Raw genomic sequence first — 53,019 nt, 5'->3', positions numbered from 1 at the left:
CCCCCCCCCGCCAGCGCGGCCAGTGCCAAGGCCAACGGCAGGCGCCCTTGCGCCCGGGGCAGGCCGGCATGCTGCGCCTCACCGGCCTTCAGCGCCCGCGCCGGCGCCACGCGCGAAGCCGCACGCGCCGGCAGCCAGGTACCGGCCACGCCAGCGGCGATGCCCAATGCCATATAGGCCACGGCAGGCACGGCATCGAACTGCAACTGGGGCTGGGTGCCGCGGAAGAACCCTGCCCCCAGGTCGCCGCCGACGAGCCTGAAGGCCAGCGCCGCCAGCGCGTGGCCAAGCGCCACCCCCAGCACGCCGCCCGCCAAGCCGACCACCGCCCCTTCGGCCAGAAGGCCGCGCAGCAGCGCGCGCCTTTCCATGCCCAGCGCACGCAGCAGCGCAAATTCGCGCCGCCGGCGCGCAACGGACAGTACCTGGGTGGAAAACACCAGAAAGCCTCCCGTGAGCAGCGCGATGGCAGCAAGCATGGTGAGATTGACGCGGTAGGCGCGCGACAGCGTACCGGCTTCGCTGGCCGCGGCTTCCGGCACGCGCAGCGCCAGCCCGGGCGGCAGCAGCGGCGACAAGGCCTGGCGCGCGGCTTCCGGGCTGATGCCGTCGGCCAGCTTGAGATCGATGCGGCTCAGCACGCCGATGCGCCCGAACGCTTGCTGGGCGCCGCCGATGTCCATCACCGCCAATTGGCCGCTGGCCAGCGGGAGCGTACCGGCGAACCGCAGCGCGAAGCTGCGCACGCCGGACTGCACCCTCAGTTCGCCATCCCTCAGCGCAGGCGCCGCCATCTCGCCATTATCCAGCGACATCGGCTTCTCCAGGCGGGCACGGGCGTCCTCGCAGAGGAACACGTTGCGCGGCTGCAGCGCGGCGAAGCGGGTATCCTCGCCGGCCAGCACGGCATCCGCGCGTGGCCGCAGCATGGGCTGCATGCGGGCGACGCGGAACAGATCGATGCCGAGGACTTCCAGCGTATCCTCCCGCCCCGGCAGGCGCGCGTCGATGCGCAGCACCGGACTGGCCACGGCCACCTCCGGGCGGTTGGCCAGCAAACCATAGACAGCCTCGTCGAAGCCATCGCGCGGCCCCACCAATTGCAGATCCGCCTCGCCGGAAAGCAAGCGCACACCCCGGCCGAACTCATCGATGGCGGCGCCGTGGATCAGTTGCACCGCCAGCCCCAGCGCCACGCCGAGGGCGATCGCCAGCAGCGACAGCGCGCTGGCCAGGCGGCGGCGCAGCAGGCTGGCGAGGAAAAGCCGCCGCAGCGTCTTGCTCACCGGTTTCCCCGCCCGGCAACGCCCGCGGGTGATCGGGCTGCGGCTTTCATGCGTGCTCCGTAATGTCCATCAGCCGCAGCTGGCCGAGTTCGAGCACGCGGTCCGCGCGCTGCGCCGCCATGCGCGAATGCGTGACCAGCACGCCGGCCGCGCCGCTGGCACGGAGCTGATCCAGCAGCAGATCGAGCACCTCGTTCGCACGGGCGGGATCGAGGTTGCCGGTGGGCTCGTCGGCCAGCACCAGGCGCGGGCCATGGACCAGGGCACGTGCGATCGCCACGCGCTGCAGTTCGCCGCCCGACAAGGTGTGCGGCGCATCGTCGGCACGCCCGTGCAGCCCGACGCGCGCGAGCATGGAACGGGCGCGCTCGTCCGCCCGGCGGTCGTCCTGCTTCAGCAGCCACAGCGGCAGCGCCACGTTCTGCGCCAGCGTCAGGTGCGGCAGGATATGGAAGGCCTGGAACACGAAGCCGTAGGCTTCGCGCCGCAGCCGCGCCATTGCGTCGTCGTCCAGCCCGTCGATGCGCCGCCCGCCGACTTCGATGTGCCCGCCATCGAGCGGCTCCAGCCCCGCCAGGCAATTGAGCAGCGTCGACTTTCCCACCCCCGATTCGCCGACGATGGCTACGCACTCGCCACCGGCGACCTGGAGCTCCAGGTCGTCGAACAGGACGCGCGGCGAGGTGCCGGGCAGGGTCTTGCGCAAGGCGCGGGCTTCGAGCATGAGCGGGCCTGGGAAGGGCGGAAAAGTGCAATTGTGTCATCACGCGCGCCGATCCGCCGCCCCGTACGAAGGCCCCGATCCGGGAGCCGCGGCGATTCGCGTATATACTCCGCCCGCCGAGCCGCGCGGGGCCGCCCGCCTTCCGCGTGGGACTGCATCTTCTCCGCCAGGCATGCCGGTCGACCACTACGAAAACTTTCCTGTCGCTTCGCTGCTGCTGCCGCCGCGCCTGCGCGAGCCGGTCGAGGCGATCTATGCCTTTGCGCGCAGCGCCGACGACGTGGCCGACGAGGGCGACGCGCCGGCCGTCGCGCGGCTCGCCCGCCTGCACGACTACCGCCAGGCGCTGGAAGCCTGCGCGCGCGGCGATGCCGTGTCCGACCGCAGCCTGGCGCCGATGTTCGAACGGCTCGGGCGCGCGATCGCGGCCCATGCGCTGCCGCTCCAACCCTTCCGCGACTTGCTCGACGCCTTCGCCCAGGACGTGGGCAAGACGCGCTACTGCGATTTTCCCGAGCTGCACGACTACTGCCGGCGCTCCGCCGATCCGGTCGGTCGCCTGATGCTGCACCTGTACGCGGCCGCCACCCCCGACAAGCTTCGCCGCGCGGACGCCATCTGCACCAGCCTGCAGTTGATCAACTTCTGGCAGGACGTGGCGATCGACTGGCAGAAACGGCGCATCTACCTGCCGCAGGACGACATGGCGCGCTTCGGCGTCACCGAGGATGACATCGAAGCCGGCCGCTGCGACGAGCGCTGGCGGGCGCTGATGGCCTTCGAGGTGCAACGTGCCCGCGCCATGATGGCCGACGGCGCGCCACTCGCCCTCGCCCTGCCCGGCCGCATCGGCTGGGAACTGCGCCTGATCGTGCTCGGCGGCCTGCGCATCCTGGAACGCATCGAGGCCGCCGGCTACGACGTCTTCCGTCACCGGCCCCGGCTTGCAAGACGCGACTGGCTGCTTCTGGCCTGGCGCGCCCTGAACCATCGGAACATCGCATGAATCCGCACGACTACTGTCAGGACAAGGCCGCCAGGAGCGGCTCCAGCTTCTACTACAGCTTCATGTTCCTGCCGCCCGAACGGCGCCGGGCGATCACCGCCCTGTACGCCTTCTGTCGCGAGGTGGACGACGTCGTCGACGAATGCCACGATCCATCGCTGGCCCAGGCCAAGCTCGAATGGTGGCGCAAGGAAGTGGCCTGCGCCTGGGCCGGCAATCCGACCCATCCGGTCGGCCATGCGCTGAAGGACGTGCTGGCCCGCTTCGCGCTGCCGCAGGAGCAATTGCTGGAGATCATCGACGGCATGGCCATGGACCTGTCGCAGACGCGCTATCTCGACTTCAAGGGCCTGCAGCTCTACTGCTACCGGGTGGCCAGCGTGGTCGGCCTGCTCGCGGCCGAAATCTTCGGCTACCAGGACCGCCAGACGCTGAAGTACGCCCACGATCTCGGACTGGCCTTCCAGCTCACCAACATCATCCGCGACGTCGGCGAGGATGCGCGCCGCGGCCGCATCTACTTGCCGATCGATGACCTGCAGCGCTTCGGCGTGCCGGCCAAGGACATCCTCGAAGCACGCCATTCAGCGGCCTTCCGCGACCTGATGGCCTTCCAGGCCGAGCGCGCGGAAGCCTTCTACGACCAGGCTTTCGCGCAATTGCCGCGCGTCGACCGCAAGTCGCAGCGCCCCGGCCTGGTGATGGCGGCCATCTATCGCACGCTGCTGCGCGAGATCGCCGCCGACGGCTTCCAGGTGCTGGACCGCCGCACCTCGCTGACGCCGCTGCGCAAGGTCTGGCTGGCCGGCACCACCTGGTTCAGGGGCTGAGGCCATGGGCGTGCCCGTCGTCGCGGTGATCGGCGCCGGCTATGCCGGCCTCGCCTGCGCCGTCGAGCTGGCGCGCGCCGGCGTGCATGTGACGGTGTTCGAGCGCTCGCACACGCTGGGCGGCCGCGCGCGGGTGGTGCACAAGGACCACCACTGGCGCGTCGACAACGGCCAGCACATCCTCATCGGCGCCTACACCGAACTGACGCGGCTGCTGCGCGCCACCGGGTGTTCGCCCAAGCAGCTCGCCCATCTGCCGCTGACCCTTCACGTCCCCGGCAGGCTGAAGCTGAAAGCCGCCGCGCTGCCGACGCCTTTCCATCTCGCCGTCGGCCTGTTGCGTGCCGAAGGCCTGGACTGGGCAGACCGGCTGGCGATGCTGCGCCTGATGCGCTGGCTCCGCAAACGGGATTTCCGCCTGCCGCCCGACATGACGGTGACGGCGATGCTACGCGCGACACGGCAGACGCCGGCGCTGGCCGAACTGGTGTGGATTCCCCTGTGCGTGGCCGCGCTGAACACACCGGCCGACGAAGCCTCGGCGCAGGTGTTCGCCAAAGTGCTGCGCGACAGCCTTGCGGCCTCGGCCAGCGATAGCGAGCTGCTGATCCCGCGCGTCGACCTGTCCGAGCTGTTTCCGGTGCCGGCCGCACGCTATCTGGCCACGCGGCGCGGCAAGCTGCGCACCGGCAACGCGATCGACTCCATCCAGCCGGTCGAAGGCGGCTTCCGCCTCGAAGGTGATCCCGGCACCCAACCCTGGCCGCAGGTGGTCGTCGCCACCGCGCCTTACCATGCCAGCGCACTGCTCGCGTCCACAGGCCACTGCGACCGCCTCGCCGCGCAGATCGACGCCCTGCCGCACGAGCCGATCGTGTCGGTGTACCTCGCGCTGGGCAAGGGCCAGAAACTGCCCGAGCCGATGATCGGCCTGGTCGGCGGTAATGCCGCCAACCCGGCGCAATGGGCTTTCGACCGCGGACAACTGGGCGGGCCGGAAGGCTTGGTCGCCTGCGTCATCAGCGCCAGCGGGCCGCACGAGGCGCTTGCCCGCGACGAACTGATCCTGGCCGTCCATGCCCAGCTCGAACGCCAGTTGGGCCGCAGGCTGCCCGCGCCGGAATGGTCACAGGTCATCGTCGAGAAGCGCGCCACCATCGCCTGCCGCCCCGGCATCTTCCGCCCCGGCATGCGCACCCCGCTGCACGGCCTGTGGCTGGCGGGAGACTATCTTGACTCGCCCTATCCGGCCACGCTCGAATCCGCCGTGCGCTCGGGCACGGCCTGCGCCTCCGCCATCCTGGCCGATCTGGGCCGCGGCGCCTAGCCCTCCGCGGTGTCCTCCGCCAGATGGCGCAGGATGGGGTCGAGCATCGCCGCGCCGAGGCGCTTGCTGCGCGCGCCGTTCCAGCCGGTCCGGGCGTCGGGCAGATTGGCGTTGTCCTTGAAGGGCATTTCCAGCGTCAACGATACGCAGCCGAAATGGTTGGCCACCCATTTGCTGGCGAGTGTCAGCAGTTCTTCGCCGAAGCGGCCGGGCGTGTAGCCTTCCCTGGTCTGGAAGTCGGGCGCAGCGGCGGCGAAGGCCTCGATGAAGCGCGCCTGCCGCTGCGCCGCGCGGGCGGTGAAGCCGGGCACCTCTTCGGCGGTCGAGAAGAACACGTAGGGCAGCGCCTCGTCGCCGTGGATGTCGAGGAACAGATCGCAGCCCGTGCGCTGCATTTCCTCGCGCACCAGGAAGACTTCCGGGCTGGCGGTGAGATCCGGCTCGCGCCATTCGCGATTGAGGTTGCGCCCCGCCGCGTTGGTACGCAGGTTGCCACGCACCGCACCGTCCGGGTTCATGTTGGGCACGATGTGGAACAGCGCCTGCTCGCGCAGGCTGCGCGCCACGGCATCGGCGGGGTCGAGCAGGCGTTCGAGCAAGCCTTCGACGAACCACTCGGCCATGGTCTCGCCGGGGTGCTGGCGGGCGATGATCCACACCGGGCGGCGGGCGCGGAGCGCGGACGGCCCGGCTTGCCCGACGATGACGAGATCGAGGTCGCGGCCATCGACGGTGGCGCCGAGGTTGCGCACGCGGGCGAAGGGCGAGGTTTCGGCGCGCGCCAGCAGATCGAGATGGCGTTCGTGCGAATACGGTTCGAAGTAGGCGTAATAGATGCTGTCGCGCTCGGGCGTGTGCTCGACGATCAAGCGTCCGTCTTCGTAGCGCGTGTCCGCGACGCGGAACCAGTTCCGGCGGTCGTACGAGGCCACGCAGCGATAGCCGGGCCAGCCGTCCGCATAGGCGGCCTGCGCGGCATTCTCGAACACCATGCGCACTGCCCTGCCCGCCGCGTCCATCAGGCGGAAATGGAACCACTGCCGGAAATTCGCCGCGTTGTCCGCCCGCAAGCGCAGCCGGATGTTCTGCGGCGCATCGAGGTCGAGCACCTCGATCGCCCCGGAGTCGAAGCACGAACTGATGCGCATCACACTCACTCCTCGCGGCGGCGGAACACCAGGCGGTCGGCCTCGGAAACCTCGGCGGCAAAGGCATAGCCCTCGGCGCAGAAGCCCTTCACTCCGTCGACGTCGTCGATGCGGTTCTGGATCAGGTAGCGGCTCATCAAGCCGCGTGCGCGCTTGGCATAGAAGCTGACGATCTTGTAGCGCCCTCCCTTCCAGTCCTCGAAGGCCGCGCTGACCAATCGGCCCTTGAGCTTGCCGGGCTTGACCGACTTGAAGTATTCGTCGGAGGCGAGGTTGAACAGGATCGGCGCGCGCCCGGCATCTTCCTCGACGGCGAGCAGGCGGTTGAGCTCGTCGGTGATGCGCTCGCCCCAAAAGGCATACAGGTTCTTGCCGCGGGCGTTTTCGAGGCGGGTACCCATCTCCAGGCGGTAGGGCTGCATGAGGTCGAGCGGGCGCAGCACGCCGTACAGGCCCGACAGGATGCGCAGGTGGTCCTGCGCCCAGTCGAGCTCGTCCTGGGTCAGGCTGGAGGCACCCAGCCCTTCATACACATCGCCGTCGAAGGCGAGCACCGCCTGCTTGGCATTGTCCGGCGAGAACGGCCGCGACCACTGCGCATAGCGCGCGACGTTGAGGCTCGCGAGCGCATCCGACAGCGACATCAGCGCTGCGATCTGCGCCGGCGAATAGGCCTGCAGGATGTCGATGAGTTCGGCGGATTGGTCGAGGAAGCCGGGCTGGGTAAAGACCGGGGTGGCCGGCGGCGTTTCGTAGTCAAGCGCCTTGGCGGGAGAAATGACGAAGATCATGGGGAGTGAGGTGCGCGCGCGCGTGCCAACGAGGAAGGCCCCATGTTAGCAAACGGGGGCTACATCACCGCGCGCAACTGGCTCGTCAGTTCGTCGACACGCTTGAGGCCGGTCCGGTTCTCGGTGATCGAGGCGCGCCATTCGTCGAACAGCGCCTCCAGGTCGGCACGTTGCTGCGAGCCCTCGATGCGCTTTATCAGGCCAAGCTTGCTGTAATTGCCATGGAAGGCGCGCAAGGTGTTGATCATGAAGTTGCGCGCCTTCTGCAGGTTCTGGGATGCGTCCTCGCTGTGGGACGCCGGGGGCGCGGACGCATCCCTTGCCGTAGCCCCGGTCTCGCGGGCGGCCGTGATGAAGCCTGCATCCCGTAGCTGAGCAAGGCTGGCATCGAGTTCGCCGTCGCCCGACAGCGTGCGCAGCGCCTCGTGCGAACGCAATCCGTCGATCAGGATCAGCACGCGCCGTGCGCGCTGGCCAATCGCTCCGCTGCGATTGGCGATCTCGCCCGCGCCTCTAGGTGTCTTGGTGTAGATCGTCATTCCTCGTCTCCTCGGCACATGCGGCTTTCTGCCGTCTAATTGCCTCGCTTTGGGTCCGGATCATGCCATCGAGATATGTCGCGAACAAATGCCGGCGACAGCATCAGGCGCCGGTGATACGCCTGTCAATCTCCGGCCTGGGGAAAACGTGACGCAATTAACGCGTGCGCTGCCGGGCCTGCTCGAACAGGCAGATTGCCACGGCTGCCGCGACGTTGAGCGATTCGATGTCGCCCGCCATCGGGATGACGACACGTTCGGATGCGCGCGCGAGCAGCGCGGGAGACAGGCCCTGCCCTTCGGCGCCGAACAGCCACGCGACCGGACGCTCGAGATCGATGTCGTACAGGCTGCGTGCATCCGCTGCCAGCGCCGTGGCCAATACCGCACCGGGGAAGCCCTGCAGCGCTTGCAGCACGTCGGCCCGCTCGCGGATGCTCAAGCCGAAGTGCGCCCCCATGCCGGCGCGCAATACGCGCGGCGACCAGGCACCGGCGCAGCCGTCGGTGAGCAGTACATCACGCACGCCCGCCGCTGCCGCCGTCCGCAGGATGGTGCCGAGGTTGCCGGGGTCCTGCACCGCATCGAGCACCACCACGCAGCGCGACAACACCGCAGGCGGCGGCTCGGGCGGCAGGTCGATGATGGCCACCAGACCCGAAGGCGTGTCGACCGGACTGACATGGGCGAACAGCGCATCGGGCAAGCGATAGCACGGCACCTCGGCCGGACAGCGCGCGAGCAGGTTGCGGACCTCGGCGCTGGCAAGGCTGCTTTCGGCGACGACGACGCCTTTCAATGGCCATTGGCGAAGCAGCGCGGCATCCAGCAGATGCGCACCGTCGAGCAGCGACTCGCCGAACTTGCGCCGCTCGCGCGACGAGGCCGAAAGCGCATGCAGGCGCTTGACCAGCGGATTGTCACGGGAGCTGATCGGCTTCATCACGCACGCGTGGCGGGGTCGAGCAGGCGCCGGACGGGAGCGAAGCTGCGGCGGTAGAAATCGGCCACGCCGTGTTCCTGCAGTGCCCGCAAATGGGCTGCGGTGGGATAGCCCTTGTGCGCGGCGAGCCCGTATTGCGGCCATTGCGCATCGAGCACGCGCATGGTCTCGTCACGAGCCGTCTTGGCCAGGATGGATGCAGCCGAGATCGCCGCCTCGGTGGCATCGCCCTTGACGATGGCACGCGCGGGGTATGGCAGCGGCGGGCAGCGGTTGCCGTCGACCAGCACTTCGCCCGGCGCGATGCCAAGCCCTTCGACCGCGCGCTGCATGGCGAGCATGGTTGCGTGCAGGATATTGAGGCGGTCGATTTCCGCAGCGCTGGCTTCGGCTACAGCCCAGGCCAGCGCGCGTTCGCGAATCAGCGGTGCCAGACGTTCGCGCGTGCGTTCGCTGAGCTTCTTGGAGTCGGCAAGGCCGTCGATGGGCCGCGCCGGGTCGAGGATGACGGCCGCCGCGACGACCGGCCCGCACAAAGGCCCCCGTCCGGCTTCGTCGACACCACACACGAGTGCCAGCCCCTCGTCCTGCGCCGCGTGCATGAACAGGTCCGGCATCATGCCGCCCCACCGCCCAGATAGGGCAGGATGGCCTCGGCCGCCTTTTGCGCGGTGTCCTGGCGCAAGGCGAGGTGCAGTTCGGTGAAACGGAATTCGAGTGCGGCACAGCGGTCAGCATCGCCCAGCCAGTCTTCCAGCGCGGCCGCGAGCCTGTCGGGCGTGGCTTCGTCCTGCAGCAGCTCGGGAACCAGGCTTTCGTTGCACAGGATGTTCGGCAGTCCCACCCACGGGAGGTAGGCCATGCGTTTCATCAGCCGGTACTGCCAGTCGCCGATGCGATAGGTGATCACCATCGGCCGCTTCAGCAATGCGGCCTCGAGGCTGGCCGTGCCGCTTGCCACCAGTACTGCGTCGGCAGCGGTCATGGCCTCGACCGCATGGCCGAAGAGCATCCGGATGGGCAGCTCCGTGGCCTGCTTGCGGTGCAGCGCTTCCTCGAAGATCGCGCGTGTCTCGCGCGTCGCGAGCGGCACCAGGAAGACCAGCGCGGGGTCGCGTTCGAGCATGCGGCAGGCGGTCGCGATGTAGGTGTCGGCGAGGTTTCGCACTTCGGACTGCCGGCTGCCCGGCAGCATTGCCACCACGCGGCGATCATGGCCCAGGCCGAGCAGCGCGCGCGCCGCTGCACGGTCGGGGCACAACGGAAAAACGTCAGCGAGCGGGTGGCCGACGTAGCTGACGGGCACGCCGGCACGCTCGTAGAGTTCCGATTCGAACGGGAACAGGCACAGCATGCGGCTGACCGAGCGCGCGATGCGCTTGATGCGCCCCCCACGCCAGGCCCAGATGGACGGGCTGACGAAGTGGATGGCGGGAATGCCCGCCTCCTTGGTCTTGCCTTCCAGCCACAGGTTGAAGTCGGGCGCGTCGACGCCGATGAAGGCCGCCGGGCGCTCCTTGCGGATCTGCGCGAGCAGGCTGCGGCGGATGCCCGACAGCTCGCGATAGCGCTTGAGCGCGTCGACATAGCCATGCACGGCCAGCAGTTCGCAAGGCCAGCGCACATCGAAGCCTTCGGCCTGCATCTTCGGGCCGCCGATGCCGAAGAACTGGGCATCGGGCAAGTGCTGGCGAATGGCGCGGATCAGGTGGCTGGCAAGCAGGTCGCCGGAAGCTTCTCCGGCGACCATCGCGATGCGGATGGTCATGGCTGAGGGCGGGACTCAGCGGACGATGCCGCGGCCGGAATCGCTTATGAAATCGGAGAGCAAGGCAACCTCCGCCTGCCCGGCTGCGATCTCGGCAATCTGCTGGCGCGCCTCGTCGAGCGTGAGGCCGGCGCGGTACAGCGCACGGTAGGCGCGCTTGATCGCCGCGATGCCCTCGCTGCCGTAGCCGCGGCGCTTGAGGCCTTCGCTGTTGATGCCGTGCGGCTTCGCCGGATTGCCGGCCACGGTGACGAAGGGCGGTAGATCCTGCAGCAGCACCGTGCCGACGCCGCAAAAGCTGTGCGCGCCGACGCGGCAGAACTGGTGCACGCCGGTAAAGCCGCCCAGGATCGCCCAGTCGCCGACATGCACATGACCCGCCAGCGTTGCGTTGTTGGCGAAGATCGTATGGTTCCCAACCTGGCAGTCGTGCGCCACATGCACGTAGGCCATGATCCAGTTGTCGTCGCCGATGCGGGTGACACGGGCATCCTGGCTGGTGCCGACGTTGAACGAGCAGTATTCGCGGACGGTGTTGCGGTCGCCGATCTCGAGGCGGGTCGGTTCGTCGTCGTACTTCTTGTCCTGCGGTTTGGCGCCGAGCGAGCAGAACTGGAATATCTCGTTGTCGCGGCCGATACGGGTATGGCCTTCGATGACCACATGCGGCCCGATCCGGGTGCCCTCGCCGATCTCGACATGCTCGCCGATGATCGAATAGGCCCCGATCGAGACGCGCTCGCCGAGCAGGGCGCCGGGGTGGACGATGGCGGTCGGGTGGATCATAGGGTCTTCAGGGCACACATCAGGTCGGCTTCGGTCGCAATCTCGCCATCGACGCGCGCGACCCCCTTGTACTTGTAGATGTTCCGCTTGCTCTGCGTGATCTCGACCTCGAAGATCAACTGGTCGCCCGGCACCACCGGACGCTTGAAGCGCACGTTGTCGATGCCGGCGAAATACACGACCGAGTTTTCGTCGGGTTTCACGCCCATGCTCTTGAACGACAGCACGGCCGCGGCCTGCGCCATGGCCTCGACGATCAGCACGCCGGGCATCACCGGGTGATGGGGGAAGTGGCCGGGGAAGAAGGGTTCATTCACCGTCACATTCTTGAGCGCGATGACGCGCTTGCCTTCTTCCAGCTCCAGTACGCGGTCGATGAGCAGGAAAGGATAGCGGTGCGGCAGATACTCGATGATCTCGTTGATGTTCATCATGTGGATTAGCCCGGTTGACGGCCGTCGACGCCGCCTTATTGGTTTTCGAGGGCGCGGACGCGCCCGACAAGCGCATCGAGATGCCGCAGATGGGCAAAGTTGCGCACCCACTCGGCGTGAGGCTGCAGCGGCAGGCTCGCGGTATAGACGCCGGGCCGCGTGATCGATTTGCTGACGAGTGTGCCGGCGGAAACGACGACATCGTCGCATATCGACAAATGGCCGATGATGCCCGCCTGACCGCCGATCATGCAGCGCGCGCCGATCACGGTGCTGCCGGCGATGCCGACGCAGCCCGCGATCGCGGTATTTTCGCCGATGCGCACGTTGTGTGCGATCTGGATCTGGTTGTCGAGCTTGCAGCCGTCGCCGATCGAGGTGTCGTCGAGCGCGCCGCGGTCGATCGTGGTATTGGCGCCGATCTCAACTTCGTTGCCGATCACGACCCGGCCGACCTGCGGAATCTTCACCCAGCGCCCGTCCTTCTCGCGCGCAAAGCCGAAGCCGTCGCTGCCGACGACCACGCCGGAATGGATGATGCAGTCTTCACCGAGGACGCAGCCGTGCTGGATCGTGACCCTGGCCGCGAGCCGGGTGCCGCGCCCGATGCGGGCGCCGCGCCCGATGTGGCAGCCCGGCCCGACGACGACGTCCTCGCCGATCTCCACATCCTCTTCGATGGATGCGCCCGCACCGACCTCGACCGAGGGGGGCAGCGGCGAAGCGACCGCGGCAAGCAGGTGGATGCCCGCGCGCGGTGGCGGCGGCGGGTTGAAGAGCTGGACGACGCGGGCGAAATACAGGTAAGGATCGTGCGTGACGATGCCACTGCGCCCGTTCAGCAGTGCCCGGGCATCAGGCGCGACGATGATCGCCGACGCTCCGCTGCCCTGCAGCCGCGACAGGTACTTCCGATTGGCGAGGAAGGCGAGGTCCCCCTCCTCCGCCTGGTCCAGCGTCGCGACCCGGCGGACGAGCACGGCAGGATCGCCCGACACTTCGCCTCCCAGCCGCGCGACCAGTTCGTCGAGACGGAACATGCGGCGGCTGGCTTACTTGGCGTCGGACAGGGCCTTGATGACCTTGTCGGTGATGTCGATGCGTGGATTCGCGTACACCGCTTCCTGGAAGATGATGTCGTAGTTCTCTTTCTCGGCGATGTCCTTGACCGAACGGTTCGCCTTGTCGAGCACGGAAGCAAGCTCCTCGTTGCGGCGCTGGTTCAGGTCTTCACGGAACTCGCGCTGCTTGCGCTGGAAATCGCGGTTGAGATCGTTCATCGCACGCTCCTTGTTGCGGCGATCGCTCTCGGCCAGCGTCGTGCTGTCGCGCTCGAGTTCTTCCTGCATGGTCTTCAGGTCACGTGCCATGCGTTGCAGCTCCTGGTCGCGCTTCTCGAATTCCTTCTCCAGGCGCTGCTGGGCACGCACCGCCGGCGCGGCCTCGCGCATGACGCGGTCGGAGTTGACGAAGCCGATCTTGGTATCGGCGACAGCGGCCTGGGACATGCCGATCAGCGCAGCGGCCACCAGGGAGAGGGTACTAACTTTCACTTATGCCTCCGAATGAAACTTGTTTGGCGCAGCGTTCAGAACACGCTGCCGAGCTGGAACTGGAAACGCTGGATCTCGTCGTCCTTTTCTTTCTTGAGCGGGTGGCCGAAGCTGAACTTCAGCGGCCCGATCGGCGAACTCCAGGCGAACGAAAGGCCCGTACTGTAGCGCAGGTCGTCGAAGCGCATCTTCTGCTCCTTACCGGGCTGGTCGGGGTCTTCGCCCCACACATAACCCGCATCGAAGAAGGCCGAGATGCGGAACGAGCGGTCGGTGCCCGAGCCCGGCATCGGGAAGAAGAACTCGGCGTTGGTCACCAGCTTGCGGGTACCGCCGGTCGAGGTGATATCGCCGTCGGTATCCGTGAACTTCGGCCCCAGCGTCCCCTGATCGAAGCCGCGCACCGAGCCGATGCCGCCGACATAGTAGTTCTTGTAGAAAGGCACTTCCTTGCCGCCGAAACCTTTGGCGTAGCCGAGGTCGGCATTGAGCATCAGCGCATAGTCGCGCCCGATCGGGAACCAGTGCTGGTATTGGTAGCCCAGCTTGGCGTAGCGCAGGTCTCCCACCGGCACGGTGACTTCGCCATACACGCGCTGGTAAACGCCCTTGCGCGGATAGATGAGGCTGTCGCGATTGTCACGCGACCAGCCGACCGAGAGCAGCAGGCTGCTGACGCTGACTTCGCCGACGCCATCGACCGCCTCGGAGCCGCTGCAGCCGAAATCCTTGCAGAAGTCCTTGTACAGGCGCGGACTATCCACGTAAGTGGTGATCTTGGTGTGGTCCGCCGTCAGGCCGAAGTTGATCTGGTCGTCCTCGGCGATCGGCCACCCCAGGCGCAGGCCTGCGCCGGTCGATACCGTCTTGTACGGCGACAAGGTGTCATAGTCGGTCGGATCGTAGGTACGGTGGTACAGATCCCAGCCGAGGCTGACGCCATCGACGGTGTAATAGGGATTGGTGAAGGACAGCGACAGCGTGCGGCTCGACTTGCTGGTGTTGAGGCCCAGGCTGAGCGCGTTGCCGCTGCCGAACAGGTTCTGCTGCGAGATCGATGCGGACAGCACGATGCTCTCGGAGCTCGAGAAGCCCGCGCCGAGCATCAGGTTGCCGGTCGGGCGCTCCTTGACGGAGAAATTCACGTCGACCTGATCGGTCGTGCCCGGCACGGGCGGCGTCTCGACATTGACCTCGTCGAAATAGCCGAGGCGGTCGATGCGCGTCTTCGAGCGGTTGATGGCGTCGGCGTCGTACCAGCCGCCTTCCATCTGGCGCATCTCGCGGCGCACGACCTCGTCTCGCGTCTTGGTATTGCCGCCCACGTTGATGCGGCGGACGTAGACGCGGCGGCCCGGATCGACGAAGACCGTGAATGCGACTTCGCGCTTGTCCTTGTCCACCTCGGGCGCGGCATTCACGTTGGCGAAGGCATAACCCTCGTTGCCCAGGCGGTCGGTGACGGCCTTGGTGGTTTCGGTGAGCCTCTCGCGGGAGAAGGTATCGCCCGGGCGCAGCGTGGTCAGCGCCAGATATTCGGACTCGGGAATGATCAGGTCGCCGGTGTAGCGCACGCCGGTGACCTTGTACTGTTCGCCCTCGGTGATGTTCACCGTGATGTAGATGTCTTTCTTGTCCGGCGTGATCGAAACCTGGGTGGAATCGATATTGAAATCGAGATAGCCCTGGTTCAGGTAGAAGGAGCGCAGGGTTTCGAGGTCGGCCGACAGCTTCTGACGGGAATACTGGTCGTTCTTGGTGTACCAAGTCAGCCAGCCCGGCGTGGTCAGTTGCATCTGCTCGAGCAGGTCGTCCTCTTCGAAAGCCTTGGCGCCGATGATGCTGATCTGGCGGATCTTGGCGACGTCGCCCTCATCGACGTTGAAGTTGATGCCGACGCGGTTGCGCTCGAGCGGCGTCACGGTGGTGGTGACCTGCGCGGAATACTTGCCGCGCGACAGGTACTGCCGCTTGAGCTCCTGTTCGGCGCGTTCGAGCAGCGAACGGTCGAAGATGCGCGACTCGGCGAGCCCCACTTCCCGCAGGCCCTTCTTCAGCGCGTCCTTGTCGAACTCCTTGACGCCGACGAAATCGATCTGCGCGATCGCCGGGCGCTCATCGACCGCCACGACGATCACGTCGCCCTCGGTTTCGATCCTGACGTCGCTGAAGAAACCCGTCGCGAACAGCGCGCGGATGGCCTCGGCGGCCTGAGCCTCGTCGAAGCGTTCGCCTACCCGCACCGGCAAGTAGTTGAACACCGTACCCGCCTCGGTACGCTGGATGCCCTCGACCCGGATGTCCTTGACCACGAATGGTTCGAATGCGAACGCCGGCGCAGCGGCAAATAGGGCCATGATGAGCCCGGGCAAGAGCTTGCGATTCATGCAGGTGTTCAGCCGGAAATTAGACGGTTGATGTCGTTGTAGAAGGCGAAGGCCATGAGCATCGCCAGAAGAACGAGACCGATCTGCTGACCGATCTCCATGACGCGCTCCGGAATCGGACCGCCTTTGATGATTTCGACCGTATAGTACAACAAGTGCCCCCCATCAAGCACCGGGATCGGAAGCAGGTTCAATACCCCCAGACTGATGCTGATGAGCGCCACGAACTTGAGGTAATGGTCGAGTCCGAGCTGCGCGGTCTGGCCCGCGTAATCGGCGATCGTGACCGGGCCGGAAAGGTTCTTCCACGACACCTCGCCGGTAAACATGCGGCCGATCATCTGCAGGCTCAGGACGCTCGTTTCCCAGGTCTGGCGCACCGCCTTGGCCAGGCCCTCGCCCACGCCGTAGCGCACCTCGGCGAACATCGACAGCCCGCCCTGCATGGGTTCGGCCACGCCGACGCCGATGCGCCCGATGCGCGCCCCGCCCTCGGCGACCTCCTCGGGAACGATATCGAGCGCGAGGCGCTCCCCGCCGCGCACCACGTCGAAACGCAGACTGCGCCCCGCCGCATCCCGCACGCGGGCGACCAGTTCGCCCCACGACCCGATCGGCGCGCCTTCGATCGCGACGACCTCGTCGCCGCTGAGCATGCCGGCACGCGCCGCGGCGCTTTCGTCCGCCACCCTGCCGATGATGGCGGGAATCACGGGGCGCCAGGGCTCCAGGCCGATGCGAACGATCAGATCCCGCTCCCCGTCGTCGATCGGCACGCCCGCGAGGTTCAGCTTGCGAAAGCCTTCGGCCTCTTCCAGCGTCCGCACATGGAGCACGACTTCACGCTTGTCGAGCGCATGGCGCAGCAGCACCCAGCGCAACTCCTGCCACGAGCGAACCGGCTCGCCATCCACCGCGAGCACGAGATCGCCATCGCGCACGCCCGCGGCCTGGGCGATGTCCGGCGTGGCGGACAAAGCCACGCGCGGGCGGAGTTCGTCGCTTCCGGCCACGAACAAGCCCCAGTAGAGCGCGACGGCGAGCAGCAGATTGGCGATCGGCCCCGCGGCGACGATGGCGAAGCGGCGATAGACGCTCTGGCGGTTGAAGGCCCGGTGCAGCTCTTCCGCCGGAACCGGGCTTTCGCGCTCGTCAAGCATCTTGACGTAGCCCCCCAGCGGAAAGGCGGCCAGCGCCCATTCGGTGCCGTCCCGCCCTGCCCTGCGCGACACGAGCGGCTTGCCGAAACCGATGGAAAAGCGCAGCACCTTGACGCCACACCAGCGTGCGACGAGGTAGTGCCCCAGTTCGTGCACCAGGATCAGCAGCCCCAGCGCGAGGACGAAGGGTACGAGATAGTTGAGCAGGTTCATCGAGCCGCCGATAGTTTGCGAATTTCCGCGCGTGCCAGACCGCGCGCCTGTGCGTCGGCGGCAAGCACCGCGTCCAGCGAATCGACCTCGAAGCCGGCACAGCGTTCCAGGCAGGGTTCGATCACGCGCGCGATGTCGAGAAAACCGATGCGCCGTTCGAGGAAGGCCTCGACGGCCTCTTCGTTGGCTGCGTTGAGCGTGGCGGGCGCGGCACCGCCAGCGCGCAGTGCCGCGAAGGCAAGCGCCAGGCAGGGGAATCGATCCAGGTCCGGGCGTTCGAAATCGAGATGGGCGACATCGAACAAGTCGAGTGAACGCACCCCGGCGTCGATGCGCTCCGGCCAGGCCATCGCATGTGCGATCGGGGTGCGCATGTCTGGATTGCCGAGCTGCGCGATGACCGAGCCATCGATGTACTCGACCATCGAATGGATCACGCTCTGGCGATGCACGACCACCTCGATGATCTCGGCCGGCGCACCGAACAACCAGTGGGCCTCGATCACTTCCAGGCCCTTGTTCATCATCGTCGCGGAATCGACCGAGATCTTGCGCCCCATGACCCAGTTGGGGTGGGCGCAGGCCTGCTCGGGCGTGACCGATGCCAGCGTCTCCAGCGGGCTTGCGCGGAAAGGGCCGCCCGAGGCGGTCAACAGGATTCTGCGCACGCCCGACGGCGCCGGGTTGCGCGCATATGCGGCGGGCAGCGCCTGAAAGACGGCGTTGTGCTCGCTGTCGATCGGCAGCAGGACCGCGCCGCTTTCCGCCACCGCGTCCATGAACAGGCGCCCGGACAGCACCAGCGCCTCCTTGTTCGCCAGCAGGACCTTCTTGCCCGCACGCGCAGCGGCGAGCGCGGGGCCAAGCCCCGCGGCGCCGACGATGGCCGCCATGACCATGTCGACATCGCCGGCGGCGGCAATCTCCTCGAGCGCCGCACTGCCGCACAGGACCTCGGTCCGGCTGCCCGCCGCATGCAGCGCGGCACGCAACCGGGCCGCGGCGTCGGCATCGACCATCACGGCAAAGCGCGGAGCAAAGCGCAGCACCTGTTCGAGCAGCTTGTCATCCTGGCGTTGTGCGCTGAGGGCGAAGACGGAAAAGCGATCGGGATGGCGGGCAACCACGTCGAGCGTGCTCTGGCCAATCGAACCGGTCGCCCCCAGGACGGTGATGCGCTGGATGGCGTGTTGGGACATTGTCTTCAGTGGAGCGTGATCGAGGAAAGGAAACGGAGTGCAGCCGCTCAGCGCGCGAGCAACAACGCACCGAGCGCCACCATGGGCAGCGTGGAGGTGAGGCTGTCGATACGATCGAGAATACCCCCGTGGCCGGGGAGAATGCTGCCGCTGTCCTTCAGGCCGGCCTGGCGCTTGAGCAGGGACTCGTAGAGGTCGCCGATGATGCTGACGCCCGTCCAGGCGACAAGTGCGGCCGCGGTGGCAAGCGCCCCGCCCGGCAGACTCGCCCCCTGCCAGAGCAGGATGCCGAAACCGAAGGACAACACGGCCAGCACCGCGCCGATGGCCCCTTCCCATGTCTTGCCGGGGCTGATCGACGGCGCCAGTTTGTTCCGTCCGAACGCACGACCGGCAAAGTACGCAGCGATATCGGCAACCCATACCACCGCCATGGCTGCCAGCATTGGCCACGGGCCGATCGCGCGCAATTGCACCAAGGCCAGCGCGGTGGGCACGAGCACGAGGAAACCCACCAGCAAGGCGAGCACGGTGTTCGACAAGGCCCACTTACGGGCCAGCCATGCGGGAACGGCGAGCAGCCAGAACGCGGCGCTGGCAGCATAGAGCGGCACCAGCAGCGCACCGCCCGACGCGGCTGGCGATGCAAAGCCGGCGGCATGGCCGAGCATCAGACAGGCCGCGCCGAAGGCAAAGGTGGCGGCGATGCGCAGGGGACGCGCGAACCCGGCGAGCGCCCCCCACTCCCAGGCCGCGGCGGCGCAGACGAGCGCGCACACGGCCAGCCAGCCAGCGGCCGGAAGATAGAACACGGCCGCGAGCAGGCCGACGAGAAGTACGATCGCGGTGAGTACCCGGGCCCTAAGCATGGGGCGCGGCGCCCTTCTGGTCGGTACGGCCGATCAGTTGCTCGCTGGTGCGGCCGAAGCGGCGCTCTCTTCCCTTGTAGGAAGCAATCGCTTCATCGAGCGTCGCCGCGTCGAAGTCCGGCCACAGAGTATCGGTGAAATACAGCTCGGTATACGCGAGCTGCCAGAGCATGAAGTTGCTGATGCGCTTTTCGCCGCCCGTACGGATGAAAAGGTCAGGCTCCGGCGCGAAATTCATCGACAGGGCGCCGGCCAGCTCTTCTTCGCTGAAGCCATCGCGGCGCTCGGGATGGGCCTGCATCAGACTGGACACCGCATTGGCGATGTCCCAGCGGCCGCCATAGTTGGCGGCGACACACAGGTTGAGCTTGCCGTTGCCGGCCGTCTTTTCTTCAGACTCGCGGATGATCCGGACAAGTTCCGGGTCGAAGCGCGACATGTCGCCGATGACTCGCAGGCGAATGCCGTTGTGGTCCAGCCGAGCCACCTCCTTGCGCAGCGCTCTCATGAAGAGCTGCATCAGGAAGGAGACTTCGTCCGCAGGCCGGCGCCAGTTTTCCGAACTGAACGCAAACAGGGTCAGGTATTCGATGCCGCGTTCGACGCAAGCCTTGACCACCGCACGCACGGATTCGAGGCCCCGCGAGTGGCCGGCAACGCGCGGCATGAAGCGCTTGCGCGCCCAGCGTCCATTGCCATCCATGATGATCGCGATATGTTGCGGGACCACCGACACCTCGGGAATATCCCGGGTGGAGCTCGTAAATCGTCTATCCGTCATCACCCGCCTCCTGTCCTGCCCGTAAGGGAAGAGCCGATCCGGCGGATCAGATCTGCATCAGTTCCTGCTCTTTCGCTGCAAGCAGCTTGTCGATCTCCGCGACATAGCGGTCGGTGAGCTTCTGCACGTCCTCTTCGGCCCTGCGCTCGTCGTCCTCGGAGATTTCCTTGTCCTTGACCGCATCTTTGAGCTGCTGGTTGGCGTCACGGCGCAGGTTGCGGATCGCGACCTTGGCTCCTTCGCCTTCCTGGCGCACGACCTTGGTCAGGTCGCGGCGGCGCTCTTCGGTCAGCGCGGGCATCGGCACCCGCAGCAGTTCGCCCATGTTCGACGGATTGAGGCCGAGATCGCTGTCGCGAATCGCCCTTTCGACCTTGGGCAGCATCGGCTTTTCCCAGGTCTGCACGCCGATCGTGCGCGCATCGATCAGGGTGATGTTGGCGACCTGGTTCACCGGAACCATCGAGCCGTAGTACTCGACCATGACGTGATCGAGCAGGCCGGTGTGGGCCCGGCCGGTGCGAATCTTGGCAAGATCGGTCTTGAGCGCCTCGACCGACTTCAGCATCTTCTGCTCGGCGTTCTTCTTCAATTCGGAAATCATCAGCGCACTCTCCAGAGCATCAGGAATGAACCAGCGTACCTTCGTCTTCGCCCATCACGACGCGCTTGAGGGCACCGGGCTTGAAGATCGAGAACACATTGATCGGCAGTTTCTGGTCGCGGCACAGCGCAAACGCGGTCGCATCCAGCACGGCGAGATTGCGGCCGATCGCTTCGTCGAAACTGATGCGATGGTAGCGCTGGGCGTCCGGATCCTTCTTCGGATCGGCGGTATAGACGCCGTCCACCTTGGTCGCCTTCAGCACGATCTGGGCACCGATCTCGGAGCCGCGCAGCGCCGCTGCGGTATCGGTGGTGAAGAAGGGGTTGCCGGTTCCGGCAGCGAAGATCACCACGCGCCCTTCCTCGAGATGGCGGATCGCGCGGCCGCGGATGTAGGGCTCGACGACCTGATCGATGCGCAGGGCCGACTGCACCCGCGCCTCGAGATTCATGCGGCGCATCGCATCGGCGAGCGCCATCGCGTTCATCACCGTGGCAAGCATGCCCATGTAATCGGCGGTGGCGCGGTCCATGCCGGAAGCCGCGCCCTTCATGCCACGGAAGATGTTGCCGCCGCCGATCACCACACCCACCTGAACGCCAAGACGCGCGATCTCGGCGACCTCGGAAACGATGCGGGACACGACGTCCTCATTGATGCCATAGGCGTCGTCGCCCATCAGGGCTTCGCCGGACAGCTTCAGCAGGATGCGCTTGTAGGCGGCGGACATTTCCATCTCCTTACTTCTTGGCTGCGGCAGCAGCGGCCTGCTCGGCCACTTCGGCAGCGAAATCGGTCACTTTCTTCTCGATGCCCTCGCCCACGATGTACAGCGTGAAGCCGGCCACCGAAGCGCCCCGGGCCTTCAGGAGCTGCTCGATGGTCTGCTTGCCGTCCTCGGCCTTGACGAAGACCTGGGCCAGCAGCGTGACTTCCTTCAGGAACTTCTGCACGGTACCGTCGGCGATCTTTTCCAGCATCGCTTCGGGCTTGTTGTCGGCGCGCGCCTTTTCGATGGCGATACGGCGCTCGGCGTCGATCAGTTCCTGCGACACGCCCGAGGCGTCCAGCGCCTTCGGCTTGGATGCGGCGATGTGCATGGCGATGTCGCGGCCGAGCTGCTCGTCGCCGCCGACCAGATCCAGCAGCACGCCGATCTTGGCGCCGCCGTGGATGTAATTGAATAGCTGGCCCTTGGCCTCGACGCGGGCGAAGCGGCGGATCGACATGTTCTCGCCGATCTTGCCGACCAGCGCGGCGCGCGTGGTCTCGACCGTGCCCTCGCCCAGCGGCAGGGCCGACAGCGCGGCGACGTCGGCCGGGTTCTGGCTGGCGACCAGCTCGGCGCTGCTCCGGATCAGGTTCAGGAAGTCGTCGTTCTTGGCGACGAAGTCGGTTTCGCAGTTGACCTCGATGATCGAGCCCAGCTTGCCATCGGCCGAAATGCTGATGCCGACCACGCCTTCGGCGGCCACGCGGGTGGCGGCCTTGGACGCCTTGTTGCCGAGCTTGACGCGCAGGATTTCTTCGGCCTTGCCCATGTCGCCGGCGGCTTCGGTCAGCGCCTTCTTGCATTCCATCATCGGCGCGTCGGTTTTCTCGCGCAATTCCTTGACCATGCTCGCGGTGATTTCGGCCATGCTAACTCCTCGAATTTCGCTGTTGCGCGCACCGGGCGCCTGCCCGGTGCGGCGGGTATTCACTATTACGAAAAGGGGCCCCTAGAGGCCCCGGCAAGCTGCAGGTCAGGCCTGCTCTTGCGTGCCCTCTTCCTCGACCTCGACGAATTCATCGCCACCGGCATCGACAATTTCCTGCAGCACCTGGCTGCGGCCCTGCAGCACGGCGTCGGCCACGCCGCGGGCGTACAGGCGGATCGCGCGCGAGGAGTCGTCGTTGCCCGGGATCACATAATCCACACCTTCGGGCGAGTGATTGGTATCGACCACGGCCACGACAGGGATGCCCAGCTTCTGGGCTTCGGTGATGGCGATCTTGTGATAGCCGACGTCGATGACGAACAGTGCGTCGGGCAGGCCGCCCATGTCCTTGATGCCGCCGATCGACTTCTGCAGCTTTTCGAGTTCGCGGCGGACGGTCAGCGCCTCGCGCTTCGACAGGCGCTCGATCGAGCCGTCTTCCATCATCGCCTCGACTTCCTTCAGGCGCTTGATCGACTGCTTGACGGTCTTGAAGTTGGTCAGCATGCCGCCGAGCCAGCGCTCATCGACGAAGGGCATGCCGGCGCGGCGCGCTTCCTCGGAGATGATCTCGCGCGCCTGGCGCTTGGTGCTGACGAACATGATGTTGCCGCGATTGGCGGCCAGCTTGCGGACGAAGTCCATGGCTTCGTTGTACTTCACCATCGTCTTTTCGAGGTTGACGATGTGGATCTTGTTGCGCTGGCCGAAGATGAACGGGGCCATGCGCGGATTCCAGAAACGGGTCTGGTGACCAAAGTGGACGCCCGCTTCGAGCATCTGACGCATCGTGACTGACATATGTAACTCCAGACTAAAAAGGGTTTGACCTCCGTCCCCCGGGGCACTCCGGCACGTGCTGCGGACAACCGCCCGCACGCGCCCTCGCACCTCGCCACCACGAACACCGCCGCCTCTCGAGGCGCTTATCCAGTGCTCATGGCGAACCCCATGCCGCAGGACGTGTGGATTTTTTGCCTGCCAATGCAGACAAGCCTGCGATATTAGCACGCGGGCGTTACACCACTCAAGCAGGCCATTGCGCCGCGTTTGCCCGCAGGTGCCCGCATGCGATACCTTTAGGCACTTTCCAGCCACACCAGACAGACATCGACATGAGCATCGTCCTCAAGACCCCGGAAGAAATCGAAAAGATGCGCGTGGCCTGCCGCCTCGCCGCCGAGGTCCTCGACCATATAGCGCCCTTCGTCAAGCCGGGCGTGACGACCGGCGAGCTCGACCGCCTGTGCCACGACTACATGGTCAATGTGCAGGACACGATCCCGGCGCCGCTCAACTACGCCCCGCCGGGTTACACGCCCTACCCGAAGTCGATCTGTACCTCGATCAACCATCAGGTATGCCACGGCATCCCCGGCGACAAGCCGCTGAAGAAGGGCGACAGCCTGAACATCGACATCACCGTCATCAAGGACGGCTTCCATGGCGACACCAGCCGCATGTTCCTGGTCGGCGGCGATGCCGCGGCCAGCATCGCCGCGCGCCGCCTGTCGCAGATCACTTACGAATGCATGTGGCTGGGCATCGCCGAGGTCAGGCCTGGCTCGCGCCTGGGCGACATCGGCGCGGTGATCCAGAAGCATGCGGAAGGCAATGGCTACTCCGTGGTGCGCGAATTCTGCGGCCACGGCATCGGCCGCAAGTTCCACGAAGAGCCGCAGGTTCTGCACTACGGCAAGGCCGGCACGGGGCCGGAACTGCTGCCCGGCATGATCTTCACCATCGAGCCGATGGTCAATGCCGGCAAGGCCGCCATTTCCGAACTGCCCGACGGCTGGACCATCGTCACCAAGGACCGCAGCCTCTCCGCGCAGTGGGAGCATACCGTGGTGGTCACCGAAACCGGCGTCGAGGTGCTGACCCTGTCGGACAAGTGCCCGCCACCGCCGGCCATCGTCGCGACACGCTTCGCCTGAGCCGCCGCCGATCCGCGCAAGCCACGCCCGAGCCATGCAAGATGCCCTGAGCACCCGTCTGCAGACCCTGATCTCGGATTCCCGGCGCCGGCTCGGCGATGGCACGCGCGCCCTGCGCGCCGCCTACGAAGCCCATCCGCGCACCTCGGTCGTACTCGAGGGGCGCGCAAAGCTGGTCGACATCGAGGTCGTCGGCATCTGGCAGGCCTGCCAGATGCCGGCCGAGGCCGCCCTGATCGCGGTCGGCGGCTACGGCCGCGGCGAGCTGTTCCCCGCGTCCGACGTCGACTTGCTGGTGCTGCTGCCGCGAGCGGCCGATGCAGGCGTCTGCGAGCGCCTGTCGGCGATGGTCGGAGCGTTGTGGGACATCGGGCTCGAGATCGGCCACGCAGTGCGCACCGTGGATGAGTGCATCCAGGCCGCCGAGGACGACATCACGGTGCAGACCAACCTGCTCGAGGCGCGCTTTCTCGCCGGCGACGCGGAACGCTTCGCCGAGCTGGAGCAACGCTACTACGCCGCGCTGGATGTACGCGAGTTCTACAAGGCCAAACAGCTCGAACAGGAACAGCGCTACGCGCGCTTCAACGACAGCCCCTATTCGCTCGAGCCGGACTGCAAGGACAGCCCCGGCGGGCTGCGCGACCTGCAGATGCTCGGCTGGATCGCGCGTGCGGCCGGACTCGGCCGCAACTGGCGCGATCTCGCCCGCCGCCGCCTGATCACCGGCGGCGAGGCGAGCGAACTGCGCAGCGTGGAACGCTTCCTGCAGCACCTGCGGATCCGCCTGCATTACCTGGCCGGACGCGCGGAAGACCGCGTGCTGTTCGACCACCAGGAAAAGCTGGCCCGCATCATGGGCATCGACGCCACCGCCAACCGGCGTGCATCCGAAGTGCTGATGCAGCGCTACTACATCAACGCCAAGATGGTGACGCAGCTCAACACCGTGCTGCTGCAGAACTACGGCACCGTGATCTTCCCCGACCGCGGCGCGGCCATCGTCATCAACCCGCGTTTCCAGGTCGTGCGCGAACTGCTCGACCTGCGCCACGAAGACGTCTTCGAGCGGTATCCATCGGCGTTGCTGGAATGCTTCCTGCTGCTGCAGCAGCGCTCCGAACTCAAGGGCATGACAGCGCGGACGCTGCGGGCCTTGTGGATCAACCGCAACCGGATCAACGCCGCCTTCCGCGCCGATCCCGCGCACCGCGCCCTCTTCCTCCAGATCCTGCAGCAAAAGCGCGGCATCGTGCATGCGTTCCGGCGCATGAACGAATACGGCATCCTGTCGCGCTACCTGCCCGCCTGGCGGCGAATCATCGGCCAGATGCAGCACGATCTGTTCCACGTCTACACCGTCGACCAGCACATCCTGACGGTGCTGCGCAACGTGCGGCGCTTCACGATGGGCGAGCATGCGCACGAATATCCGCTGATGACCCGTCTGATCCTGGCTTTCGAACGCCACTGGCTGCTGTACGTCGCGGCACTGTTCCACGACATCGCAAAAGGACGCGGCGGCGACCACTCCAGGCTGGGAATGGTGGATGCGCGCGATTTCTGCGTGCTGCACAGCCTGGACGAGGACGACACCGCACTCGTCGTATGGCTGGTCGAGCAGCACCTCACCATGTCGCATTTCGCGCAGAAGGAAGACACCTCCGACCCCGAAGTGGTGCAGCGCTTCGCCGCGATCATGGGCAGCGAGCGCCGGCTCATTGCGCTCTACCTGCTCACCCACGCCGACATCCGCGGCACCAGCCCCAAGGTCTGGAACGGCTGGAAGGGCAAGCTGCTGGAGGACCTTTTCTTCGCCGCCCAGCGCCTGCTGCGCGGCGCCACGCCGCAACAGGCGCTGGGCATGGACGATCGCCTCGAGGACGCGCGCCGGTTGCTGCGTTTCCACGGTCTGCGCCCCGGCGTCGAGGAGCGCCTGTGGTCGGAACTCGATGCGGTCTATTTCATGCGCCACTCGGCCGAGGAAATCGCCTGGCACACGCGGCTGCTCTACTTCCGCCCGGATGCCGGCGAGCCCGTCGTGAAGGCACGCGTGGCCGAGGACGAGCACGGCGTGCAGGTAATGGTGTTCACGCCCGACCAGAAGGAGCTCTTCGTCCGCCTGACCGGCTTCTTCGGCCGCCTGGGCTTCACCATCCTCGACGCCAAGGTCCACACCACCCGCCACGGCCACGCGCTGGACAGCTTCATGCTGCAGGACCCAGGCGGCGAGGCGAGCTACCGCGACGTGATCACCCTGATCGAACACGAGCTCGCCGCCTACCTGGCCCGTCCGGACGCGCTCGACCGCCCGTCGCGGGGCCGCATGTCGCGCCAGGTGAAGCACTTCCCGATCACACCGCAGGTCAGCATCCGCGCCGACGAGGCCGGCCGGCACTACATCCTGTCGCTGACCGCGGCCGACCGCCCCGGGCTGCTGTTCGACATCGCGGAAACCCTCGCCGGCCACGGCATCCGGCTGCACACGGCAAAGATCGCCACGCTGGGCGAGCGTGTCGAGGACACCTTCCTGCTCACGGGCGCCGCGCTGGCGCAGGACGCCCAGTTGCTGCGCGTGGAGCGCGAGCTGCTGGAGCGCCTGCAGGTCTGATGCGGCAGCGGCTCGCTCAGTGGGCCTTGCCGCCGAGGCGATCCATCAGCGCGTAGAGCACGCCGGAGCACAAGAAGGTGATGTGGATGCCAACCATCCAGGCAAGATGGCGGTCGCTCAGGTTGTCCACGTTCATGAAGGCCTTCAGCAGCTCGATGCCCGAAATCGCCACGATCGAGCCGATGAGCTTGATCTTCAGGTCCGAGAAGCCGATGTGCCCCATCCATTCCGGCCGATCCTGGTGGTTGTGCAGGTCGTCCATCTTGGAGACGAAGTTCTCGTAGCCGCTGAACATGATGATGATCAGCAGGTTCATGATCAGTGCGATGTCGACCAGCGACAGCACCCCGATGATCAGCTCGCCGCCCGTCGCGGTCATGATGTGGGCGAAGAGCCCCCACACCTCCTTGCCGAACTTGACGAGCAGGACCACCATCGCCAGCACCAGGCCGAAATAGACCGGCGCCATCAGCCAGCGGCTGGAGAACAGCAGGTGTTCGAAATTGTTTTCCAGGCGTTTCATGTTCTTGGAACCTTCCGTCATACGTGGCAAATTTTTTCGAGAATGGCGCGGACGCGGGCCATCGCCGTCTGCAGCGTGGCCTCGATGTCGTCGAAGACGATGCCCTGCGCACTGTCGGAACGCCCCGCCGCGTAGTTGACGACGACATTGAGCGCCGCGTAAGGCAATTCCAGCTCGCGCGCCAGCACCGCCTCGGGCATGCCGGTCATGCCCACCACATCGGCGCCGTCGCGCTCGAAGCGGTCGATTTCCGCCGCCGTTTCCAGGCGCGGCCCCTGGGTCGCGGCATACACGCCGCCATCGACCGCCACTTCGCCCGCCGCCGCGGTCGCGGCAAGCAGTCGCCGGCGCAGCCCGGCATCGTAGGGATGGGTGAAATCGACGTGCTTGACCGGCGTTTCGCCGCCTTCGAAGAAGGTGCTTTCGCGCCCCCAGGTGTAATCGATGATCTGGTCCGGAACGACCAGCGCGCCGGGCGAGAAATCAGCACCGATGCTGCCCACCGAGGCCACCGAAACGATGCCCCTGGCCTTGGCCTGCTTCAGCGCCCAGATATTGGCGCGGTAATTGACCCGGTGCGGCGGAATCGTGTGGCCGTAGCCATGGCGCGCCAGAAACACCACCGGCTCCGAGCACAGGCTGCCGTAGGTCAATGCCCCGGACGGTTCGCCATAAGGCGTGCGGACGACCTCGCGCCGCACGATGGCCAGGTTGGAAAGCTGGGTCAGGCCGCTGCCGCCGATGATCGCGAGCATCCGGTCACTCCGCTGAAAAAGGGGGCGGATTTTATCACGCGCCATCGGGCGGCACCGCACGGGTATTTGCCGGGGCCACATACGGCAGCCGCAGCGAAAACGTCACGAAACAGGCTGGACAATTGATGCTGCGGTGCCGCAGCGCATGTTAGAATCCTCGCCCTTTCAAAGACTTCCCGCCTCCATGTCCCGCGCTATCCGCAACATCGCCATCATCGCCCACGTCGACCACGGCAAAACCACCCTCGTCGACCAACTGCTGCGCCAGTCCGGCACCTTCCGCGAAAACCAGCAGGTCGCCGAACGCATCATGGATTCGGGAGACATCGAGAAGGAACGCGGCATCACCATCCTCGCCAAGAACTGTGCGATCCAGTATGGCGACACCCACATCAACATCGTCGACACCCCGGGCCACGCGGACTTCGGCGGTGAAGTCGAGCGCGTGCTGTCGATGGTCGACAGCGTGCTGCTGCTGGTCGATGCCCAGGAAGGGCCCATGCCCCAGACCCGCTTCGTCACCCGCAAGGCGCTGGCGCTGGGCCTGAAGCCGATCGTCGTCATCAACAAGATCGACCGCCCGGGCGCGCGCCCGGACTGGGTCATCAACCACACCTTCGACCTGTTCGACAAGCTGGGCGCGACCGAGGAGCAGCTCGACTTCCCGATCATCTACGCCTCCGGCCTCAACGGTTTCGCGGTCGAGAACCTGGACGACGAACGCGAGGACATGCGCCCGCTGTTCGAAGCCATCCTCAAACATGTGCCCGCGCCCGACATCGACATCGACGGTCCGCTGCGGCTCCAGGTGTGTTCGCTCGATTACTCCACCTACATGGGCCAGCTCGGCATCGGCCGCATCCAGCGCGGCCGCATCCGGCCCAACCAGGAAGTGGTCGTCATGTACGGCGACGAGAACCGCGGCAAGGGCAAGGTCAGCCAGGTGCTGACCTTCAAGGGCCTGGAGCGCTCGGCGGCCGACTTTGCCGAAGCCGGCGACATCGTGCTGATTTCAGGCATCGACCAGGTCAACATCGGCGTCACCCTGTGCGACCCGGACAAGCTCGACCCGCTGCCGCCGATCGCGGTAGATGAGCCGACGTTGACCATGAACTTCATGGTCAACACGTCGCCGCTCGCCGGCCGTGAAGGCAAGTACGTCACCAGCCGCCAGATCCGCGAGCGCCTCGAGAAGGAACTGCTGAAGAACGTCGCGCTGCGCGTCAACTACACCAACGACGCCGACATTTTCGAAGTGTCGGGCCGTGGTGAGCTGCACCTGACCATCCTGCTGGAAAACATGCGCCGAGAAGGTTACGAGATGGCCGTGGGGCGTCCGCGCGTGGTGTTCAAGGAAATCGACGGCGTCAAGTGCGAGCCCTACGAACTGCTGACGGTCGACGTCGAGGAAGAGCACCAGGGCGGCGTCATGGAAGAGCTCGGCCGCCGCCGCGGCGAACTGCAGGACATGCAGCCGGATGGCAAGGGCCGCGTACGCCTCGAATACCGCATTCCGGCACGCGGCCTGATCGGCTTCCAGGGCGAGTTCCTGACGCTGACGCGCGGCACCGGCCTCGCCAGCCACGTGTTCGACGACTACGGTCCGATGGCCGGGCAGATGGCCGAACGCCGCAACGGCGTGTTGATCTCGCAGAACAACGGCGACGCCGTGGCCTATGCACTGTGGAACCTGCAGGACCGCGGCCGCATGTTCGTGAGCCCGGGCGACACGCTGTACGAAGGCATGATCATCGGCGTGCATTCGCGCGACAATGACTTGGTGGTGAACCCGATCAAAGGCAAACAGCTCACCAACGTGCGCGCCTCGGGCAAGGACGAGGCCGTCAACCTGACGCCGCCGATCCAGCTCACGCTCGAATCGGCGATCGAGTTCATCGCCGATGATGAACTGGTCGAGATCACGCCCAAGACGATCCGCCTGCGCAAGCGCCACCTGCAGGAGCACGAACGCAAGCGCGCGGCAAAGGCCGCCGACGCCTGAGGCCTCGCCGCAGCACGGGCATCTGGAACGCCCCCACGCAAGCGTGGGGGCGTTTTTTTCATCCGCGCGTGATTCCTGTGCCACCCTCCCGCGCCTGGATCGACGGCTGATCCGCACGCCGTGGCGGTCCTGCCGCCGCCCCCCCGCCTGGACCGTCCCCCGCCCGCTTGGTAAAGTGGGCCCAAGCGATTTCACTCGTTCCGCAATCCGCGGGGACAGCCCCGCCATACGGATGGCAAGGCCAGCCCATGACAGAACGCCCAAGCCCGGATCGCCCCGATGCTGCTCCAGCCACCGCCTGGCATACCCTGACCCGGACGCAGGTCGAAGAGGCGCTGCGAAGCGGGAAGGACGGCCTGAGCGAGACCGAAGCCCGCCAGCGCCTCGCGTATTACGGCCCGAACCGCCTCGCCCCGCCCAAACGGCGCGGCCCGCTGCTGCGCTTGCTGATGCAGTTCCACAACATCCTGCTGTACGTGATGATGGGCGCTGCGCTCATCACCGCGCTGCTCGGGCACTGGGTCGATACCGGCGTGCTGCTGGCCGCGGTGATCATCAACGCCGTCATCGGCTTCATTCAGGAAGGCAAGGCCGAATCGGCGCTCGATGCGATCCGCGCCATGCTGTCGCCCCATGCGACGGTGATCCGGGACGGAAGGCGGCGCGAAATCGACGCTGCCGAACTGGTCCCGGGCGACCTCGTCGCGCTGGCCTCCGGCGACAGGGTGCCGGCGGACCTGCGCCTGGTCGCGATCAAGGAATTGCGCGTCGAGGAAGCGGCCCTGACCGGCGAATCCCTGCCGGTGGAAAAGACCACCGCGGCGGTCGCCGCCGATGCGCCGTTGGGCGACCGCTACGGCATGGCCTATTCGGGCACCCTGGCCGTCTACGGGCAGGCCAGCGGCATCGTGGTCAATACCGGCGCGACCACCGAACTGGGCAAGATCAACCAGATGCTCGCCGACATCCGCAGCCTGGCCACGCCCTTGTTGCGCCAGGTGGACCGCTTCGGCCGCGCACTTGCCCTCGTCATCCTCGCCCTGTCGGCGGCGACCTTCGTGCTGGGCACCTTGTGGCGCGGGCATGCGCCGGCCGAGATGTTCATGATGGTGGTCGCCCTGGCGGCCTCCGCCATTCCGGAGGGCCTGCCGGCGATCATGACCGTCACGCTGGCCCTCGGCGTGCAGCGCATGGCGCAGCGCAACGCGATCATCCGCCGCCTGCCGGCGGTGGAGACCCTGGGCTCGGTCACGGTGATCTGCTCGGACAAGACCGGCACGCTGACGCGCAACGAGATGACGGTGCAGAAAGTGGTCTGCGCCGGCCATGTGTTCGACGTCGGCGGCGTGGGCTACGCGCCGGTGGGCGATCTGAGCCTGGACGGCCGCATCATCGACCCCGAGCACTACGCCGCGCTGGCGCTGGCGATCCGCGCCGGCGTCCTGTGCAATGATGCGCGCCTGCGCGAAGACGAGGGGCTGTGGCGGGTGGAGGGCGATCCCACCGAAGGCGCGCTGCTGGTGCTCGGCGGCAAGACCGGCTTTTCGCAGCACCTCGGCGACGAAGCCTGGCCCCGCCTCGACTCGATCCCCTTCGAATCGCAGCACCGCTTCATGGCCACCTACCATCGCGACAGCGACGACATGCCGTGGATTTTCGCCAAGGGCGCGCCTGAACGCATCTTCGACATGTGCGATGCACAGTGGGGAACCGACGGCAGCGAGCCGCTGGACATCGATACCTGGCGGCGCATGGCCACCAACGTCGCCGCCCAGGGGCTGCGGCTGCTGGCGCTGGCCTGCAGGCGTGCCGCGCCGCGGGGCGCTTCCCTGGACTTCGGCGACACCGAATCCGGCTTCGTGCTGCTCGCTCTGGTCGGGATCATCGATCCGCCGCGCGAGGAAGCCATCCTGGCGGTCGGCGAGTGCCACCATGCCGGCATCCGCGTCAAGATGATCACCGGCGATCATGTGGAAACGGCGCGCGCCATCGGCGCCCAGCTCGCCATCGGCGTGGGCAAGCCGGCCGTGACAGGCGCCGAGGTGGCGGTTATGGATGATGCCGCCCTGCGCCGCATGGCGATGGAGGTGGACGTCTTCGCCCGCGCCAGCCCCGAGCACAAGCTGCGCCTCGTCCAGGCCCTGCAGGACGACGGCCAGGTGGTCGCGATGACCGGCGACGGCGTCAATGACGCCCCCGCCCTCAAGCGTGCCGACGTCGGCGTGGCAATGGGCCTGAAAGGCACCGAGGCGGCCAAGGAGGCGAGCGACATGGTGCTGGCCGACGACAACTTCGCCACCATTGCCACCGCGGTGCGCGAAGGGCGGGCGGTCTACGACAACCTGAAGAAGTTCATCCTGTTCATGCTGCCCACCAACGGCGGCGAGGCGCTGGTGGTCATCGCCGCGATCCTGTTCGAGCTGGCCTTGCCGCTGACCGCGGCCCAGGTGCTGTGGATCAACATGGTCACGTCGAGCACGCTGGGACTCGCCCTCGCCTTCGAGCCGGCCGAGCGCGGCATCATGAACCGCCCGCCGCGTCCGCCCGGCGAGGCCTTGCTGTCGGGCTTCTTCGTCTGGCGCGTGCTGATGGTGTCGGTGCTGATGATGACGGGCGCGCTGGGCCTGTTCCTGTGGGAGCTGGACGCCGGAACGTCAATCGAGACCGCGCGCACGATGGCGGTGAATGCGGTGGTCGCGGCGGAAATGTTCTACCTGGTCAACAGCCGCTTCATCCTCGCGCCCGCGATCAGCCGCGTCGGCCTGAGCGGCAACCGCTACGTCCTGTTCGCCATCGCCGCCTGCATTCCGCTGCAACTGGCCTTTACCCATCTGCCGCTGATGCAGGGCATCTTCGGGTCGAACGATCTGACGCCGCTGGAGTGGGCCAAGGTGCTGGCGGCCGGGCTGCTGGTGTTCTGCGTTGCCGAACTGGAGAAGTTCGTGATTCGCCGCAGCCCGCTGGCCGCGCGCCTGAACCACGCCTGAACCGGCGACTGCCCGCCGTACTCCGGGCGGGCAGCCGGGCTTGGCGGGCGCCCGACGCGATGGGCCCCGCTTGCCGTCCTACTTTTTTTCGCCTTTCGCCGGCTTGTCCTGGGCGCCGAAACGGCTGCCGAGGTAGGCCGCGAAGTCGGCGCCGGTTTCCGGATGGCGCAGGCCGAACTCGATCGTGGCCTTCAGGTAGCCGAGCTTGGAGCCGCAGTCGTAGCGCACGCCGTCGAACTGGTAGGCGAGCACCGCCTCTTCCTTCAGCAGCGAGGCGATGGCGTCGGTGAGCTGATATTCGCCGCCCGCGCCGGGCTTGAGTGCGCGGATGTGGTCGAAGATGCGCGGCGTCAGGATGTAGCGGCCGACGACGGCCTGCGTGGTGGGCGCGTCTTCAGGCTTCGGCTTCTCGACGATGCCCGTCATGCGCTGGACCTTGCCCGACTCGTTTTCGGTGCTGACGATGCCGTAGCTCCGCGTTTCCGGGCGCGGCACGTTCATCGTGCCCAATACGGAGCAGCGGTGGTAGTTGTAGACATCCACCATCTGCTTGAGCACCGGCGTGCCGTCCTTGTTGTCGAGCAGGTCGTCGGCGAGGATCACGGCAAAGGCCTCGTCGCTGACGATGTGGCTCGCGCACAGCACGGCATGGCCCAGGCCCAGCGCTTCCGACTGGCGGGTGTAGATGCAGTTGACGCCCTTGGGCACGGTCTTGCGCACGATCTCGATCAGTTCTTTCTTGCCGCGCGCCTCGAGTTCGGTCTCGAGTTCGTAGGCCTTGTCGAAATGGTCCTCGATCGAGCGCTTGGTGCGTCCGGTGATGAAGATCATGTCGGTGATGCCCGCCGCGACCGCCTCTTCGACCGCGTACTGGATCAGGGGCTTGTCGACGATCGGCAGCATTTCCTTTGGACTGGCCTTGGTGGCCGGCAGGAAACGCGTTCCCATGCCGGCGACCGGAAAGACTGCCTTGGTGATCTTCTTCATGCTCGTTTCACTCCGCTTTGGATGGTTCCAGTAAACCCCGTACCCCGTTCGGGTAGGCGGCGCCCGGCATGATGCGCGAAGCCGCGCGCGAATGCACTAGGCAGTTGTATCCGTTTTGTGCAGCAGATCGCGCAGCCCGTCCTCGTCCAGGATGTCGACGCCCAGCGCCTGCGCCTTGACCAGCTTGGAGCCCGCCTCGGCGCCCGCAACCAGCCAGGTCGTCTTCTTCGACACCGAGCCGGCCACCTTGCCGCCCCGGGCCTCGATCAGCGCCTTGGCTTCGTCGCGCGTCAGCGTGGGCAGGGTGCCGGTGAGGACGAAGGTCTGCCCCGCCAGCCCGCCAGCGGCCGGCCTGAGCGGTTCTCCTTCGGGCCAATGCACGCCCGCAGCGCGCAGTTGCTCGATGACTTCACGGTTGTGCGGCTCGCCGAAGAACGCCACGATGGAGCGGGCCACGATCGGGCCGACGTCCGGCACCTGCTGCAGCGCATCGGCATCGGCGTCCATGACGCTGTCGAGCGTGCCGAAATACCGTGCGAGGTCGCGCGCCGTGGCCTCTCCGACATTGCGGATGCCCAAAGCGAAGATGAAGCGGGCAAGCGTCGTCGAGCGGCTCTTGTCAATGGCGGCCAGCAGGTTCTGCGCGGATTTCTCGCCCATGCGCTCCAGGTTGGCCAGCGCCAGGATACCGAGCCGGTAGATATCGACCGGCGTCTTGACAATCGCGGCATCGACCAGTTGCTCGACCAGCTTGTCGCCCAGCCCCTCGATGTCCATCGCCCGCCGCCCGGCGAAATGCAGCAGGGCCTGCTTGCGCTGGGCCGGGCAGAACAGCCCGCCGGTGCAGCGCGCCACGACTTCATCCTCGCCGCGCACCACGTGCGAGCCGCACACCGGACAGGCCGGGAAGCGCGCCAGCAGGTCGAAGCGCGCCAACTCGCCCTGGCGCCGTTCGACGACGGGCGCGACGACTTCGGGAATGACATCGCCCGCCCGGCGCACGACGACCCAGTCGCCGATGCGGACATCCTTGCGGTCGATCTCGTCCTGGTTGTGCAGCGTGGCGTTGGTCACGGTGACGCCGCCGACGAACACCGGCTCCAGCCGCGCCACCGGCGTCAGCGCGCCGGTGCGCCCGACCTGCACTTCGATGTCGCGCAACAGCGTCACGGCCTCCTGTGCCGGGTACTTGTGCGCCACGGCCCAACGCGGCTCGCGCGTGACGAAGCCCAACTGGCGCTGCAGTTCGAGCGAATTCACCTTGTAGACGACACCGTCGATGTCGAAGGGCAGCGTATCGCGGAGCTCCGCAATGCGTGCATGGAAGGCCGCCAGTCCGTCCGCACCATGCACCCGGGCGCGGTGTTCGCACACCGGCAGGCCGAATGCGGCGATGGCGTCGAGCACGCCGGCGTGCGTCGCCGGCACCGCCCAGCCTTCGGTTTCCCCCAGGCCATAGGCGAAGAAGGACAAGGGGCGGCGCGCGGCGATCGAGGGGTCGAGCTGGCGGATGCTGCCCGCCGCGGCGTTGCGCGGATTGACGAAGGTCTTCTCGCCGGCGTCGGCCTGGCGCCGGTTGAGCGCCTCGAAATCGTCGCGGCGCATATAGACTTCGCCGCGAACCTCCAGTACCGCCGGCGCATCGCCCCGCAGGCGCAGGGGCACGGCACGCATGGTGCGCACATTGCTGCTGACGTCCTCGCCGGTTTCGCCGTCGCCGCGGGTCGCGGCTTGCGCCAGCACGCCGTGCTCATAGCGCAGGCTGATCGCCAGCCCGTCGAACTTCAGCTCGGCGACGTACTCGACCTCGGCATCGCCCTCCTCCAGTCCGAGCTCGCGCCGTATGCGCGCATCGAACGTCTGCGCGCCGCTGGCCCCGGTGTCCGTCTCGGTCCGGATCGACAGCATCGGCACACGGTGGCGGATCGGCGGAAACTGCGCCAGCGGCTTGCCGCCGACGCGCCGGGTCGGCGAATCGGGCGTACACAGCTCGGGGTGCCCGTCCTCCAGCGCCTGCAGTTCGTGGAACAGGCGGTCGTACTCCGCATCCGGAATCGTCGGCTCGTCGAGGACGTAATACGCATGGTCGTGGCGTGCGATCTCTTCACGCAGCGCCTGGGCGCGCTGCTGCTGCGCCGCTGAAGCAAACAGATCCATCACAGCGCGAACAGACGCCTTGCCAGCGGGCCGCCCGCCGGAATGGCGCTTTCGGCCATGCGATCCTGGAACTGGCGGATCTGGCTGCGGATCAGCTCGGCCGCCTCGGTGCCGAAGGGCGCGCGATTGTCATCCACCACCGTGCCGCCGAACTGGCGCGCGAAGCCATTGGCAATCTCCATCATCCGATCGAAAGCGGCAACGCCGTCGCGCACGCAGGGAACGTCGATCACCAGCGTCACTCCCCTGGTCGCGATCGACGACAGCTCGCCGTCGGCAAACAGGCCGGCTTCCAGGTTGGCCAGGGCGAACAGCGGCGTTCCATCGTCCGCCAGGGCGTGGAAGCTGCCGTCGCTGGCGAATGTCAGATCATGCCTGGCGGCGAACTGCCCGATCTCGAGTCCTTCGAAGGGCCGCTCGGTGGCGACGATGTTCACGCCGATCTGCACATCGACGTCGGCGCAGAAGCGGTCGAGTTCGGCCGCGTTATGCAGCGTTTCGCCGCGTGCGGGCACGCCCGGCGGCAGCGCCATGACCAAGTCCGCCACGCGCTGCACGCCTCCCGAAAAGCGCATGAAGTCCGATTCGCCGATTGAACCGCGGCGGTCGACCAGTTGCAGCGCGGCGCAGAACCAGTGGCAGGCGCCGGCGCTGGCGGAGCCGATCGGAAACCATACGTTTTCGGCATCGTTGAAACCGAACCAGCGCACCGGCTTCGACAGGCCGTCGATCTGCTCGAGCTGGGCCTGCCACACGCGCTGCACGTCGAGCGGCTCGATCGCTTCGAGACGGATCACGCAATCGGTGCGGGTGTCGAGCAGCGCGGGCAGCTCCGGCGCCGAGCGCTTGATCGAGGCTTCCCGCACCGGGCGCGGCCCGTCGCCGGCCTCGCCCACGTCGCCAATGCTGCCGAAGCCCGGCTCGCGCCGTTCGGAGCGTTCGTCCCTTTCGTCCGCCGAGCCGCCGCCCCGCGGTTCGAGCAGCACGTCGCGATGCTCGGATTTGAAAGCCTTCTCCGCCTTGTTGCGGTGCTTGCGTTCCTGCCACTTGTTGTAGCCGACGATCAGCACCACGACGCCGAGACCTGCACCGATGAGGGCGATCTGAAGTTCGCTGTCCATAGAGGGGTTCCCGAATTCCTTGCTGTTCTTCAGGCTGCAGCCGGCTCGGCCAGGCGCAGCGCTTCTTCGATATCCACTTCCACCACACGTGACACGCCCTGCTCCTGCATCGTCACCCCCACCAGCTGTTGCGCGAACTCCATCGTGATCTTGCTGTGGCTGATGAAGATGAACTGGGTTTGCGAGGACATGCGCTTGACCATGTTGGCGTAGCGTTCGGTGTTCGTATCGTCCAGTGGCGCATCCACCTCGTCAAGCATGCAGAAGGGGGCCGGATTGAGCTGGAACATCGAGAAGACCAGCGCAATCGCGGTCAGTGCCTTCTCACCGCCGGACAGCAGGTGGATGGAGGTGTTCTTCTTGCCCGGAGGCTGGGCGACGATCTGGATGCCCGCGTCCAGGATCTCGTCGCCGGTCAGTACCAGCTCGGCCCGGCCGCCGCCGAACAACTGCGGGAACAGGCTGCCGAACTGGTGATTGACGGTATTGTAGGTTTCCTGCAGTTGCTCGCGCGTTTCACGGTCGATGCGGCGAATCGCATCCTCGAGCGTGTCGATCGCCTGCAGCAGGTCCTCGGTCTGGGCATCGAGATACCCCTTGCGCTCGGAGGCCGTGCGCAGTTCGTCGAGCGCCGCGAGGTTGACCGCGCCCAACTCGGCGATGTCCCGCGCCAGACGGGCCACTTCGCGCTGCAGGGTCGTTTCCTTGAGGTCCGCGCCGAGCAAGGGCTGCAGCGCCGCTTCATCGGCCTGGACCTCCTGCAGGCGCTCGGCGAACTGGTTGACCGCCAGTTCGCTGGCCTGCACCGCGAGCCGCAGCTCGGCGACCCGGCCGCGCATCGGCGCGGCCTCCTGCTCGGCGCGCAAGCGCATTTCCTCGCTCTGCCTGAACCGGGCCGCCGCTTCCTCCAGCGCATCGCGCCGCGCCGCAAGCGCAGCCTCGCGACTCGAACGCAGGCCGAGCGCGGTCTGCAGCGCATCGAAGCTGCGGCTGTCGTCGGTGGCGTCGAGTTCCGCCGCGCGGGTCTGCGTTTCGGCCACGACGCGGTCGAACTGCTCGGCGGCAAGCTGCAGGTTGCGGCCGATGTCATCGATCTTGCCCGCGCACTCGCGCTCGGAAAACTTCGCCTCCTGCAGTTCGCGCGCAGCGGCCTGTTCCAGCGCGCGCGCCTCACGCAGCGACTGCTCGCGCTCGCGCAGCACCTCCATGCTCGCGTCCAGGCGTTCGCGCTGCAGTTCGGCGAGTTCGCCGGCCCGCGCCAGATCGCGCTCGGCGCGGGCCAGGTGCTCACGCTCGGTCTGTTCGAGGTGTACGAGGTCATCGAGGTCGCGGGCCAACTGGCCATGGCGTTCTTCGGCACGGCTGCGTGCCTGCGCGAGCTTGAGCACTTCGACCTGTTCGGTATGCACCTGCGCCTGCATGCCCTGGCTGTCGCGGCGCAGCGTATTGGCCTGCTCCTGCAGCGCCGACGCCGCGGCTTCGGCGGCCTGCAAGGCATCGTGCGCGAGGGCGGCTTCGTCCTCCAGCGACTGCTGCTCGTCGGCGAGATGGTCGATTTCGCGCTGGCGCTCGATGACGCCGTGCGTACGGCTGTCGGGCGCCGAGTGGGACAGCAGCGCCCTGCCCAGGATCTGGCCGTGCGCGCCGGCCAGCAGAACGCCCGCGGGCAGTTCACGGTGGCGCGGCAGCCAGTCTTCGAGGCGCTCCGCGCAGTACACGCCGTGCAAGAAACCCGCAACGAGCGGACGCAGACCGACATCGAGCACTTCGACCCGTGCCAGCAAGGGCTCCAGGCCGGCTTGCTGCCAGTCCGCCGGCAGTTCGGAACCCGCCTGGGCCGGCGCGTCGTGCCCGGTGCCGAGCACGACGGCGAGGGATTCGGGCGGCACCTCGTCCAGCAAGGCGCCGGCCAGGGCCGCATCGGGCGCGATCAGCGCGGCGAGGCGCTCGCGCAATACGGCCTGCAGGGCCGCATCCCAGCCCTCGGCGACGCGCAGGCTGCGCCACAAGGGCGGCAGACTTTCCAGGCCATGGCGCTTGAGCCAATCGCCAAGCTTGCCCTGCGACTGCACTCGCGCCTGCAGCTGCAGCAGCGCGTCGCGGCGCGCGCGCAACTCGGTCAGGCGGCGCTGTACCGCGCGTTCGTGCTCGAGCGCCGCCTTGAGCACGGCCTGTGCATCCGGCAGGCCCTGCTGCAGTTCGGCAAGAGCCTGCTGCTGCTCGTCGAGCGAGGCCTGCAGGGCTTCGAGCCGGGCCTCGCGCTCGGCCAGTTCGCGTTCGTCGGGGCCGCTGATCGCCGCGCGCTCGCTCTCGATCCGGCCGCGGCGCTGCTGCAGCGCGTCGAGCGCGCGCATGGCGCTGGCGCGATTGGCTTCTTCCACCCGCAACTGCTGTTCGGTCTGGGCCAACTCACGGCGGGCCGACGCCACGGCGGTGTCCGCCGCCACGCGCTCTGACTCCAGCTCGGGGACACGTTCGGCGATCTCGGCGTGGCGGGCCTCGGCCTGCTCGGCGCGCATGGCGGCGTTGTCGGCCAGCCCCAGCCAGCGCTCGCGGTCTTCGGCCAGCGCCTCGCGCCGCGACAGCCAGTGCTCGCGGTCGAACTCGAGCTGCGCCAGACGCGCCTCCAGCCGTTTGCGTGCTTCGCCCAGGTGCTGCAGCTCGGTTTCCAGCCGCGTCACCTCGGCGCTGGCGGCAAACAGATCGCTCTGTGCCACATGCACGGACTCCGAGGCCTCGAAATGCGCCTCGCGCGCGGTTTCGACCGCGGCTTCGAGTTCCTGCAGGCGCGCGCTGTCGGACTCGATGCGCAGGGTGGCCGCGTTGAGCTCGTCGCCCAGGCGTGCGTGCTCGGCCTGCGCCTCGTTGCGCTTGAGCAGCCACAGCAGTTGCTGCTTCTGCACATGCGCCGCGCTCAATGTATTGAAACGTGCCGCGACCTCGGCCTGGGCTTCGAGATGGACGATGCGTTCGCCCAGCTCCATGCGGATGTCGTCGAGGCGGGCAAGGTTGTCACGCGCATCGCGCAGTCGCCCTTCCGTTTCCTTGCGCCGCTCGCGATACTTGGTCACCCCGGCGGCCTCTTCCAGGAAGCCGCGGATGTCTTCGGGCCTGGCCTCGATGATGCGCGAGATCATGCCCTGCTCGATGATCGCGTAGGCGCGCGGCCCCAAGCCGGTACCGAGAAACAGATCGATGACGTCCTTGCGCCGGACATGCACGTTGTTGATGTAGTAGGTCGACTCTCCTGAGCGGTCGAGCACGCGCTTGACCGATATCTCGTTGTAGCGCGACCACTGCCCCGCCGCGCGGCCTTCGGCATTGTCGAAGACCAGCTCCACGCTGGCGCGCGACACCGGCTTGCGCGTGGTCGAACCGTTGAAGATGACGTCCTGCATCGATTCGCCGCGCAGGGCGGACGCACGCGTCTCGCCCAGCACCCAGCGCACCGCATCGATGATGTTGGACTTGCCGCAGCCATTGGGGCCGACCACGCCGACGAGATTGCCCGGCGTGAGAACCGTGGTCGGATCGACGAAGGTCTTGAAACCGGCAAGTTTTAGCTTGGACAGACGCACGTCGGAAAAAGAAGAGAGTCGGGACTACGAAAGCCGGGAGCGGACCCCGTGGACGGGCGGCGGCAGATGGCGGGAGGCTGCGCTCGAACGCCCATCCGAAGGCGCCGGCAAGGCCTGCCATGATAACATCTCCGGCCTTTCCCACCCTGCCGCAGCGGTCTGCCGCCGCGTGGATTTTGTGCCAAAGTGAATCCGAATCTCGCCCGCCTCCAGACCTATCCCTTCGAGAAGCTGCGCACGCTGTTCGCCGGCATCACGCCCCCGGCGGACCTGAGCCCGATCCGCCTGTCGATCGGCGAACCCCAGCACCCGACCCCGGGCTTCATCCGCCAGGCCCTCGCCGACAATCTGGGCGGTCTGTCCAGCTACCCGCTGACGCTCGGCAGCGATGCGCTGCGCGATTCGATCGCCGGCTGGCTGGAGCGCCGCTACGGCCTGCCGAAGATCGATTCCGCCACCCAGGTGGTCCCGGTCAATGGCACGCGCGAGGCCTTGTTCGCCTTCGGCCAGTGCGTGGTCGACGGCGGCAAGCCCGGCGCCAAGGTGCTGTGTCCCAACCCTTTCTATCAGATCTACGAAGGCGCGACCTACCTTGCCGGCGCCGAGCCCGTGTTCCTGAACCATCTGCCGGAGGACGGCTTCGCCTCCGATTTCGATTCGATCGGCGATGCCGCGTGGCGCGGCGTGCAACTGGTCTACGTCTGCTCGCCGGGCAACCCGACCGGCCGCGTGCTGTCGCTGGACGAATGGAAGCGCCTGTTCGAGCTGTCGGACCGCCACGGCTTCGTCATCGCAGCCGACGAATGCTATTCCGAGATCTACTTCGACGACGAAGCCAGGCCGATCGGCGGCCTGGAAGCGGCCTGGAGGCTGGGGCGCACGGATTTCCGCAACATCGTGATGTTCTCCAGCCTGTCCAAGCGCTCGAACGTGCCCGGCATGCGCTCGGGCTTCGTCGCTGGCGACGCGAGGATTCTCAAGGATTTCGTGCTCTACCGCACCTACCATGGCTGCCAGATGAGCCCGGCGGTCCAGGCCGCTTCGGCCGTGGCCTGGAACGACGAGACCCACGTCGCCGAGAACCGTCGCCTGTACCGCGAGAAATTCGCCCGCATCACGCCCATGCTTGCGCCCTGGTTGCCCGTCAGCCTGCCGGACGCCGGCTTCTACCACTGGGTGCGTACACCGCTGCCGGACACCGAATTCGCCCGCCGTCTGCAGGCTGAATATAATGTAACGGTCCTGCCAGGCAGCTATCTCGCCCGCGAATCCAACGGCATCAACCCCGGCGACGGATTCGTCCGCATCGCCCTCGTCGCCGACACGCACGAATGCGTCGAGGCCGCCGAGCGCATCATCGACTTCTGTAAGACCCTCTGAGAGAGAAACCGAATGCAAGCACTGCAAAAGATCATCGACGACGCCTTCGAGAACCGTGCCAGCCTGTCGCCCACCGCCGCGCCCGCCGAGATCCGCGACGCGGTCGAGGCCGTCATCGCCGGACTGGACGCCGGCACGCTGCGCGTGGCCGAGAAGAAGGATGGTCAGTGGGTGGTCAACCAATGGGTGAAGAAGGCAGTGCTGATTTCCTTCCGCCTGCGCGACAACGAAATCGTGCTGGCCGGCGGCCTCAACTTCTACGACAAGGTCGCGACCAAGTTCGGCGACTACACGCCCGAGCAGTTCCGCGAGGGCGGATTCCGCGTCGTGCCGCCGGCCGTCGCGCGCAAAGGCAGTTTCATCGGCAAGAACGTGGTGCTGATGCCTTCGTATGTAAACATCGGCGCCTACGTGGATGAAGGCACGATGGTGGACACCTGGGCCACCGTCGGTTCCTGCGCGCAGATCGGCAAGAACGTGCACCTGTCCGGCGGCGTCGGCATCGGCGGCGTGCTCGAACCCGTGCAGGCCGGTCCGGTGATCATCGAGGACAACGTCTTCGTCGGCGCGCGTTCGGAAGTGGTGGAAGGCGTCGTCATCGAAGAGAACGCCGTGCTGTCGATGGGGGTGTATATCGGCCAGAGCACCAAGATCTACGATCGCGAAACCGGCGAGGTCACCTATGGCCGCGTGCCCGCCGGCGCGGTCGTGGTGCCGGGCAGCCTGCCCTCGGCCTGCGGCAAGTACAGTCTGTACTGCGCGGTGATCGTGAAGAAAGTGGACGCGCAGACGCGCGCCAAGACGGGTATCAACGAGCTGCTGCGCGGCGCCTGACGCGATAAGCGGATGCAAGGGAAGCCCGCGGGCGACGCTGGCTTCCCCTCTTGACGGAGCGTGGCGGGGCCATGATTTTCGACAGTCTCTTCCAGTTGATGGCGGACAAGAAGGCCTCGGACATATTCATCACGGCCGGCGCCCCGATCCACATCAAGATCCAGGGCAACACCATGCCGATCAACCAGCAGGTCATGGAGCCCGCAATGATCCGCCGCATGGTCGAGGAAGCCGTTCCGCCGGAAAAGCTCGCTCAGTTCGATCGCGAGCGCGAACTGAACCTGTCCTTCGGCCGCCGCGACCTGGGCAACTTCCGCGTCAACGTGTTCTGGCAGCGCAGTTCGATCGCGGTCGTCGCACGCTACATCCAGGGCGACATCCCCACCATCCACGATCTCAGCCTGCCCGAGGTGCTGGCGGAGGTCGTGATGGAAAAGCGCGGGCTGCTGCTGGTCGTCGGCGCAACCGGGTCGGGCAAGTCGACCACGCTGGCTTCGATGCTCGATCATCGCAACCGCCATCGCAGCGGGCACATCCTCACCGTCGAGGACCCGATCGAATACCTGTTCACGCATCGCAAATCGGTGGTCAACCAGCGCGAGGTCGGCATCGACACCCTGAGCTGGGGCGAGGCCCTGCGCAATGCGATGCGCCAGGCACCGGACTGCATCCTCATCGGCGAGATCCGCGACCGCGAGACCATGCAGGCGGCGATCTCGTATGCGCAGTCGGGCCATCTCTGCCTGGCCACGCTGCATGCCAACAACGCCTACCACGCCCTCAACCGCATCATCAACTTCTTCCCGCTCGAGAACCGGCAATTGCTGTATCTCGACCTCGCCGTCGCCCTTCGCAGCATCGTGTCTCAACGCCTGGTCCGCAAGCCGGACGGCGGACGCGTGCCGGCGGTCGAGATCCTGATGAACACCCGGCATATCGCCGAACTGATCGAACGCGGCGAGATCAATGAGATCAAGCACGCCATGGAGCAGAGTCTGGCGCCGGGTTGCCAGACCTTCGAGCAGTGCCTGTACGAGTTGTACACCGACGATGTCATCTCGCTCGACGAGGCGCTTGCCAACGCCGACTCGCCGACCAACCTGCACTGGCTGATCAACAACGCCCAGATCAATGCCGGCAACCACGGCCACGCGAACACGTCTTCCCCGCCGCCAAGTCTGCTCGACTTCGAAACCAGTAATCCGGACGGCGCATCGTTCCAGGAATTCACGCTGCACGTCGATAACAACTAAGCCTTCGCCCCATCGGGCGCGGAGCGTAGCCGAAGGCCCCCTCGAGAGCACACATGCATCACACCGATAACCCAACGCTGGCTCTTGCCCGCGAACTCATCGCCCGCCCTTCGGTCACGCCGGAAGATGCCGGTTGCCTCGAACTCATCTCCGAACGCCTGCGCGCGCTCGGTTTCGCCTGTGAACGCATCGATGCCGCAGGGGTCTCCAACCTGTGGGCGCGCCGCGGCGGCGAAGGACCGGTGCTGTGTTTTGCAGGCCATACCGACGTCGTGCCCCCGGGGCCGCTCGATGCCTGGAAGACGCCGCCCTTCGACCCCGCCATCGTCGATGGCATGCTCTACGGCCGTGGCGCAGCCGACATGAAATCCTCGCTCGCCGCCTTCGTCACCTCGATCGAACGCTTCGTCGCCGCCCATCCGCGGCATCGCGGCAGCATCGCCCTGCTGTTGACCTCGGACGAGGAAGGCATCGCCACGCACGGCACGGTGAAAGTGGTCGAAGCACTGGCGGCACGCGGCGAGCGGCTCGACTATTGCATCGTCGGCGAACCGACTTCGGTGGACACGCTCGGCGACATGATCAAGAACGGCCGCCGCGGCTCCTTGTCCGGAACGCTGCGCGTCAAGGGCCAGCAAGGGCATGTCGCCTACCCCCACCTCGCACGCAATCCCATCCATGCGTTCGCCCCCGCGCTGGCCGAGCTGGCGGCGATCGAATGGGACCAAGGCAACGAGTTCTTTCCGCCGACCACCTGGCAGGCCTCGAACATCCATGCCGGCACCGGTGCCAACAACGTCATTCCGGGCACCTGCGAGGTCATGTTCAACTTCCGCTTCGGTTCGGTGTCCGCGGCCGACGGCCTCAAGGCCCGCACCCACGAAGTGCTCGACCGCCATGGGCTGGACTACGAAATCGACTGGCACCTGTCCGGCAAACCCTTCATCACCGGCCGCGGCGCACTGGTCGCCGCGCTGTCCGGCGCCATCGCCGAGACCCTGGGCATCGACACCCGGCTCTCCACGACGGGCGGCACCTCTGACGGCCGCTTCATCGCCGACATCTGCGCCGAAGTCGTCGAGTTCGGCCCGGTCAACGCCTCCATCCACAAGGTCAACGAGTGCATCGATGCCGCCGCCATCGAACCGCTGTCCCTTGTCTACGAACGCACCCTGCATACCCTGCTTGCCGCCTGAACCCGCCCGACCGCGAGAGACACCGAATGAACACCTCCATGAGCACGCACAACGAGCATCCTCACAGCTCCTGCGATCACGAGCACTGCGACCACGACCATGGCGACGACCATGAGCATGAGCACGGCCCGCTGGTCGAACTGGTGACCGTACGCGACTGGCTGCGCTATGCCGTCACCCGCTTCAACCGCGCCGGAATCTTCTGCGGCCACGGCGTCAACGATGCCTACGACGAAGCCGCATGGCTGCTGCTGGGCTCGCTGGCCCTGCCGCTCGATCGGCTCGAACCCTTTCTCGACGCCTGCATCCCGATCGAGGAGCGCATCGCCCTGCTCGAAGCGATAGAACGCCGCGCCACCGAACGTGTCCCCACAGCCTATATCCTGGGCGAGGCCTGGCTGGGCGATTTCCGCTTCACGGTGGACGAACGCGTCATCGTGCCGCGCTCCTTCTTCGCCGAACTGCTGGAAGACGGCCTGGCCGGGTGGATCGATGAGCCGGAACAAATCGGCAGCGCGCTGGACATGTGTACCGGCTCCGGCTGCCTTGCGGTATTGATGGCGCACGCCTTCCCCGACGCTGCGGTGACGGGCGCCGACCTGTCGCAGGACGCGCTCGACGTCGCCCTCCGGAACGTGGCCGACTACGGCCTCGGAGAGCGTATCGAGCTGGTGCGCTCGGACGTGTTTTCCGCGCTCGAAGGACGCCGCTACGATCTCATCCTGAGCAATCCGCCCTACGTGACCGCAGACGCGATGGACGCCCTGCCCCCCGAATACCTGCACGAGCCGCACATGGCGCTGGCGGCCGGCGATGACGGACTGGACGTGGTGCGGCGGCTGATCGCAGAGGGCGCGGCGCATCTCAATCCGAACGGACTGCTGGCGGTCGAGGTCGGGCACAACCGCGACATCGTCGAACACGCCTTTCCGAATCTGCCTTTCAACTGGCTCTCCACCCGTGGTGGCGATGACATGGTGTTCGTGCTGCGGCGGGAGGATCTGCCCGGCGGCCAATCCTGAAATCCACCCCGGCTTTCATTCCAAGGTCCCACGCATGGCAGCAGGACTCTCCAAGGGAGCTTAGCGATGAACAACGACCGTCCAATCCTGCTCGTCGAGGACAATCCGGATGACGAGGCGCTCGCACTTCACGCCTTCAGCAAGAACGAGATCGCCAATCCCGTCATCGTTGTCCATGACGGCGTCGAAGCGCTCGACTACCTGTTCGGCACCGGCGCGCCGTCCAGCAACAAGCCCGGGCTGCTGCCCGCCGTCGTCCTGCTGGACCTGAAACTGCCGCGCATCGACGGCCTCGAGGTACTGCGCCGCATCCGCGCCGACTCGCGCACCACCCTGCTGCCGGTGGTAGTGCTCACCACATCGCGCGAATCGCTGGACCTGCAGCAAGCCTACAACCTCGGGGCAAACAGCTACGTGCGCAAGCCGGTGGACTTCGAGCGCTTCGTTCAGGTCATCGGCCTGCTGGGCCAGTACTGGCTGAACATCAACGAAAGCAGCGACGCCAGCACACGCAACGGCTACTGAGCGCCGCCCCCTGCCCGTTCAGGCAAGCTCGTCGATCCAGGCCTGCTGGATGCCTTCCAGGATGCGCTCGCCGCAGCGCTTGGGGTCATCGTCGAATTCGGGCAGTGCCATCACCCAGTTCATCAGGTCGACGAAATTCACCTTGGCCGGATCGACCTCCGGCCTGGCATCCGACAACTGAATGGCGATCTCCTGCACGTCGGTCCATTTCATCTCAGTGTTTTCCTTCGCGGGCCATGTTGATCGTATAGCGCGGGATCTCGATCACCAGCGGCGTGTCGCCGACCTCGACCTGGCACGAAAGCCGCGATCGCGGCTCCAGCCCCCAGGCCTTGTCGAGCAGGTCCTCTTCTTCTTCCTCGGCGGCGGGCAACGAATCGAAGCCCTCGCGCACGATGACATGGCAGGTCGTGCAGGCGCAGGACATCTCACAGGCATGCTCGATGTAGATGTCGTGCTGGAGCAGCGTCTCGCAAACGGTCTTGCCGGGTTCGGCCTCGATCACGCTGCCGTCGGGGCAGAGTTCGACATGGGGAAGGACAGTGATCTGGGTCATGATTGGGTCAGAGTTCCAACTCGTCTACCTTGTGGCCGGCCAGCGCGCTGCGGATGCTGTTATCCATGCGGCGGGCGGCGAATTCATCGGTGGCTCGCGCAAACGCGTCGATGCCGCTCTTGATGGCGCGGTGGTCGCTGCCCGCGCGCAGCTCGCGCAGGCGGGCGACGGCGGCATCGATCCCCGCCCGCTCGTCCGCATCGAGCAGGTGGCCATCCTTTGCCAACGCCTGTTCCGCAGCCTCGATCACGCGCTCCGCCTCGACCTGCTGTTCGCGCAGCGCGCGCAACACCATGTCGTCGCCGGCGTGCTCGACGCCCGATTTGAGCATCTCCGCGATCTCGTCGTCGGACAGGCCATAGGATGGTTTCACCAGCACGCTCGCCTCGACGCCGGAAGACATTTCGCGCGCGGACACCGACAGCAGGCCATCGGCATCGACCTGGAAGGTCACACGGATGCGCGCCGCGCCCGCCACCATCGGCGGAATGCCGCGCAGTTCGAAGCGCGCCAACGAACGGCAGTCGGCAACCAGTTCGCGCTCGCCCTGCACGACATGGAAGGCCATTGCCGTCTGGCCGTCCTTGAAGGTGGTGAACTCCTGCGCCCGCGCAATCGGCAGCGTGGAATTGCGCGGCACGACCTTCTCCACCAGCCCGCCCATGGTCTCCAGACCGAGCGACAGCGGAATGACGTCGAGCAGCAGCCAGTCGTCCTGCTCCGCGCGGTTGCCGGCCAGCACGTTGGCCTGCATCGCGGCGCCAAGCGCAACCACCTTGTCCGGGTCGAGGTTGGTCAGCGGCTCCTGGCCGAAGAAGGCGGCGACCGCGCGCTGGATTTGGGGCATGCGCGTCGCGCCGCCGACCATCACCACGCCCTTGATCTCTTCGGGCGTCAATCCGGCATCGCGCAGCGCTTTGCGCACCGGCGTCAAGGTCTTCTGTACCAGGTGGCGGGTCATGTCGGCGAACTCGTTGCGGGTGACGACGACGTCGACCAGCTCGCCCGAGCCCAGGCGCAGGTGGATGGGCGCCTCTTCGCAGGACGTGAGCAATTCCTTCACTTCGCGCGCTTTCATCTGCAGCCGGCGGGCGTCTTCCAGCGAAGGCGGATCGATGTCGGCGCGTTCGAGGATGGAGCAGAACAGCCGGTGGTCGAAATCGTCGCCACCCAGCGCCGCATCGCCATTCGTCGACAACACTTCGAAAACGCCGCGCGACAGCTTGAGAATCGACAGGTCGAAGGTGCCGCCGCCAAGGTCGTACACCGCGTAGACCCCTTCGGCTGCGTTGTCCAGGCCATAGGCCACCGCAGCCGCCGTCGGCTCGTTGAGCAGGCGCAGCACATCCAGGCCGGCCAGGCGTGCTGCATCCTTGGTCGCCTGCCGCTGGGCATCGTCGAAATAGGCCGGCACCGTGATGACCACGCCGACCAGCCTGCCGCCCAGGCTGGCTTCGGCGCGTACGCGCAGCACACGCAGAATTTCGGCCGAAACCTCGACCGGGCTTTTCACGCCCTGCACGGTACGCAGCCTCACCATGCCCGGGCCGTCCTCGAAATCGTAGGGCATGGCCTCGACATGGGCCACGTCCTTGAGGCCGCGCCCCATGAAACGCTTTGCCGACACGATGGTGTTGCGTGGATCGGTGGCCTGCGCCTTGAGCGCGCCCAGCCCGGTCTCGGTGCTGCCGTCTACGTGATAGCGCACCACCGAGGGCAGCATCGTGCGGCCGGACTCGTCCGGCAGGCACACGGCGATCCCGTTGCGCACGCTGGCAACGAGCGAGTTGGTGGTCCCCAGGTCGATGCCCACCGCGAGCCGGTGCTTGTGCGGTTCGGTGGACATGCCGGGTTCGGCAATTTGCAGCAGGGCCATCGGGGAATCGGAGCCTATTGTTGTTTTCAGCCTTCGAGCGCAAGCAGGGCTTCGTCGATCTCGTGCTGGAGTTTTTCGATGAACATCAGCCGGCGCACGGTATCGGCCGCCCCGGCAAGGTCATGATCGACATCGATCTGGCGCCCCAGCTCGGCGCGCACGTCGCGCGCATGATGCAGCAGGCGCACGTGAAGCTGCTCCAGCTCCTCGACCTCGGCCGCCGCGCGCGCCTCCTCGACAGCCTCGCGCCACTCCATCTGCTCCATCAGGAACTCGGGCGACATCGCGGTATTGGTCTCGACGCCGACATCCACGCCCGCCAGTTCCAGCAGGTAGCGGGCACGCGCCAGCGGCTTCTTCAGCGTGCGGAAGCCTTCGTTGACGCGTGTCGCCCACTGCATGGCGCGGCGCTTGTCCACATCCGGCAGATGGGCATAGCGGTCCGGATGCACCTGCGACTGCAGACGGTGCCACGCAGCCTCCAGTACCGCCTCGTCCATGGCATAGGTGCGCTGCAGGCCGAACAGGCTGAAATAGTCCTGGGTGGGATCGATGCTCATGCCTTGTCGCGGAGTCAAACGTTGAAGCTCTCGCCGCAGCCGCACTGATCCTTCACGTTCGGGTTGTTGAACTTGAAGCCTTCGTTCAGCCCTTCCTTGACGAAATCGAGCTCGGTGCCTTCGAGATACACCAGGCTCTTCGGGTCGACGACGACCTTCACGCCATGACTGTCGAACACCAGGTCTTCATCATGGGTGTCATCGACGAACTCGAGCTTGTATGCCATGCCGGAACATCCCGAGGTCTTCACCCCGAGGCGGATGCCGAAGCCCTTGCCGCGCTTGGCAATGAAATTCGACACATGGCGGGCAGCACTCTCGGACAGGGTCACACTCATGGTCTTGCCTCCTGTTCTCGGCCGTCAGGCCTGATGCTTCTTGCGATAGTCGGCCACGGCGGCCTTGATCGCATCCTCGGCCAGGATCGAGCAATGGATCTTGACCGGCGGCAGGGCCAGTTCCTCGGCGATCTGGGTGTTCTTGATGTCCAGGGCCTGGTCGATCGTCTTGCCCTTCACCCACTCCGTCACCAGCGAGCTCGACGCGATCGCCGAGCCGCAGCCGTAGGTCTTGAACTTCGCATCCTCGATCACGCCGTCCTTGCCGACCTTGATCTGCAGCTTCATGACGTCGCCACAGGCTGGGGCGCCGACCATGCCGGTCGCCACGCCTTCCTCATCCTTGCCGAAGGAACCGACGTTGCGGGGGTTTTCGTAATGGTCCAGGACCTTGTCGCTGTAAGCCATGATGTTTCTCCAGGGGGTTCTGCGTTATCCAGCCGCTATCGCGTCGTTATCTCGCCGCTGTCCGTCAGTGCGCGGCCCACTGCACCGCGTCGAGATCGACGCCGTCCTTGTACATTTCCCACAGCGGCGACAATTCGCGCAGCTTGCCGATCTTTTCGTTCAGCAGGCCGATGGTGAAATCGATTTCTTCCTCGGTCGTGAAGCGGCCGATGCTGAAGCGGATGGAACTGTGCGCCAGCTCGTCGTTGCGGCCCAGCGCACGCAGCACGTAGGAGGGTTCCAGGCTGGCCGAGGTGCAGGCCGAGCCGGAGGATACCGCGATGTCCTTGATCGCCATGATCAGCGACTCGCCTTCGACGTAGGCGAAGGAAATGTTCAGGTTGTGCGGCACCCGTTGTTCGAGGTCGCCATTGACGTAGGTGGCCTCGATGCCGGTGAGCCCGTTCAGCAAGCGGTCGCGCAGCCCGAGCAAGCGCGCATTCTCGCTCGCCATTTCCTCGCGCGCCAGGCGGAAGGCCTCGCCCATGCCGACGATCTGGTGCGTTGCCAGCGTGCCGGAACGCATGCCGCGCTCGTGGCCGCCGCCGTGCATCTGCGCTTCGAGCCGCACACGCGGCTTGCGGCGCACGTAGAGAGCGCCGATGCCCTTCGGGCCGTAGGTTTTGTGGGCGGAAAAACTCATCAGGTCGACCTTGAGCTTGCCGAGGTCGATATCCACCTTGCCGGTGGCCTGCGCCGCATCGACGTGGAAGATGATGCCCTGCTCGCGGCAGATCTCGCCGATCTCCGCGATCGGCTGGACCACGCCGATCTCGTTATTGACGAACATGACGGTAACCAGGATGGTGTCAGGGCGAATGGCCGCCTTCAGCACATCGAGGTCGATCAGGCCGTTTTCCTGCACGTCGAGGTAGGTGGCTTCGAAGCCTTCACGTTCGAGCTCACGCACCGTGTCGAGGACGGCCTTGTGCTCGGTCTTCACCGTGATGACGTGCTTGCCCTTGCCCTGGTAGAAATGCGCCGCGCCCTTGATGGCGAGGTTGTTCGACTCCGTCGCGCCTGAGGTCCAGATGATTTCCTTGGCATCTGCCCCGACCAGCGCCGCGACCTGTTCGCGCGCCTCCTCGACCGCCTGCTCGGCTTCCCAGCCGTAGGCGTGCGAACGACTGGCCGGGTTGCCGAAATGCTCGGTCAGCCACGGGATCATCTTCGCCGCCACGCGCGGGTCTACCGGCGTCGTCGCAGAGTAGTCGAGGTAGATCGGGAACTTCAGCATTGCATCTCTCCGCAGAGGGGTTGTTTTGTTTTCATGTTTCGGAACGCCGTCGCGGTTCAGCCTGCGACCGACGCCAGCGTCTTCAATTCTTCGACCACGCGCGACAAGGTACCGGCGAATCGCCCCACCTCGTCCGCCGTCGTGCCATGGCCCAGGCTGACACGCACCGCGCCACGCGCCACCAGCGGATCGACGCCCATCGCCAACAGCGTGTGCGAAGGCTCGGGCTGGGCGCTCGAACACGCGGAACCGCTGGCGCAGGCGAAGCCCGCGCGGTCCAGCTTGCCGACCAGGGTTTCACCGTCGATGTTGTCGACGGCGAAAAATATCGTGTTCGGCAAGCGCTGCGCCGCCCGTGAAAACACGGTGGCGCCAAGCGCTGCCAGGCCGCTCTCGATCTCGTCGCGCAACTGCGCCAGGCGCTGCGCTTGCGCCGCGCGCCGCGCCGAGGCCTGCTCGCAGGCGACGCCGAAGCCGACGATCGCGGCCACGTTCTCGGTACCGGAGCGCAGGCCGCGCTCCTGCCCTCCCCCCGCGATCAGCGGCGCCAGTTCGACGCGCTTGTCGACCACCAGCGCGCCGGCGCCCAGCGGGCCTCCGACCTTGTGCGCCGACAGCGTCATCGCATTGACGCCCAACGCACGGAAATCCAGCTCCACCTTGCCCAGTGCCTGCACCGCGTCACTGTGGAACCAGGCGCCCGCCGCACGTGCCTCGACCGCGAGCGAGGCGATGTCCTGCAACACACCCGTCTCGTTGTTGGCCAGCATCACCGACACCAGCGCCGGCCGCGCCCGCAAGGCTTCGGCCCAGGCGGCCGCGTCGATCACGCCCTGCGCATCGACCGCGATCTCCGTCATGCTCCAGCCCGTCCGCCGCAACTGCCTGGCGGGTTCGCGCACACAGGGATGCTCGATCGCGCTGATCGCGACGGCGCCCGGCTTCAGACATGCGGCCGCGCCTTTCAGGAACAGGTTGTTCGCTTCCGATCCGCCACTGGTGAAGATCACTTCGGTGGCGTGCGCCCCCACCGCCGCGGCGACGCGCGCGCGCGCCTCGTCGATGGCTGAACGCGCCTGGCGACCA

The 53,019-nt window shown here is 66.6% G+C and carries 48 protein-coding genes (1 of these 48 cut by a window edge); 13 read left to right on the top strand and 35 right to left on the bottom strand.

Annotation, left to right across the window (positions count from 1 at the left end):
- On the bottom strand, positions 1–1,286 hold a 1,286-nt coding region (locus tag C666_RS02560), incomplete at its 3' end, for an ABC transporter permease (RefSeq protein WP_004333339.1).
- Positions 1,287–1,332: 46 nt separating this feature from the next.
- A complete protein-coding gene (locus C666_RS02555) occupies positions 1,333–2,010 on the bottom strand; it encodes an ABC transporter ATP-binding protein (protein ID WP_004333338.1) in 678 nt (225 codons plus the stop codon).
- A 172-nt stretch (positions 2,011–2,182) separates the two neighbouring features.
- On the opposite strand from C666_RS02555, the gene hpnC reads away from it, so the two are divergent.
- From hpnC to hpnE, 3 genes are read left to right on the top strand one after another with little or no spacing between them, the layout of a single operon-like run.
- Positions 2,183–3,016 (top strand): squalene synthase HpnC, encoded by an 834-nt coding sequence (gene hpnC / locus C666_RS02550; protein ID WP_004333336.1) that lies wholly within the window; start codon positions 2,183–2,185, stop codon positions 3,014–3,016.
- On the top strand, positions 3,013–3,846 hold the full coding sequence (gene hpnD, locus C666_RS02545; protein ID WP_004333334.1) for a presqualene diphosphate synthase HpnD: 834 nt from the start codon (positions 3,013–3,015) through the stop codon (positions 3,844–3,846). Before hpnC ends, hpnD begins: the two co-directional genes overlap by 4 nt.
- Positions 3,847–3,850: 4 nt before the next feature.
- The gene (gene hpnE / locus C666_RS02540) at positions 3,851–5,173 is read left to right on the top strand and encodes a hydroxysqualene dehydroxylase HpnE (protein ID WP_004333332.1); all 1,323 of its coding nucleotides are present in this window, start codon (positions 3,851–3,853) and stop codon (positions 5,171–5,173) included.
- On the opposite strand, the gene C666_RS02535 is transcribed toward hpnE, so the two are convergent.
- The 19 genes from C666_RS02535 to rpsB form a co-directional block, all read right to left on the bottom strand.
- Positions 5,170–6,321, bottom strand: coding sequence for a M14 family metallopeptidase (locus tag C666_RS02535; protein ID WP_004333330.1), 1,152 nt, complete (start codon positions 6,319–6,321; stop codon positions 5,170–5,172). The genes hpnE and C666_RS02535 overlap by 4 nt on opposite strands.
- A gap of 5 nt (positions 6,322–6,326) precedes the next feature.
- A complete protein-coding gene (yaaA, locus tag C666_RS02530) occupies positions 6,327–7,112 on the bottom strand; it encodes a peroxide stress protein YaaA (RefSeq protein WP_004333328.1) in 786 nt (261 codons plus the stop codon).
- A gap of 59 nt (positions 7,113–7,171) precedes the next feature.
- Positions 7,172–7,651 carry a hypothetical protein gene (locus C666_RS02525; RefSeq protein WP_004333325.1) on the bottom strand — a complete coding sequence of 160 codons (480 nt, stop codon included), beginning with the start codon at positions 7,649–7,651 and terminating at the stop codon, positions 7,172–7,174.
- 157 nt (positions 7,652–7,808) lie between these two features.
- A complete protein-coding gene (locus tag C666_RS02520; RefSeq protein WP_004333323.1) occupies positions 7,809–8,594 on the bottom strand; it encodes a TrmH family RNA methyltransferase in 786 nt (261 codons plus the stop codon).
- Positions 8,594–9,214, bottom strand: coding sequence for a ribonuclease HII (rnhB, locus tag C666_RS02515; RefSeq protein ID WP_004333321.1), 621 nt, complete (start codon positions 9,212–9,214; stop codon positions 8,594–8,596). The genes C666_RS02520 and rnhB overlap by 1 nt, the downstream gene beginning before the upstream one ends.
- Positions 9,211–10,362 (bottom strand): lipid-A-disaccharide synthase, encoded by a 1,152-nt coding sequence (gene lpxB, locus C666_RS02510; protein ID WP_004333319.1) that lies wholly within the window; start codon positions 10,360–10,362, stop codon positions 9,211–9,213. The genes rnhB and lpxB overlap by 4 nt, the downstream gene beginning before the upstream one ends.
- Before the next feature lie 15 nt (positions 10,363–10,377).
- Positions 10,378–11,148 (bottom strand): acyl-ACP--UDP-N-acetylglucosamine O-acyltransferase, encoded by a 771-nt coding sequence (gene lpxA, locus C666_RS02505; RefSeq protein WP_004333317.1) that lies wholly within the window; start codon positions 11,146–11,148, stop codon positions 10,378–10,380.
- On the bottom strand, positions 11,145–11,579 hold the full coding sequence (gene fabZ / locus C666_RS02500) for a 3-hydroxyacyl-ACP dehydratase FabZ (RefSeq protein ID WP_028792224.1): 435 nt from the start codon (positions 11,577–11,579) through the stop codon (positions 11,145–11,147). The genes lpxA and fabZ overlap by 4 nt, the downstream gene beginning before the upstream one ends.
- A 38-nt stretch (positions 11,580–11,617) precedes the next feature.
- Positions 11,618–12,622, bottom strand: a complete 1,005-nt coding sequence (gene lpxD / locus C666_RS02495) for a UDP-3-O-(3-hydroxymyristoyl)glucosamine N-acyltransferase (protein ID WP_004333313.1) — start codon at positions 12,620–12,622, stop codon at positions 11,618–11,620.
- Positions 12,623–12,634: 12 nt separating this feature from the next.
- Positions 12,635–13,135, bottom strand: coding sequence for an OmpH/Skp family outer membrane protein (locus tag C666_RS02490; RefSeq protein ID WP_028792225.1), 501 nt, complete (start codon positions 13,133–13,135; stop codon positions 12,635–12,637).
- A gap of 35 nt (positions 13,136–13,170) precedes the next feature.
- Complete coding sequence (gene bamA, locus C666_RS02485) at positions 13,171–15,522, bottom strand: outer membrane protein assembly factor BamA (protein WP_004333310.1); 2,352 nt, start codon at positions 15,520–15,522, stop codon at positions 13,171–13,173.
- Between the two features lie 8 nt (positions 15,523–15,530).
- On the bottom strand, positions 15,531–16,895 hold the full coding sequence (gene rseP, locus C666_RS02480) for an RIP metalloprotease RseP (protein WP_004333308.1): 1,365 nt from the start codon (positions 16,893–16,895) through the stop codon (positions 15,531–15,533).
- Positions 16,892–18,094, bottom strand: a complete 1,203-nt coding sequence (ispC, locus tag C666_RS02475; protein ID WP_004333307.1) for a 1-deoxy-D-xylulose-5-phosphate reductoisomerase — start codon at positions 18,092–18,094, stop codon at positions 16,892–16,894. Before ispC ends, rseP begins: the two co-directional genes overlap by 4 nt.
- A gap of 47 nt (positions 18,095–18,141) precedes the next feature.
- Positions 18,142–18,963 (bottom strand): phosphatidate cytidylyltransferase, encoded by an 822-nt coding sequence (locus C666_RS02470; protein WP_004333305.1) that lies wholly within the window; start codon positions 18,961–18,963, stop codon positions 18,142–18,144.
- The gene (gene uppS, locus C666_RS02465) at positions 18,956–19,744 is read right to left on the bottom strand and encodes a polyprenyl diphosphate synthase (protein ID WP_038000681.1); all 789 of its coding nucleotides are present in this window, start codon (positions 19,742–19,744) and stop codon (positions 18,956–18,958) included. Before uppS ends, C666_RS02470 begins: the two co-directional genes overlap by 8 nt.
- A gap of 46 nt (positions 19,745–19,790) precedes the next feature.
- Positions 19,791–20,348 (bottom strand): ribosome recycling factor, encoded by a 558-nt coding sequence (gene frr / locus C666_RS02460; protein ID WP_004333301.1) that lies wholly within the window; start codon positions 20,346–20,348, stop codon positions 19,791–19,793.
- A gap of 19 nt (positions 20,349–20,367) precedes the next feature.
- Positions 20,368–21,081 carry a UMP kinase gene (pyrH, locus tag C666_RS02455; protein ID WP_004333300.1) on the bottom strand — a complete coding sequence of 238 codons (714 nt, stop codon included), beginning with the start codon at positions 21,079–21,081 and terminating at the stop codon, positions 20,368–20,370.
- Between the two features lie 10 nt (positions 21,082–21,091).
- A complete protein-coding gene (tsf, locus tag C666_RS02450) occupies positions 21,092–21,991 on the bottom strand; it encodes a translation elongation factor Ts (RefSeq protein WP_004333298.1) in 900 nt (299 codons plus the stop codon).
- A 105-nt stretch (positions 21,992–22,096) separates the two neighbouring features.
- Positions 22,097–22,852: a 30S ribosomal protein S2 gene (rpsB, locus tag C666_RS02445; protein ID WP_004333296.1), complete on the bottom strand. Its 756-nt coding sequence runs from the start codon at positions 22,850–22,852 to the stop codon at positions 22,097–22,099.
- Positions 22,853–23,166: 314 nt separating this feature from the next.
- Here rpsB and map point away from each other — a divergent pair, with 314 nt between their 5' ends.
- Together map and C666_RS02435 are read left to right on the top strand one after the other, a co-directional pair.
- Positions 23,167–23,988, top strand: coding sequence for a type I methionyl aminopeptidase (map, locus tag C666_RS02440; protein ID WP_004333294.1), 822 nt, complete (start codon positions 23,167–23,169; stop codon positions 23,986–23,988).
- 34 nt (positions 23,989–24,022) lie between these two features.
- Entirely contained in the window at positions 24,023–26,599 is a 2,577-nt protein-coding gene (locus tag C666_RS02435) for a [protein-PII] uridylyltransferase (protein WP_004333292.1), read from the top strand.
- A 16-nt stretch (positions 26,600–26,615) separates the two neighbouring features.
- Here the strand turns inward: C666_RS02435 and C666_RS02430 are convergent, their stop codons facing one another.
- Together C666_RS02430 and C666_RS02425 are read right to left on the bottom strand one after the other, a co-directional pair.
- Positions 26,616–27,122 carry a TIGR00645 family protein gene (locus C666_RS02430; protein ID WP_028792227.1) on the bottom strand — a complete coding sequence of 169 codons (507 nt, stop codon included), beginning with the start codon at positions 27,120–27,122 and terminating at the stop codon, positions 26,616–26,618.
- 17 nt (positions 27,123–27,139) lie between these two features.
- On the bottom strand, positions 27,140–27,877 hold the full coding sequence (locus C666_RS02425; RefSeq protein ID WP_004333288.1) for an S-methyl-5'-thioinosine phosphorylase: 738 nt from the start codon (positions 27,875–27,877) through the stop codon (positions 27,140–27,142).
- 184 nt (positions 27,878–28,061) lie between these two features.
- Here C666_RS02425 and typA point away from each other — a divergent pair, with 184 nt between their 5' ends.
- Both typA and C666_RS02415 read left to right on the top strand, forming a co-directional pair.
- Positions 28,062–29,879 carry a translational GTPase TypA gene (typA, locus tag C666_RS02420; RefSeq protein ID WP_004333286.1) on the top strand — a complete coding sequence of 606 codons (1,818 nt, stop codon included), beginning with the start codon at positions 28,062–28,064 and terminating at the stop codon, positions 29,877–29,879.
- A 248-nt stretch (positions 29,880–30,127) separates the two neighbouring features.
- On the top strand, positions 30,128–32,866 hold the full coding sequence (locus tag C666_RS02415) for a cation-transporting P-type ATPase (protein WP_004333283.1): 2,739 nt from the start codon (positions 30,128–30,130) through the stop codon (positions 32,864–32,866).
- A 78-nt stretch (positions 32,867–32,944) separates the two neighbouring features.
- Here C666_RS02415 and galU read toward each other — a convergent pair whose 3' ends face one another.
- The 4 genes from galU to smc all read right to left on the bottom strand — a co-directional run bounded on the left by galU (position 32,945) and on the right by smc (position 40,709).
- A complete protein-coding gene (gene galU / locus C666_RS02410; protein ID WP_004333280.1) occupies positions 32,945–33,853 on the bottom strand; it encodes a UTP--glucose-1-phosphate uridylyltransferase GalU in 909 nt (302 codons plus the stop codon).
- Positions 33,854–33,949: 96 nt separating this feature from the next.
- Entirely contained in the window at positions 33,950–36,010 is a 2,061-nt protein-coding gene (gene ligA / locus C666_RS02405; RefSeq protein ID WP_004333278.1) for an NAD-dependent DNA ligase LigA, read from the bottom strand.
- Positions 36,010–37,131, bottom strand: coding sequence for a cell division protein ZipA (locus tag C666_RS02400; RefSeq protein WP_004333275.1), 1,122 nt, complete (start codon positions 37,129–37,131; stop codon positions 36,010–36,012). Before C666_RS02400 ends, ligA begins: the two co-directional genes overlap by 1 nt.
- 29 nt (positions 37,132–37,160) lie before the next feature.
- Positions 37,161–40,709, bottom strand: a complete 3,549-nt coding sequence (smc, locus tag C666_RS02395) for a chromosome segregation protein SMC (RefSeq protein WP_004333273.1) — start codon at positions 40,707–40,709, stop codon at positions 37,161–37,163.
- Positions 40,710–40,895: 186 nt separating this feature from the next.
- Here smc and dapC point away from each other — a divergent pair, with 186 nt between their 5' ends.
- The 6 genes from dapC (at position 40,896) to C666_RS02365 (ending at position 46,919) form a co-directional block, all read left to right on the top strand.
- Positions 40,896–42,089 (top strand): succinyldiaminopimelate transaminase, encoded by a 1,194-nt coding sequence (dapC, locus tag C666_RS02390; RefSeq protein WP_004333271.1) that lies wholly within the window; start codon positions 40,896–40,898, stop codon positions 42,087–42,089.
- A gap of 12 nt (positions 42,090–42,101) precedes the next feature.
- Positions 42,102–42,923: a 2,3,4,5-tetrahydropyridine-2,6-dicarboxylate N-succinyltransferase gene (gene dapD / locus C666_RS02385; RefSeq protein WP_004333268.1), complete on the top strand. Its 822-nt coding sequence runs from the start codon at positions 42,102–42,104 to the stop codon at positions 42,921–42,923.
- 71 nt (positions 42,924–42,994) lie between these two features.
- Positions 42,995–44,176 carry a PilT/PilU family type 4a pilus ATPase gene (locus C666_RS02380; RefSeq protein ID WP_004333266.1) on the top strand — a complete coding sequence of 394 codons (1,182 nt, stop codon included), beginning with the start codon at positions 42,995–42,997 and terminating at the stop codon, positions 44,174–44,176.
- 53 nt (positions 44,177–44,229) lie between these two features.
- Positions 44,230–45,372 (top strand): succinyl-diaminopimelate desuccinylase, encoded by a 1,143-nt coding sequence (gene dapE, locus C666_RS02375; RefSeq protein ID WP_004333265.1) that lies wholly within the window; start codon positions 44,230–44,232, stop codon positions 45,370–45,372.
- Positions 45,373–45,410: 38 nt separating this feature from the next.
- A complete protein-coding gene (gene prmB / locus C666_RS02370) occupies positions 45,411–46,394 on the top strand; it encodes a 50S ribosomal protein L3 N(5)-glutamine methyltransferase (protein ID WP_038000687.1) in 984 nt (327 codons plus the stop codon).
- A gap of 66 nt (positions 46,395–46,460) precedes the next feature.
- Positions 46,461–46,919 carry a response regulator gene (locus tag C666_RS02365; protein ID WP_004333260.1) on the top strand — a complete coding sequence of 153 codons (459 nt, stop codon included), beginning with the start codon at positions 46,461–46,463 and terminating at the stop codon, positions 46,917–46,919.
- Positions 46,920–46,937: 18 nt separating this feature from the next.
- On the opposite strand, the gene iscX is transcribed toward C666_RS02365, so the two are convergent.
- From iscX to C666_RS02325, 8 genes are all read right to left on the bottom strand, one after another.
- Entirely contained in the window at positions 46,938–47,132 is a 195-nt protein-coding gene (gene iscX, locus C666_RS02360) for a Fe-S cluster assembly protein IscX (RefSeq protein ID WP_004333258.1), read from the bottom strand.
- A 1-nt stretch (position 47,133) separates the two neighbouring features.
- Complete coding sequence (fdx, locus tag C666_RS02355; protein ID WP_004333256.1) at positions 47,134–47,475, bottom strand: ISC system 2Fe-2S type ferredoxin; 342 nt, start codon at positions 47,473–47,475, stop codon at positions 47,134–47,136.
- Positions 47,476–47,482: 7 nt separating this feature from the next.
- Positions 47,483–49,351 (bottom strand): Fe-S protein assembly chaperone HscA, encoded by a 1,869-nt coding sequence (hscA, locus tag C666_RS02350; RefSeq protein ID WP_004333253.1) that lies wholly within the window; start codon positions 49,349–49,351, stop codon positions 47,483–47,485.
- Between the two features lie 26 nt (positions 49,352–49,377).
- Positions 49,378–49,911, bottom strand: a complete 534-nt coding sequence (gene hscB / locus C666_RS02345; protein WP_004333249.1) for a Fe-S protein assembly co-chaperone HscB — start codon at positions 49,909–49,911, stop codon at positions 49,378–49,380.
- 14 nt (positions 49,912–49,925) lie between these two features.
- The gene (iscA, locus tag C666_RS02340; protein ID WP_004333248.1) at positions 49,926–50,249 is read right to left on the bottom strand and encodes an iron-sulfur cluster assembly protein IscA; all 324 of its coding nucleotides are present in this window, start codon (positions 50,247–50,249) and stop codon (positions 49,926–49,928) included.
- A 24-nt stretch (positions 50,250–50,273) separates the two neighbouring features.
- Positions 50,274–50,657 (bottom strand): Fe-S cluster assembly scaffold IscU, encoded by a 384-nt coding sequence (gene iscU, locus C666_RS02335; RefSeq protein ID WP_004251048.1) that lies wholly within the window; start codon positions 50,655–50,657, stop codon positions 50,274–50,276.
- Between the two features lie 64 nt (positions 50,658–50,721).
- The gene (locus C666_RS02330; RefSeq protein WP_004333245.1) at positions 50,722–51,933 is read right to left on the bottom strand and encodes an IscS subfamily cysteine desulfurase; all 1,212 of its coding nucleotides are present in this window, start codon (positions 51,931–51,933) and stop codon (positions 50,722–50,724) included.
- Between the two features lie 56 nt (positions 51,934–51,989).
- Positions 51,990–53,019, bottom strand: the 3' portion of a protein-coding gene (locus tag C666_RS02325) for a cysteine desulfurase family protein (RefSeq protein ID WP_004333243.1). It continues 134 nt past the right edge of the window; only the last 1,030 of its 1,164 coding nucleotides appear in the window; its start codon lies off the right edge, out of view; its stop codon occupies positions 51,990–51,992.

The organism is Thauera linaloolentis 47Lol = DSM 12138 (assembly GCF_000310205.1).
Lineage (GTDB): Bacteria > Pseudomonadota > Gammaproteobacteria > Burkholderiales > Rhodocyclaceae > Thauera > Thauera linaloolentis.
This window is presented reverse-complemented; position numbering and strand designations above follow the sequence as displayed.

Bases quoted from the DNA above. Each gene is read 5' to 3' on its own strand.
- C666_RS02555 (WP_004333338.1), bottom strand. From the start codon at position 2,010: ATGCTCGAAGCCCGCGCCTTGCGCAAGACCCTGCCCGGCACCTCGCCG.
- C666_RS02415 (WP_004333283.1), top strand. From the start codon at position 30,128: ATGACAGAACGCCCAAGCCCGGATCGCCCCGATGCTGCTCCAGCCACC.
- C666_RS02330 (WP_004333245.1), bottom strand. From the start codon at position 51,933: ATGCTGAAGTTCCCGATCTACCTCGACTACTCTGCGACGACGCCGGTA.
- rseP (WP_004333308.1), bottom strand. From the start codon at position 16,895: ATGAACCTGCTCAACTATCTCGTACCCTTCGTCCTCGCGCTGGGGCTG.
- uppS (WP_038000681.1), bottom strand. From the start codon at position 19,744: ATGACGGATAGACGATTTACGAGCTCCACCCGGGATATTCCCGAGGTG.
- frr (WP_004333301.1), bottom strand. From the start codon at position 20,348: ATGATTTCCGAATTGAAGAAGAACGCCGAGCAGAAGATGCTGAAGTCG.
- rpsB (WP_004333296.1), bottom strand. From the start codon at position 22,852: ATGTCAGTCACGATGCGTCAGATGCTCGAAGCGGGCGTCCACTTTGGT.
- lpxA (WP_004333317.1), bottom strand. From the start codon at position 11,148: ATGATCCACCCGACCGCCATCGTCCACCCCGGCGCCCTGCTCGGCGAG.
- iscU (WP_004251048.1), bottom strand. From the start codon at position 50,657: ATGGCTTACAGCGACAAGGTCCTGGACCATTACGAAAACCCCCGCAAC.
- fabZ (WP_028792224.1), bottom strand. From the start codon at position 11,579: ATGAACATCAACGAGATCATCGAGTATCTGCCGCACCGCTATCCTTTC.
- hpnD (WP_004333334.1), top strand. From the start codon at position 3,013: ATGAATCCGCACGACTACTGTCAGGACAAGGCCGCCAGGAGCGGCTCC.
- C666_RS02470 (WP_004333305.1), bottom strand. From the start codon at position 18,963: ATGCTTAGGGCCCGGGTACTCACCGCGATCGTACTTCTCGTCGGCCTG.
- dapD (WP_004333268.1), top strand. From the start codon at position 42,102: ATGCAAGCACTGCAAAAGATCATCGACGACGCCTTCGAGAACCGTGCC.
- C666_RS02380 (WP_004333266.1), top strand. From the start codon at position 42,995: ATGATTTTCGACAGTCTCTTCCAGTTGATGGCGGACAAGAAGGCCTCG.
- rnhB (WP_004333321.1), bottom strand. From the start codon at position 9,214: ATGATGCCGGACCTGTTCATGCACGCGGCGCAGGACGAGGGGCTGGCA.
- galU (WP_004333280.1), bottom strand. From the start codon at position 33,853: ATGAAGAAGATCACCAAGGCAGTCTTTCCGGTCGCCGGCATGGGAACG.
- C666_RS02435 (WP_004333292.1), top strand. From the start codon at position 24,023: ATGCAAGATGCCCTGAGCACCCGTCTGCAGACCCTGATCTCGGATTCC.
- ispC (WP_004333307.1), bottom strand. From the start codon at position 18,094: ATGTCCCAACACGCCATCCAGCGCATCACCGTCCTGGGGGCGACCGGT.
- hscB (WP_004333249.1), bottom strand. From the start codon at position 49,911: ATGAGCATCGATCCCACCCAGGACTATTTCAGCCTGTTCGGCCTGCAG.
- lpxB (WP_004333319.1), bottom strand. From the start codon at position 10,362: ATGACCATCCGCATCGCGATGGTCGCCGGAGAAGCTTCCGGCGACCTG.
- C666_RS02525 (WP_004333325.1), bottom strand. From the start codon at position 7,651: ATGACGATCTACACCAAGACACCTAGAGGCGCGGGCGAGATCGCCAAT.
- C666_RS02430 (WP_028792227.1), bottom strand. From the start codon at position 27,122: ATGAAACGCCTGGAAAACAATTTCGAACACCTGCTGTTCTCCAGCCGC.
- dapE (WP_004333265.1), top strand. From the start codon at position 44,230: ATGCATCACACCGATAACCCAACGCTGGCTCTTGCCCGCGAACTCATC.
- ligA (WP_004333278.1), bottom strand. From the start codon at position 36,010: ATGGATCTGTTTGCTTCAGCGGCGCAGCAGCAGCGCGCCCAGGCGCTG.
- C666_RS02425 (WP_004333288.1), bottom strand. From the start codon at position 27,877: ATGCTCGCGATCATCGGCGGCAGCGGCCTGACCCAGCTTTCCAACCTG.
- bamA (WP_004333310.1), bottom strand. From the start codon at position 15,522: ATGAATCGCAAGCTCTTGCCCGGGCTCATCATGGCCCTATTTGCCGCT.
- C666_RS02535 (WP_004333330.1), bottom strand. From the start codon at position 6,321: ATGCGCATCAGTTCGTGCTTCGACTCCGGGGCGATCGAGGTGCTCGAC.
- hpnE (WP_004333332.1), top strand. From the start codon at position 3,851: ATGGGCGTGCCCGTCGTCGCGGTGATCGGCGCCGGCTATGCCGGCCTC.
- tsf (WP_004333298.1), bottom strand. From the start codon at position 21,991: ATGGCCGAAATCACCGCGAGCATGGTCAAGGAATTGCGCGAGAAAACC.
- hscA (WP_004333253.1), bottom strand. From the start codon at position 49,351: ATGGCCCTGCTGCAAATTGCCGAACCCGGCATGTCCACCGAACCGCAC.
- hpnC (WP_004333336.1), top strand. From the start codon at position 2,183: ATGCCGGTCGACCACTACGAAAACTTTCCTGTCGCTTCGCTGCTGCTG.
- C666_RS02520 (WP_004333323.1), bottom strand. From the start codon at position 8,594: ATGAAGCCGATCAGCTCCCGTGACAATCCGCTGGTCAAGCGCCTGCAT.
- map (WP_004333294.1), top strand. From the start codon at position 23,167: ATGAGCATCGTCCTCAAGACCCCGGAAGAAATCGAAAAGATGCGCGTG.
- C666_RS02365 (WP_004333260.1), top strand. From the start codon at position 46,461: ATGAACAACGACCGTCCAATCCTGCTCGTCGAGGACAATCCGGATGAC.
- iscA (WP_004333248.1), bottom strand. From the start codon at position 50,249: ATGAGTGTGACCCTGTCCGAGAGTGCTGCCCGCCATGTGTCGAATTTC.
- typA (WP_004333286.1), top strand. From the start codon at position 28,062: ATGTCCCGCGCTATCCGCAACATCGCCATCATCGCCCACGTCGACCAC.
- lpxD (WP_004333313.1), bottom strand. From the start codon at position 12,622: ATGTTCCGTCTCGACGAACTGGTCGCGCGGCTGGGAGGCGAAGTGTCG.
- pyrH (WP_004333300.1), bottom strand. From the start codon at position 21,081: ATGTCCGCCGCCTACAAGCGCATCCTGCTGAAGCTGTCCGGCGAAGCC.
- fdx (WP_004333256.1), bottom strand. From the start codon at position 47,475: ATGACCCAGATCACTGTCCTTCCCCATGTCGAACTCTGCCCCGACGGC.
- C666_RS02400 (WP_004333275.1), bottom strand. From the start codon at position 37,131: ATGGACAGCGAACTTCAGATCGCCCTCATCGGTGCAGGTCTCGGCGTC.
- yaaA (WP_004333328.1), bottom strand. From the start codon at position 7,112: ATGATCTTCGTCATTTCTCCCGCCAAGGCGCTTGACTACGAAACGCCG.
- iscX (WP_004333258.1), bottom strand. From the start codon at position 47,132: ATGAAATGGACCGACGTGCAGGAGATCGCCATTCAGTTGTCGGATGCC.
- prmB (WP_038000687.1), top strand. From the start codon at position 45,411: ATGAGCACGCACAACGAGCATCCTCACAGCTCCTGCGATCACGAGCAC.